The 57,671-nt window shown below is 49.3% G+C and carries 56 protein-coding genes and 1 tRNA gene; 37 read left to right on the top strand and 20 right to left on the bottom strand.

What is annotated here, in order from left to right:
- Window positions 1-39: 39 nt before the first annotated feature.
- Window positions 40-303 carry a hypothetical protein gene (locus K7P01_RS27790; protein WP_267297864.1) on the bottom strand — a complete coding sequence of 88 codons (264 nt, stop codon included), beginning with the start codon at window positions 301-303 and terminating at the stop codon, window positions 40-42.
- A 259-nt stretch (window positions 304-562) separates the two neighbouring features.
- Here K7P01_RS27790 and K7P01_RS27785 point away from each other — a divergent pair, with 259 nt between their 5' ends.
- The 9 genes from K7P01_RS27785 (at window position 563) to K7P01_RS27745 (ending at window position 9,553) form a co-directional block, all read left to right on the top strand.
- Window positions 563-904, top strand: coding sequence for a single-stranded DNA-binding protein (locus K7P01_RS27785; RefSeq protein ID WP_267297863.1), 342 nt, complete (start codon window positions 563-565; stop codon window positions 902-904).
- Between the two features lie 178 nt (window positions 905-1,082).
- Entirely contained in the window at window positions 1,083-3,083 is a 2,001-nt protein-coding gene (locus tag K7P01_RS27780) for a BatA domain-containing protein (protein WP_267297862.1), read from the top strand.
- A gap of 6 nt (window positions 3,084-3,089) precedes the next feature.
- Window positions 3,090-4,349: a dihydroorotase gene (locus tag K7P01_RS27775; protein WP_267297861.1), complete on the top strand. Its 1,260-nt coding sequence runs from the start codon at window positions 3,090-3,092 to the stop codon at window positions 4,347-4,349.
- Between the two features lie 4 nt (window positions 4,350-4,353).
- Window positions 4,354-4,878: a DUF4199 domain-containing protein gene (locus K7P01_RS27770; protein ID WP_254086475.1), complete on the top strand. Its 525-nt coding sequence runs from the start codon at window positions 4,354-4,356 to the stop codon at window positions 4,876-4,878.
- Window positions 4,879-4,886: 8 nt separating this feature from the next.
- Window positions 4,887-5,405 (top strand): DUF4199 domain-containing protein, encoded by a 519-nt coding sequence (locus K7P01_RS27765; RefSeq protein WP_267297860.1) that lies wholly within the window; start codon window positions 4,887-4,889, stop codon window positions 5,403-5,405.
- 3 nt (window positions 5,406-5,408) lie between these two features.
- Entirely contained in the window at window positions 5,409-6,416 is a 1,008-nt protein-coding gene (locus K7P01_RS27760) for a glycosyltransferase family 2 protein (protein WP_267297859.1), read from the top strand.
- A gap of 3 nt (window positions 6,417-6,419) precedes the next feature.
- Window positions 6,420-7,382, top strand: coding sequence for a glycosyltransferase (locus K7P01_RS27755; protein WP_267297858.1), 963 nt, complete (start codon window positions 6,420-6,422; stop codon window positions 7,380-7,382).
- 86 nt (window positions 7,383-7,468) lie between these two features.
- A complete protein-coding gene (locus K7P01_RS27750) occupies window positions 7,469-8,677 on the top strand; it encodes an OmpA family protein (protein WP_267297857.1) in 1,209 nt (402 codons plus the stop codon).
- A gap of 99 nt (window positions 8,678-8,776) precedes the next feature.
- The gene (locus K7P01_RS27745) at window positions 8,777-9,553 is read left to right on the top strand and encodes a hypothetical protein (protein WP_267297856.1); all 777 of its coding nucleotides are present in this window, start codon (window positions 8,777-8,779) and stop codon (window positions 9,551-9,553) included.
- A gap of 2 nt (window positions 9,554-9,555) precedes the next feature.
- Here the strand turns inward: K7P01_RS27745 and K7P01_RS27740 are convergent, their stop codons facing one another.
- The 9 genes from K7P01_RS27740 to rpsT all read right to left on the bottom strand — a co-directional run bounded on the left by K7P01_RS27740 (window position 9,556) and on the right by rpsT (window position 17,823).
- Window positions 9,556-9,840, bottom strand: a complete 285-nt coding sequence (locus K7P01_RS27740) for a GNAT family N-acetyltransferase (RefSeq protein ID WP_267297855.1) — start codon at window positions 9,838-9,840, stop codon at window positions 9,556-9,558.
- Window positions 9,841-9,927: 87 nt separating this feature from the next.
- Complete coding sequence (gene rny, locus K7P01_RS27735; protein WP_267297854.1) at window positions 9,928-11,496, bottom strand: ribonuclease Y; 1,569 nt, start codon at window positions 11,494-11,496, stop codon at window positions 9,928-9,930.
- 68 nt (window positions 11,497-11,564) lie between these two features.
- The gene (locus K7P01_RS27730; protein WP_254086483.1) at window positions 11,565-11,852 is read right to left on the bottom strand and encodes a cell division protein ZapA; all 288 of its coding nucleotides are present in this window, start codon (window positions 11,850-11,852) and stop codon (window positions 11,565-11,567) included.
- A gap of 25 nt (window positions 11,853-11,877) precedes the next feature.
- Window positions 11,878-12,174: a hypothetical protein gene (locus K7P01_RS27725; RefSeq protein WP_254086484.1), complete on the bottom strand. Its 297-nt coding sequence runs from the start codon at window positions 12,172-12,174 to the stop codon at window positions 11,878-11,880.
- Window positions 12,175-12,264: 90 nt separating this feature from the next.
- Entirely contained in the window at window positions 12,265-14,691 is a 2,427-nt protein-coding gene (gene pheT, locus K7P01_RS27720; RefSeq protein WP_267297853.1) for a phenylalanine--tRNA ligase subunit beta, read from the bottom strand.
- A gap of 107 nt (window positions 14,692-14,798) precedes the next feature.
- Window positions 14,799-15,419 (bottom strand): DUF1684 domain-containing protein, encoded by a 621-nt coding sequence (locus K7P01_RS27715; RefSeq protein WP_267297852.1) that lies wholly within the window; start codon window positions 15,417-15,419, stop codon window positions 14,799-14,801.
- On the bottom strand, window positions 15,416-16,684 hold the full coding sequence (locus K7P01_RS27710) for a serine hydrolase domain-containing protein (protein ID WP_267297851.1): 1,269 nt from the start codon (window positions 16,682-16,684) through the stop codon (window positions 15,416-15,418). The genes K7P01_RS27715 and K7P01_RS27710 overlap by 4 nt, the downstream gene beginning before the upstream one ends.
- Window positions 16,685-16,733: 49 nt before the next feature.
- A complete protein-coding gene (gene radC / locus K7P01_RS27705) occupies window positions 16,734-17,432 on the bottom strand; it encodes a RadC family protein (protein ID WP_267297850.1) in 699 nt (232 codons plus the stop codon).
- Between the two features lie 136 nt (window positions 17,433-17,568).
- The gene (gene rpsT / locus K7P01_RS27700) at window positions 17,569-17,823 is read right to left on the bottom strand and encodes a 30S ribosomal protein S20 (protein ID WP_254086489.1); all 255 of its coding nucleotides are present in this window, start codon (window positions 17,821-17,823) and stop codon (window positions 17,569-17,571) included.
- Between the two features lie 233 nt (window positions 17,824-18,056).
- Here rpsT and K7P01_RS27695 point away from each other — a divergent pair, with 233 nt between their 5' ends.
- A complete protein-coding gene (locus K7P01_RS27695) occupies window positions 18,057-19,034 on the top strand; it encodes a zinc dependent phospholipase C family protein (protein ID WP_267297849.1) in 978 nt (325 codons plus the stop codon).
- A gap of 16 nt (window positions 19,035-19,050) precedes the next feature.
- Here K7P01_RS27695 and K7P01_RS27690 read toward each other — a convergent pair whose 3' ends face one another.
- On the bottom strand, window positions 19,051-19,338 hold the full coding sequence (locus K7P01_RS27690; protein ID WP_254086491.1) for a hypothetical protein: 288 nt from the start codon (window positions 19,336-19,338) through the stop codon (window positions 19,051-19,053).
- Between the two features lie 120 nt (window positions 19,339-19,458).
- On the bottom strand, window positions 19,459-19,989 hold the full coding sequence (locus tag K7P01_RS27685) for an SRPBCC family protein (protein ID WP_267297848.1): 531 nt from the start codon (window positions 19,987-19,989) through the stop codon (window positions 19,459-19,461).
- Window positions 19,990-20,216: 227 nt separating this feature from the next.
- On the opposite strand from K7P01_RS27685, the gene K7P01_RS27680 reads away from it, so the two are divergent.
- Window positions 20,217-20,678: a DUF4199 domain-containing protein gene (locus tag K7P01_RS27680; RefSeq protein WP_267297847.1), complete on the top strand. Its 462-nt coding sequence runs from the start codon at window positions 20,217-20,219 to the stop codon at window positions 20,676-20,678.
- A gap of 55 nt (window positions 20,679-20,733) precedes the next feature.
- Here K7P01_RS27680 and K7P01_RS27675 read toward each other — a convergent pair whose 3' ends face one another.
- Window positions 20,734-22,047 (bottom strand): alpha-L-fucosidase, encoded by a 1,314-nt coding sequence (locus K7P01_RS27675; protein WP_267297846.1) that lies wholly within the window; start codon window positions 22,045-22,047, stop codon window positions 20,734-20,736.
- A gap of 67 nt (window positions 22,048-22,114) precedes the next feature.
- Between K7P01_RS27675 and K7P01_RS27670 the strand changes: the two genes are divergently transcribed.
- From K7P01_RS27670 to K7P01_RS27660, 3 genes are read left to right on the top strand one after another with little or no spacing between them, the layout of a single operon-like run.
- Window positions 22,115-23,410: an aminopeptidase P family protein gene (locus K7P01_RS27670; RefSeq protein ID WP_267297845.1), complete on the top strand. Its 1,296-nt coding sequence runs from the start codon at window positions 22,115-22,117 to the stop codon at window positions 23,408-23,410.
- Window positions 23,411-23,421: 11 nt separating this feature from the next.
- Window positions 23,422-24,222: a DUF4198 domain-containing protein gene (locus K7P01_RS27665; protein WP_267297844.1), complete on the top strand. Its 801-nt coding sequence runs from the start codon at window positions 23,422-23,424 to the stop codon at window positions 24,220-24,222.
- Window positions 24,223-24,244: 22 nt separating this feature from the next.
- Complete coding sequence (locus tag K7P01_RS27660; RefSeq protein ID WP_267297843.1) at window positions 24,245-24,661, top strand: RidA family protein; 417 nt, start codon at window positions 24,245-24,247, stop codon at window positions 24,659-24,661.
- Here K7P01_RS27660 and K7P01_RS27655 read toward each other — a convergent pair.
- Complete coding sequence (locus K7P01_RS27655) at window positions 24,650-25,048, bottom strand: hypothetical protein (protein WP_267297842.1); 399 nt, start codon at window positions 25,046-25,048, stop codon at window positions 24,650-24,652. The genes K7P01_RS27660 and K7P01_RS27655 overlap by 12 nt on opposite strands.
- 130 nt (window positions 25,049-25,178) lie before the next feature.
- On the opposite strand from K7P01_RS27655, the gene K7P01_RS27650 reads away from it, so the two are divergent.
- The 3 genes from K7P01_RS27650 (at window position 25,179) to K7P01_RS27640 (ending at window position 29,392) form a co-directional block, all read left to right on the top strand.
- The gene (locus K7P01_RS27650) at window positions 25,179-25,763 is read left to right on the top strand and encodes an acyl carrier protein phosphodiesterase (protein WP_267297841.1); all 585 of its coding nucleotides are present in this window, start codon (window positions 25,179-25,181) and stop codon (window positions 25,761-25,763) included.
- Window positions 25,764-25,828: 65 nt separating this feature from the next.
- Complete coding sequence (locus K7P01_RS27645; RefSeq protein ID WP_254086500.1) at window positions 25,829-26,188, top strand: hypothetical protein; 360 nt, start codon at window positions 25,829-25,831, stop codon at window positions 26,186-26,188.
- 3 nt (window positions 26,189-26,191) lie between these two features.
- On the top strand, window positions 26,192-29,392 hold the full coding sequence (locus K7P01_RS27640) for a ligand-binding sensor domain-containing protein (protein ID WP_267297840.1): 3,201 nt from the start codon (window positions 26,192-26,194) through the stop codon (window positions 29,390-29,392).
- Here the strand turns inward: K7P01_RS27640 and thiL are convergent.
- A complete protein-coding gene (gene thiL / locus K7P01_RS27635) occupies window positions 29,389-30,426 on the bottom strand; it encodes a thiamine-phosphate kinase (RefSeq protein ID WP_267297839.1) in 1,038 nt (345 codons plus the stop codon). The two genes, K7P01_RS27640 and thiL, sit on opposite strands and share 4 nt — an antisense overlap.
- Window positions 30,427-30,556: 130 nt before the next feature.
- Here thiL and K7P01_RS27630 point away from each other — a divergent pair, with 130 nt between their 5' ends.
- On the top strand, window positions 30,557-30,718 hold the full coding sequence (locus K7P01_RS27630) for a hypothetical protein (RefSeq protein WP_267297838.1): 162 nt from the start codon (window positions 30,557-30,559) through the stop codon (window positions 30,716-30,718).
- On the opposite strand, the gene mce is transcribed toward K7P01_RS27630, so the two are convergent.
- A complete protein-coding gene (gene mce, locus K7P01_RS27625) occupies window positions 30,696-31,112 on the bottom strand; it encodes a methylmalonyl-CoA epimerase (protein ID WP_267297837.1) in 417 nt (138 codons plus the stop codon). The genes K7P01_RS27630 and mce overlap by 23 nt on opposite strands.
- Window positions 31,113-31,251: 139 nt before the next feature.
- Here mce and K7P01_RS27620 point away from each other — a divergent pair, with 139 nt between their 5' ends.
- The 15 genes from K7P01_RS27620 to lpxB all read left to right on the top strand — a co-directional run bounded on the left by K7P01_RS27620 (window position 31,252) and on the right by lpxB (window position 48,739).
- A complete protein-coding gene (locus K7P01_RS27620; RefSeq protein ID WP_267297836.1) occupies window positions 31,252-31,578 on the top strand; it encodes a HesB/IscA family protein in 327 nt (108 codons plus the stop codon).
- A 241-nt stretch (window positions 31,579-31,819) separates the two neighbouring features.
- Window positions 31,820-32,149, top strand: a complete 330-nt coding sequence (locus K7P01_RS27615; RefSeq protein ID WP_267297835.1) for a thioredoxin domain-containing protein — start codon at window positions 31,820-31,822, stop codon at window positions 32,147-32,149.
- A gap of 141 nt (window positions 32,150-32,290) precedes the next feature.
- Window positions 32,291-34,075, top strand: coding sequence for a translation elongation factor 4 (lepA, locus tag K7P01_RS27610; RefSeq protein ID WP_267297834.1), 1,785 nt, complete (start codon window positions 32,291-32,293; stop codon window positions 34,073-34,075).
- A 15-nt stretch (window positions 34,076-34,090) separates the two neighbouring features.
- Entirely contained in the window at window positions 34,091-34,978 is an 888-nt protein-coding gene (locus K7P01_RS27605; protein WP_267297833.1) for a bifunctional 5,10-methylenetetrahydrofolate dehydrogenase/5,10-methenyltetrahydrofolate cyclohydrolase, read from the top strand.
- A gap of 85 nt (window positions 34,979-35,063) precedes the next feature.
- The gene (locus K7P01_RS27600) at window positions 35,064-35,645 is read left to right on the top strand and encodes a 7-carboxy-7-deazaguanine synthase QueE (protein WP_267298126.1); all 582 of its coding nucleotides are present in this window, start codon (window positions 35,064-35,066) and stop codon (window positions 35,643-35,645) included.
- Window positions 35,646-35,652: 7 nt separating this feature from the next.
- A complete protein-coding gene (locus K7P01_RS27595; protein WP_267297832.1) occupies window positions 35,653-36,627 on the top strand; it encodes an aminodeoxychorismate synthase component I in 975 nt (324 codons plus the stop codon).
- Window positions 36,611-37,207 carry an aminotransferase class IV gene (locus K7P01_RS27590; protein WP_267297831.1) on the top strand — a complete coding sequence of 199 codons (597 nt, stop codon included), beginning with the start codon at window positions 36,611-36,613 and terminating at the stop codon, window positions 37,205-37,207. The genes K7P01_RS27595 and K7P01_RS27590 overlap by 17 nt, the downstream gene beginning before the upstream one ends.
- Window positions 37,208-37,215: 8 nt before the next feature.
- Window positions 37,216-39,144, top strand: coding sequence for an OmpA family protein (locus K7P01_RS27585; protein WP_267297830.1), 1,929 nt, complete (start codon window positions 37,216-37,218; stop codon window positions 39,142-39,144).
- Window positions 39,145-39,362: 218 nt separating this feature from the next.
- Window positions 39,363-42,530 carry a SusC/RagA family TonB-linked outer membrane protein gene (locus tag K7P01_RS27580; protein WP_267297829.1) on the top strand — a complete coding sequence of 1,056 codons (3,168 nt, stop codon included), beginning with the start codon at window positions 39,363-39,365 and terminating at the stop codon, window positions 42,528-42,530.
- Between the two features lie 20 nt (window positions 42,531-42,550).
- A complete protein-coding gene (locus K7P01_RS27575; RefSeq protein WP_267297828.1) occupies window positions 42,551-44,023 on the top strand; it encodes a SusD/RagB family nutrient-binding outer membrane lipoprotein in 1,473 nt (490 codons plus the stop codon).
- Between the two features lie 33 nt (window positions 44,024-44,056).
- Window positions 44,057-45,031, top strand: coding sequence for a hypothetical protein (locus K7P01_RS27570; RefSeq protein WP_267297827.1), 975 nt, complete (start codon window positions 44,057-44,059; stop codon window positions 45,029-45,031).
- Window positions 45,032-45,050: 19 nt separating this feature from the next.
- Window positions 45,051-46,244 carry a Calx-beta domain-containing protein gene (locus tag K7P01_RS27565; RefSeq protein ID WP_267297826.1) on the top strand — a complete coding sequence of 398 codons (1,194 nt, stop codon included), beginning with the start codon at window positions 45,051-45,053 and terminating at the stop codon, window positions 46,242-46,244.
- Window positions 46,245-46,347: 103 nt separating this feature from the next.
- Entirely contained in the window at window positions 46,348-47,097 is a 750-nt protein-coding gene (locus tag K7P01_RS27560; RefSeq protein ID WP_267297825.1) for a hypothetical protein, read from the top strand.
- Window positions 47,098-47,160: 63 nt separating this feature from the next.
- Window positions 47,161-47,580 (top strand): 6-pyruvoyl trahydropterin synthase family protein, encoded by a 420-nt coding sequence (locus K7P01_RS27555; protein WP_267297824.1) that lies wholly within the window; start codon window positions 47,161-47,163, stop codon window positions 47,578-47,580.
- Window positions 47,581-47,617: 37 nt separating this feature from the next.
- Entirely contained in the window at window positions 47,618-48,739 is a 1,122-nt protein-coding gene (gene lpxB, locus K7P01_RS27550; RefSeq protein WP_267297823.1) for a lipid-A-disaccharide synthase, read from the top strand.
- A gap of 5 nt (window positions 48,740-48,744) precedes the next feature.
- Here the strand turns inward: lpxB and clpX are convergent, their stop codons facing one another.
- From clpX to K7P01_RS27530, 4 genes are all read right to left on the bottom strand, one after another.
- The gene (clpX, locus tag K7P01_RS27545) at window positions 48,745-49,980 is read right to left on the bottom strand and encodes an ATP-dependent Clp protease ATP-binding subunit ClpX (RefSeq protein WP_267297822.1); all 1,236 of its coding nucleotides are present in this window, start codon (window positions 49,978-49,980) and stop codon (window positions 48,745-48,747) included.
- A 97-nt stretch (window positions 49,981-50,077) separates the two neighbouring features.
- Window positions 50,078-50,752 (bottom strand): ClpP family protease, encoded by a 675-nt coding sequence (locus tag K7P01_RS27540; protein ID WP_317987637.1) that lies wholly within the window; start codon window positions 50,750-50,752, stop codon window positions 50,078-50,080.
- Between the two features lie 216 nt (window positions 50,753-50,968).
- Entirely contained in the window at window positions 50,969-52,315 is a 1,347-nt protein-coding gene (locus tag K7P01_RS27535; protein ID WP_267297821.1) for a trigger factor, read from the bottom strand.
- 88 nt (window positions 52,316-52,403) lie between these two features.
- Window positions 52,404-52,488, bottom strand: a tRNA-Leu gene (locus tag K7P01_RS27530).
- A gap of 123 nt (window positions 52,489-52,611) precedes the next feature.
- Between K7P01_RS27530 and K7P01_RS27525 the strand changes: the two genes are divergently transcribed.
- From K7P01_RS27525 to K7P01_RS27510, 4 genes are all read left to right on the top strand, one after another.
- Window positions 52,612-54,825, top strand: a complete 2,214-nt coding sequence (locus K7P01_RS27525) for a RelA/SpoT family protein (RefSeq protein WP_267297820.1) — start codon at window positions 52,612-52,614, stop codon at window positions 54,823-54,825.
- Window positions 54,826-55,225: 400 nt separating this feature from the next.
- Window positions 55,226-55,699 (top strand): Fur family transcriptional regulator, encoded by a 474-nt coding sequence (locus tag K7P01_RS27520; RefSeq protein WP_254086521.1) that lies wholly within the window; start codon window positions 55,226-55,228, stop codon window positions 55,697-55,699.
- A 12-nt stretch (window positions 55,700-55,711) separates the two neighbouring features.
- Window positions 55,712-56,041, top strand: a complete 330-nt coding sequence (locus K7P01_RS27515) for an STAS domain-containing protein (RefSeq protein ID WP_254086522.1) — start codon at window positions 55,712-55,714, stop codon at window positions 56,039-56,041.
- A 28-nt stretch (window positions 56,042-56,069) separates the two neighbouring features.
- Window positions 56,070-57,350, top strand: a complete 1,281-nt coding sequence (locus tag K7P01_RS27510) for an adenylosuccinate synthase (protein WP_267297819.1) — start codon at window positions 56,070-56,072, stop codon at window positions 57,348-57,350.
- Window positions 57,351-57,671: the final 321 nt, after the last annotated feature.

The raw sequence follows: 57,671 nt of genomic DNA, 5'->3' as shown, positions 1-57,671 counted from the left end.
TATCTGGCGCTTGCTAGCCAATAACCAGCCACTCCGGTATTACCCCAAAAATTCCTTCTTTACCACCAATAAGTAATAACCATTTTCAATCTGCAGGTAGCCCTGCTCGTAGCAATAGATGTACTGCGATCCCTCCTTCGTAGTATACAAACTCGTGAAATACTTGAAGTCAAATCCGCGACCGACGAGTTTCTCCCGGCCAACCCTATTCTTACCATCCGGATTCAAGTCCATGAGAATACGCCGGTTCTTGCGTAGGATATTGTTCACGTTGCGCATGTAGTTCGTGTCGTCACTGTTCAACCGGTTATTGTGCGCACTGCGACAATGATCAGAACAAAACTTCTTATCAATGCGGCCCCTTATGGCCGTCCCGCACTCCGCGCAGGACTTAGTTAAGCTTTCAGACATCATATAGAATCACAAACAATCCGTTTACAAACGGCTACAAACGAATGTAAACGAATATAAGCGTTTATCATACGATTATGGCACTTTTCTTCCACCAATTTTGATCCAACGCAAAAGCAATCAGTAATCAATAAAATAAATACATATAGCTATGAGAAACTTAAGAAACAGCGTACAACTGATCGGAAATGTAGGATCAGCTCCCGAAGTAAAAACCTTTGACAGCGGAAGAGTTAAGGCCTCCTGTTCAATGGCAACCAATAGCTCCTATAAAAATCAAAAAGGGGAAAAGATTGAAGAGACGCAATGGCACAACCTTGTGTTTTGGGGAAAGTTGGCAGAAGTAGTAGGCGAGCATGTGAAGAAAGGAAATGAGATTGCCATCGAGGGCAAGCTCATGCACCGCGCGTACGATAACGCTCAGGGAGAGAAACGCTATATCACCGAGATCACCGTAAACGACATGGTCATGCTCGGCAGCAAGAGAAAGTGAGCAAGCGGAAAAAGCAAGCAAGATGTTACTTCGTTAGCGGTTAACCCGAAGCCTGGCCCTAAAACGCCAGGCTTTTTTTGCGCCGTCCACCACCAGTTGCCCACCGTTCAGTCTCCCGATTTAGTTTTTGAGACCAATCGTCCTACAACGGGTTCATCGAAAATTGTACATTGCGGGGATGAATTTGCTGTATCCTTCGTTTTTGTGGGCATTGGGTGTACTTGCTGTACCCATCATCATCCATCTCTTTAACTTCCGCAGGGCAACCCGTATATATTTTTCCAATACACGGTTCCTGCGCCAGGTAAAGGAAGCCTCTACCGCGCGCCGTAGACTGAAGCACTATCTCATCCTGGTAGCACGATTGTTGTTCCTGCTCTTCCTGGTCGTCACATTCTGCCAGCCCATCATTCCGGCCAAAGACCAATTGGCCAATAGCCGGGCCATTGTGGTCTACCTCGATAACTCGCAAAGCATGTCCGCCCGCCTCGAAGACAAAACCCGCGGCCTGGACGCCGCAGCCCAGATGGCCCGGAGCATCGTCTCCATGTTTCCCCCCGACACGCGCTATAAGCTCATAACCAACGATTTTGCACCATTTTCAAATACCTTTAAGACCGGTGCCGAGATTCAGGACCTGCTGACGCAGCTTCGACTGTCACCCGTAACACGATCCATGCAAGAGGTGACCGATAGAATCACACAAGATGCAACGTCCGGACAAAGCCAGGAGGTGTTCTGGATCGCGGACTTTCAGAAATCAACAGCCGGGAAGCTTGACCACACGCTCGATTCCGCCGCCCGCTGGCATCTGGTGCCCATTCGTTTTCAACCCATGTCAAATATCTTTGTTGATTCGGCATACCTCGAGAATCCGTTTGCTGCCAGTGGCGAGAAAAATGTGCTGCAAGTAAACGTGCGCAACGACGGTGCGCGAGAGGCCGATCAGGTCAACGTCAAGCTGCTGGTAAACAACGTCCAGACAGGCGCCGCCACCGTGAGCATCCCGGCCGGAGGCATAACAGAGATCAATTTCGACCTGGCGACAGGATTGTCGGGACTTCACAACGCTGTCATTAGCTTCAACGACTTCCCGGTAACCTTTGATAATACCTTTAACCTGGCCTTAAACTTTGCCGACAAGATCCGGGTGGTGGAAGTTAAAAGCATGACAGCTTCCGAGGCGGTTCAGAAGGTATATGGCAATCAGCAAGTATTTGCGTATAAAGGATTTGCAGTAGGCAATTTCAATTACAACGAGTTGGAACAGGCAGACCTCGTAGTCATGAACGGGCTCAACAACATCGAGCCCTCGCTGGCCGGCGCCGTGCGCAGCCATCTACAAAACGGAGGAACGGTGCTGATTGCCCCCGGAGCGCAACCGCAAGTGGAAGGATGGAAAAACGCGCTGGCATTGCCCGCGCTGAAGACCGTTCCGCAGGAAGCAATGGTCGAGCTGGACCGTCCGGACTTTTCGAATCCCTTTTTTGAAAACGTGTTTGAAGAAAAATCCGTATCACTGGCCATGCCCAAAGCGAGCCGGGTCTGGGAGTGGGGGAGCGATCGGTCAGCCATTCTGCGATTCAAAAATGACCAGCCCTTTTTATCTATGTTTGATCAGGGTGGTAAACTGTACATGCTGGCGAGTAGCCTCGACCAGGATCATACAGACTTTCACCAACATGCGCTGTTCGTTCCCGTCATGTATCGCCTGGCCGCCAGCAGCAAAAAACAGGAAGGCAAATTATATTACTCGTTGAACGAGACCTTTATCCCCCTACGGCTTGATAGCCTTCCCCGCGACGTGCCCGTGCGCCTGGTGGGAAAAGAAGAGGTGATTCCCGGACAGCGGGTCGTCGGAGACAACGTCTTTCTCGACATCCCGGGTTTTTCGGTCGAACAAGGATTTTATAAGATTGTAGCTCAGGAGGATACCGTTGGCTTAATCGCCTTCAATGTTAACAAGGCAGAATCCCTGATGGAACAATATACAGGCGAGGAAGTCAAAGCGCTGGCAGCAGGGGGTGAAAACGTCAGTATTTTCGAGGCTTCCTCTATCGACGCTTTTAGCAACGAAATAAAGGAACGATATTTGGGCACGCCTTTGTGGAAGTATGCGTTGATGGCAGCGCTACTCTTTCTGCTGGCGGAGATCCTCTTGATTCGCTTTCTAAAATAGAGATTAATGAAAATCTTAATCCAGTCTCCTGAAATTATAGATTCCCGGTCATCCTTCCATAAAAAAGAAAAAAACGTACTGCTAAACAATGGCCGTATCGTCGAAATAGGCGATAGGAACTACTCGGCCGACCGTGTCATCAAAGCCGAAGGAATGAAGCTATCCATCGGATGGTTCGACCTCGGCACCTTCGTGGGAGACCCCGGATTAGAACACAAAGAAGATCTCGACTCGGCGTCCAAAGCCGCCGCCGCCGGAGGCTTTACCGAAATAGCCGTATTGCCAAATACAGTCCCCTCCGTCCAATCAAAGAACGAGGTCGCGTACATCACTCATGGTAACGACAATCGCCTGGTGCAAATACACGCCCTGGCGTCTGTGACGCGCAATAATAAGGGCGAGGAATTGACGGAAATGATTGACCTCCACGAGGCTGGAGCAGTAGCCTTTACAGATGGCCTCAAGCCGATCTGGCATACCGACATTCTGTTGAAGTCGCTGCAATACCTGCAAAAATTTGATGGCCTCCTCATCGACCATCCGGAAGATATTTGGTTAAATATGTTCGGCCAGATGCACGAAGGCCTCCAAAGCACCATGCTGGGATTGAAAGGTATGCCGCGCATTGCCGAAGACATTATGGTGAGCAAAAGCCTCGAGCTGTTAGGCTATGCGGGCGGCCGTCTACACCTCTCACGCCTGTCGACAGGAAAAGCGGTCGATCTGATACGCAACGCCAAAAAGAAATTACAGGTGAGCTGCGACATTGCAGCATACCAGCCGTTGCTCGACGACACGACATTGGTAGACTTCGATACCAACTACAAAGTCAACCCGCCACTACGCGAGAAAGCCGACAACGACGCCCTGATCAAAGGCCTTCGCGACGGTACTATCGATGTCCTGTGCTCGGGGCACACACCCCACGAAGAAGAAAGCAAAAGCCTGGAATTTGACATGGCTGACTTCGGCTTGATCAACCTCCAAACCTTTGGCGCCAACCTCGTGGCCCTCTCCAAAGCAGTCGACCTGGATGTATTACTGGAAAAAGTAACGATAAACCCCCGGAGACTGCTCAACCTGGAGATACCACGCATTGAGGTGGATGAGAAAGCCAACCTTACACTGTTTGACCCGAATAAAACCTGGACATTGGACGACCGGACCAACCTGTCGAAGGCTAAAAACTCGCCCTGGTTTGGAAAGGAAATCACGGGAAAGGTCGTAGCAGTATTTAACAACAACCGGCAGCGGACGGAGGACTGAGCGTATGAAACAGCCCTTATTAAAGCTATCAATCCGGTATGGCCTCGTAGCGGGAGTGATGGCCTCCGCCGTATTAGTGGCCATGTTTTACATGGGAAGACACCCCGCCATGGTTTCTCCCTTCCTGGATTTTCGGATCATGGTCTTTGGTATCTTTATCTTTTTCAATTTGAAGGAGCTCCGTGACTATTACCAGGGCGGCGTACTGTACTTCTGGCAGGGTATGATCGGCGGCGGATTGATTGTGCTTATTGCCACGGTAGTATCATCGTTGGGACTGCAGCTATTCGGTAGCTGGGAAGGCGAATTTGTCAGCCAGTACATCAAACAGATGACCGATTACTTAAAAACTTTCCCCAAAGAAGACATCGAACGGATCGGAAAAGATGTCTACGAACGTAATTTGAATGACCTCCCCGAGACTAATATCCGGAAGCTGGTGGAAACGTATTTTGCGCAGGGTATCGCCATTGGCTTTTTTGTGAATATCATTCTTTCGGTAATCCTGAGACGGCAACCCAAACCCTAAAAAACGATATGGAAAACACAGTAGCCAAGCCCAGCACCTTTTCAGTAGGACTGAAATGGGGTCTGATTTCGACCTTAATTCATATTGTTGTATTTCTTGCCCTGGCGCTGCTGGGTGAAAACCCTTTTAATGAAATTGTAGGGTACATAAGTATGCTGGTGGTCACACCGTTGATCTATGTACTGGCGCACAAGGCGTTTAAAGACGCGGGCGATGGGTTTATGACTTATGGTCAGGGGGTGCTTATTGCATTTTTCATAGCACTTGCGGGCACGATTCTCGGCTTTGTGTTCACATACATATATTTAAATTTTGTAGACACTAATCTGATGGACAGGCATTTGCAGGAATTGACAGAGAAACTGAGCGAAAAGAACACGCCTGAAAACCAGATAGAGATGACGATCCAGGTTACAAGGGATTATTTTTGGCTTTTTTATGTGGGCGGCGGGATTTTCGTTGGCGTATTAATAGGTCTAATTGTTACTATCTTTACGCAGAAAAAGAATCCAGAACCGACATTTTAATTCATGAACCAACCGGATATTTCGGTCATTGTGCCCGCCAAAGACGAAGAGGAATCAATTCCAGAACTCAGCCAGTGGATAAGTCGTGTCATGCAGGCGCACGGATTCCGGTACGAAGTCTTTTTTATTGACGACGGCAGTTCTGATGGGACCTGGCAACAGATTCTGAAAGTGAACGCCGACGACGAGCGGTTTAAAGGGATTCGTTTTAATCGCAATTTCGGGAAGTCAGCCGCCCTGCAAACCGGATTCCGGGTAGCGCGCGGAAAAGTGGTAATTACCATGGACGCCGACCTTCAGGACAGCCCCGACGAAATACCCGAGTTATATCGCATGGTTACCCAGGACGGGTTCCATCTTGTTTCCGGGTGGAAAAAGAAGCGGCATGACCCGATCTCGAAAACTGTACCGTCGAAGTTCTTCAATTACATAACCGGCCTGCTCTCCGGCATACGCTTGCACGACTTCAACTGTGGCTTGAAAGCCTACCAGTCGACCGTCGTGAAGAACATCAACGTCTACGGAGAAATGCACCGCTATATTCCGGTCATTGCCAAATGGGCTGGCTTCACGAAGATCACAGAGAAAGTAGTAGAGCACCGCGAGCGTAAGTTTGGGTATACCAAATTCGGATTGGAGCGCTTTATCAACGGCTTTCTGGATCTATTATCCATCACGTTTGTAAGTCGGTTCAGACAGAAACCCATGCACTTTTTTGGCACATGGGGCACCGTATCGTTTCTGATCGGTTTCGTATTCACCGCCAAGCTTTTCTGGGATAAAATGAACTCCCTCTTTATCTCCCGGGTACCCATGAAACGTGAGATCACCGAGCAACCCCTCTTTTACCTGGCACTTGTGGCAGTTGTCATTGGCGTACAGCTATTCGTAACAGGATTTTTGGCTGAGATGTTCGCGATGCAGTCCCTCTCCAAACGCGACTACCTCGTAATCGAAAAGGTGGGCCTGGAGGAAGAAACGGCACGCAAGCTTCAAGGGGTTGTTAACTAAGCTGTGAAATATTCCATCATCGTTCCGGTCTACAACCGCCCCGAAGAGGTGCGCGAGCTCCTGGACAGCCTGACGCAGCAAACGGTGAAGGCCTTTGAAGTATTGATCGTGGAGGACGGATCTTCCGTGCGGTGTGATGACATAGTAGATCGATACCGTCACCAGTTAACCATTCAATACTTTTTTAAACCGAATGCCGGTCCCGGCCCAGCCCGGAATTTTGGCTATTCCAACGCCACAGGCGAATATCTAATTGTATTCGATTCAGATTGTATCATACCTCCCGACTACCTGAAAGCCGTCGATAAAGCGTTGGCGATATACGGCTGGGATGCGTGGGGCGGTCCGGACCGGGCGCATACAACCTTCACGCTCGTACAACGCGCTATGGGATATACCATGGCGTCGGTATGGACGACGGGCGGTATACGTGGCGGAAAAAAACACGTAGGCTCTTTCCAGCCGCGTAGCTTTAACATGGGGATCTCCCGGAAAGTATACACGCAGACACAGGGATTTCATTTTGACCGGTATGCCGAGGATATAGAATTTAGCATCCGGATGAAAAATGCCGGCTATAAGGTAGGACTTATACCAGAGGCCTACGTCTACCACAAACGCCGCACATCATTCTCTCAATTTTATCACCAGGTCGCTAACTTCGGCAAAGGCAGAGCCCTCGTAGGCCGCGCGCATCCAGGCGAAGTTAAAATTACACACTGGCTACCGACTATATTTGTACTCGGGACACTCAGCATACCCTTGTGGGCGCTGGTCAGCCCGATACTCTCTTATGCCGCGTTGGGCGGGTGGCTGCTCTACCTGTCCGTCATTTTTCTACATGCACTATGGCAGAACAAGAATCTGGGGGTGGCCTTCCTGGCAGTTCCTGCGGCTTTAATCCAGCTGAGTGGTTATGGACTTGGATTTTTACGCGAATGGAGCAAATCATACATTCGTAAGTGACCGATTTGGTGACATTTAATCATACCTGATACAGTTTTATTCAATATTTTTAAATAATATTGATAAGAAACAGTCCTTATTCTTACATGAGAAAATCATTCGCGCTTGCGCTCATAGTTGGCTTTGCAAGCATCTCATCCACCGCATTCTCCCAAACGCCCGAACTCTCTCCCGGTTATTACCTTGTAGTAGGCGCATATGCTAAAACGCGCGAAAGTGCGGCCCAGGCCTACATGCAACAATTAAAACAACAGGGGAAGGAAGCGACCTACGGTTTTAATACAGGTCGTGGGTTGTATTTTGTCTACCTCCAATACTTTACAACGCTGCGTGCATCCTTGCTTGAGATGACGGCAGTGCGCAAACAAGAAGCCTTCAAGGACGCCTGGATCCGCGTTGTGCCAGGTGACATAGCTGCCCTGCAGCCTCCGGGTAAGAAAACAACAATAACACCGGTAGTAGAGGCGCCGCCCGCGCCGGCAACGACCCCTTCCGAAAACCAGCAAGAACCCACAACACCACCTGGCGATAGTATCGTCGTAACCGATAACCCCGAGATCGTGCAATACAAGGTCATGACCCTCGGAAACACCGAAGTATTCCTGAGCGTGTACAATGCCCGCAACGATCGTATTGTAGATGGTACTGTGCAGGTAATCGATACAGACCGTGCCCACCCGATTACGCGCGTGAAAGGAAATGAATACCTCAACCTCCCGGACCCGAAAAGCAAATCCGGCCAGCTGACACTGATCTGCGATATATTTGGATATCGTAAACTACAACAAGAGATAAACTATCCACTGCCGCTGGCCGACACGGTCAAGCCATATATTGATCTGGTGGGCACCACGGTCGTAATCAACTTTGACATGGTACGCTATCATCCCGGAGACATAGCTACCCTGTACAATGTATACTTCTACAACGACGCAGCCATCATGCAGCCCGAGTCGAAATACGAGATTAACAGCTTGCTACAGCTTATGCAGGAAAACTCGCGCTACCGCATTCGCTTGCACGGTCACACCAATGGAAACTACCACGGCAAGCTCCTCACAATAGGTCCCGATAAGAAATTCTTCTCCCTCGACGGCGCCAAACAAAGTACAGGATCGGCCAAAGACCTTTCACGCCATCGGGCCGACGTGATCAAAGAATACCTGGTGGCCAACGGCATCGATGCCAGCCGCATTGAAATCAAAGCCTGGGGAGGAAAACGCCCGCTATACGACAAGCGCAGTGCAAACGCCAAAAAGAACGTACGTGTAGAAGTTGAAATATTGGAGGAATAATACAGTTGATTCGATTGGAGCCCCGCTAAAAGCCCCACCTGGGGCTTTTAGCTTTTTAACGAGGGTGTTACCTTCGCGTGGTTTATAAAAGAAACTTACGTGAAAAAGGTACTGAAAAGCTTCTTCCTCATCATCAACTATAAGACTCTCGTCATAACCGCATTGTCGGTCATTTCAACTTATGTGTGCTACCACCTTGGCCTGACAGCCAAATTTCCCGACATGCTGGTCGGTGTGGCAATCGTATTTCCCGTAGTGTTTTCAATTGGCTCCGCCTACAACCGCCGCGAACTAGCCCTGCAACGTTTCTCAGACTTCAAAGGGCATGCACTGGCCGTCTACTTTGCTACACGCGATTGGACAACTGACAAACAAAATGATATACCCCAACGGACGCGGACCATCGTCGAGTACATGATCGTGCTGATGCGTTCAATGTTTACATCAAGACACGAAAAAGATATACTCGCAAACGAGAAGAAGATCTTTCAGTATTTCTCAGACCTCTCCTTGCTGATGATGGATCTCAAGAACCATGGCGTGCAGGCAGGGGAGCTCTCGCGCGTGAATCAGTACATCAGCAAAATGATCATAGCCTTTGATAACCTGCGGATCGTTCATGTGTACCGAACACCCATTACACTGCGGGCCTACAGCAAAGTGTTTATCTACATCTTTCCCATCGTCTACGGCCCCTATTTTGCCAGCACATTCCACGATTTCTCGGCACACCTCGAATACGTCATGCCCGTGTTATATAGCTTTATCCTGGTAAGCCTGGATAACATACAGGACCACCTGGAACATCCCTTCGATGAAGTCGGCGAAGATGACGTCCGGTTCGACGAGAAAGAAGTGATCATGCACATGGAATAAGCTTATCGGTCCAGTACATCTCCGTACTCGGCCACCTTGTCAAAAACACTTTTGGCAAAGGGACAAAGCGGAAGGATCTTTAAGCCATGATTGCGCGCATGTTGAACAGCGGCCGCGACGAGTTGCTTGCCGGCACTCTTACCGCGCAGCGCATCCGACACTTCTGTATGATCGATAATGATGAGGGCAGGACCGGCTTTGCTAAACGTCATCTCTGCCGCGCGGGTACCGTCTTGCTCGATGTAAAATGCCCCCTTGTTTGCCGTTTCCGTAAGTTTTATTTCCATAGTCGCCAGATAGTTTGTCAAGCTTGTCATTAAATAAAAAGGCCCTGCACGTAGCGGGGCCCTTTCTGTATAAACGTGGTTGTATATCTATTTTGCGTAGGAAACGCTGCGCATTTCGCGAATCACCGTCACCTTCACCTGACCAGGATACTGCATATCCCGCTCAATCTTTTGTGAGATATCAAAGCTAAGCTGACTGGCGCGTTCATCGCTGGCCTTTTCAGCGTCAACGATCACACGCAGCTCACGACCCGCCTGTATAGCATAGCACTTCTCTACACCATCGAAACTTAAGCCAAGCTCTTCCAGTTCTTTGAGGCGCTTGATGTATTGCTCCATCACCTCGCGACGAGCGCCTGGTCGCGCACCACTGATGGCGTCGCAAGCCTGTACGATCGGTGACAGGATGTTCGTCATTTCGATTTCGTCGTGGTGAGCACCAATGGCGTTACAAACCACCGGATGTTCCTTATACTTCACGGCAAGCTCCATCCCTACGATAGCGTGCGGCTTTTCGAGTTCTTCATGCCATACCTTGCCAATGTCGTGAAGCAGACCAGCACGCTTCGCTTGCTTAACGTTCAAACCTAGTTCGCTGGCCATGATAGCGCAGAGGTTGGCCACTTCACGCGAGTGTTGCAACAGGTTTTGGCCATACGAAGAACGGAAACGCATACGCCCTACCATCTTCACGAGCTCTGGGTGAAGTCCATGAATACCCAGGTCGATTACTGTACGCTCGCCGATCTCGACAATTTCGTCTTCAATGTTTTTCGTAGTCTTGGTAACGATCTCCTCAATACGGGCCGGGTGAATACGACCGTCTTGCACCAGGCGGTGCAACGACAACCGGGCAATCTCCCTTCTCACCGGGTCAAAACCCGAAATGATAATGGCTTCTGGTGTATCGTCTACGATAATCTCGACACCGGTCGCCGCTTCAAGTGCACGGATATTCCGGCCTTCACGACCGATAACCTTTCCTTTGATATCGTCGCTCTCGATGTTAAAGATTGATACACAGTTCTCAATAGCATGTTCTGTAGCAGTACGCTGAATGGTCTCCACAACGATCTTTCGGGCTTCCTTGGTGGCCGAAAGTTTCGCCTGCTCCATAATGTCCTTAATGAAGCTGGAGGCACGGGTCTGGGCTTCGTCTTTCAGGGCAGCGACAAGCTGCTCGCGAGCTTCCTCGGCGGTCAGCTTGGAAATATTCTCCAGTACCTGGATCTTCTGCTGGTTGAATTTATCAAGCTCTTCCTTGCGCTTCTTCGTATGCTCGAGCTGAGCGGCGAGATCTGTCCGGATATCGTCGAGCTCACCTTCTTTACGCTTCAAATTCTCGATTTCCTTGCTGAGGGTCTGTTCCCGTTGCTTGATCTTTTGCTCGTTGCTGATGATGAGGGCTTTCTTTTTGTTGGCCTCCTCTTCAAACTCCGAACGCATCTTCAGAATTTTTTCTTTGGCTTCCAGGATTCTGTCCTTCTTCAGGTTTTCGGCAGCAATTTCAGCCTCTTTCAGAATCAGATCGGACTTGTCTGTGGCTTCTTCCTGTTTCTTTTTCAGCTTCCGCTTGTACGACGCGGAACTAATGAGCAGGCTCAGCACAGCCGTAACGACTATGCTGACAACAATAGCTATAGCAATGGATGACATAAAAAAATAGGGTTTATACTGCCCGGAGTGCCACCTTGGCTCAGAAAATGATCATCAGGAATGAAGGATTACAGAATGGATTGGGAAACCAAATGGTTGAGATGACTAACTTTCTCAAACACGGTTTTATCGATGACATGATGTGTTTCCTCGGCTGCCATTTTATCGACAAGACAGTCAAATGCAGCCATAGCCAACAAATCTTGTTTGTCGTCGATCCCAAATTGCTCCCGGTAAGATTTTAGCTTTTCGTTGATGAGCTTGCCGGCCAGTCTTACCCGCTCTTCATCAGATCGCTTCACCTTCATGGGATATTCGCGGTCGGCTATTTTGATTTTTATAGAAAGTTCCTCCATCAAGAAATCTTACAGGTTTTTTACCTTATCTGCTTAAGTGAGCGATGCACTTGTCGATCTCGCGAATGTATTCGTCCACTTTTTTCTTCAACTCCAGAACACTTCCGTCTTCCGGGTTCAAATTATCCACAATTTTAGTGATTTTCAGTTGATTATGAAAGCTGCTGATCTGCTCGTCCCGAGCTTTAAGAGCCGACTTTAGTCCCTGGTTTTCGATTTTCAGGTTTTTAAGTTCCTCCTTCAGGTTTTTGTGCTCGTTCAGGAGCACTACAAGTTTGCGTTCCAGCCCCGAAAGGTTAGACTTTAAGAGTTCTTGATCCATGCGAATATCTTTTGCCCTGGCAACGCCATCGGCTCTTGTAACTGTTCGTTCTGGTAGCGCCCGGCTCCTTTTCCGGATATATACCTTTTTCTACTTCCGGATAACCGCCCCAAGCTTCGTTTCAAAAGCCTGCATCAGGCGAGTCATGGTCTTTTCAATCTCTTCATCTGTCAGCGTCTTCGTCTCATCCAAAAGAGTAAATCCTAATGCGTAGGCCTTCTTCCCGGCAGGGATATTCTCTCCCTCATACACATCAAACGCTATTATATCCTTGATCAACCGCTTCTCGGTAGCCATCACAAGACTGCTGATCTCACTGAAGTGCACCTGCCTGTCTAATACAAGCGAAAGATCACGTCGCACCTCAGGGAATTTAGCAACTTCTTGAATTACTAACTTAGGGGTTGCCGATTGGAAAAGCAAGGATGTGTTTAGGTCAGCAAAAAATATTTCCTGTTTGATGCCGAAATCCTTCAACAAGGCCGTTTTTACTTTTCCAAGTGTTCCTATTTCAATGTTTCCACGAAGAAGTTTCGAGCCATATTCCAGCAGTTGGTGCTCTATGTTCTCCTGCTGTACCGACGAAATACCACTTTTCGAAAGTATATGCTGCACATGCTGACCTAAGTCATAGTATGCTACTGCCTGTGTCTTATGCCGCCAGTTCTCTGTCTCCACGTTACCCGTCATAAACAGCGACAAACGGTCCTCTTCATGATACTTGCCACCGTCTTTATAGTAAATCTTTCCAAACTCATAAAGCTTCAGGTCGCGCTGACGGCGGTTGATATTATAGGCGCACACCTCCAGTCCGGAGAATAACAACGTCTGACGCAAAACACCCTGCTCTTCACTCAGCTTGTTCAAGATCTCTACCGGAGAGCCCGTAAAGCTAAGCTGGTGCTTTTGCTGGTAGGCCTTGTTCGTAAGCGAATTGGTCCAGATCTCGTAAAAGCCGTTGGCGACAAGCATTTCGCCCATACTCCGCTTATATTTATCTATACTCTTAACCGGGAACTCCGCCAGAAAATCCGTGCGGGCGGTATCTGAAAGCGGTATATTATTGAAACCATAAATGCGTAGAATCTCTTCTACCACATCAGCTTCTTGTAAGACGTCCACACGGTACGGCGGCACAGACACCGTATACTGGTCCACCTGCCTGTCGATAATCTGTATATCCAGCCCCTCCAGAATGGCAAACGCCTCTTCCCGTGGAATGTTCTTGCCAATCAACCGGTCAACATTCTTGTCCTTAACGACAATCGTACGACGGTCGATCTTGGAAGGATAGACATCGATAATGTCCGACGACACCTTTCCGCCCGCAATTTCCTGGATCAATAATGCAGCCCGCTTCAGCGCATACACCGTAATCTCAGGATCTGTGCCGCGCTCAAAACGGAACGAAGCATCGGTCTTCAGCTGGTGATGCTGTGAAGACTTGCGAACAGTGTCCGGCGAGAAATATGCACTCTCCAGAAAGATGTTTTGAGTTTGTCCCGTGATGCCGGAAGTAGCGCCACCAAAGACACCGGCTATACACATACCTTCCTCGGCGTTGCAAATCATCAGGTCGGTAGCCAGCAACGTACGCTCTTTGTTGTCTAGCGTAGTGAACTTAGTGCCGGCAGGCAATGTCTTAACAACGACCTTTTTTCCGGTGATCTTGTCGGCATCAAAAGCATGCATGGGTTGGCCCAATTCATGACAGACAAAGTTTGTGATATCGACAATGTTATTGATCGGAGAAATTCCGATGGCAAGCAGACGATTCTTTAACCAGGCAGGAGACTCTGCCACCTTTACACCCGCAAGCGTCACACCCGAGTAACGCGGGCAAGCCTGTGTGGCCTCCACCGATACCTTGATGGTGAGATTCTGGTTGTCGATCGTAAAGTGATCGACAGCAGGCCACCGGATGACACGCTTCTGCGAGGCACGGATGTCACGCGCCACGCCCATGTGAGATGCCGCGTCGGCCCGGTTAGGCGTCAGGCCAATCTCAAAAATATAATCCGACGCGATATTGTAGTATTGTGCGGCAGGTGTGCCGTTGGGTAATACCAACGCTTCAGGGCTGGTTAGCACGATGATCCCCGCATGGCTTTCTCCCAGACCAATCTCGTCTTCAGCGCAAATCATGCCCTCTGACTGCTCGCCCCTGATTTTCGCTAGTTTGATCGTAAAGGGTTCTCCTTGAGTAGGATAAATCGTGGTGCCGGGAACCGCTACAACAACTTTCTGGTCGGCCGCCACATTCGGCGCGCCGCAAACGATCGACAACGGCCGCTCGCCGCCCACATCCACAGTGGTCAGGGAAAGCTTGTCCGCGTTCGGATGTCGGGTGCAGGTAAGGACTGTACCTAGCACAAGCCCCTTCAGTCCGCCCCTAACCGTCTCGTGCTCTTCTACTTTTTCAACTTCCAGGCCGGTAGACGTCAATACCTTGCCGATGTTCTCCGCAGTCTCCGGAATATCAATGTATTCTTTTAGCCAATTATAAGAAATGGTCATAATTCCAGCGTAAAAAAGCCCTGAACATTTCTCAGGGGTGTGTAAACCTCAAAAATAAGGGTTTGGTGCTAATTATTATGCTAACGTAATGCTTTAAGATAATGAGCTTAATGATATTGTCGCTCACCCGCCCGGATGGGGACTTTCAGCAGGTTTTCCCTCGGTGGAAGCGGACACGAGAATTTGTCAGAATAGGCACAATAGGGGTTGTACGCCAGGTTAAAATCCAAAGTAACCGTATTAGCACCCTGTACCTTGTTCAGATCCAGGTATCGCCCGGCTCCGTAGGTCTCCACTGCACTGGTCTCATCGCCGAAAGCCAGAAACAATTTTCCTCGGAACGGCCCCATGTCAATCATTTCCAGGACCAGTAGCCGGTTATGATAGCCGCCCAGGTCAAAATCGGCGTAAGCATATTGAACATAACGCTGCTCCTTCCCATCGTTGGTTGCCAGCAAGACTACCTGCTTGTTCGTGATAGGAGCAAGGGTGGCCGTGACCTTATAGCGAATGTCCACCGGGTAATAGCGCAGCCCCGTAAACGTGGCCGTGGAATCATTCGCGAAAGGAGATTCCTGAGAGGTACGCATAAATTGATCCTTAGCATCTCGCTCCGCCTGAATCTTGTCCGCGTAGGCACTTTGGTCCTGGCTACCAGTAAAAGAATACAGCACCCCGACGACTGCGGCGACAACGACAATCAGGATAATAACGCTTTGCTTCTTCACGGAACTTGTAGGTTGGTGGATAGTGCCCGGCGCCGGCGATCATCATATACCAAAATGGAATCCCGGTGCGCACGGAATAAAGTAAAAAAAGTAGGAATGCCTTTGTCGGCCACTGCACCGGGTGCATTAGCGAGGATACAAATAGCGATATGATCTTTCGTATTAACGGCCACTTCACTGCGATACCCGTTCACAAACCCACCATGATAAATAACAGTATCGTTGGGATAATATAACACACGCCAGCCAAGGCCGTAGTACGAGCTGCTAAGCCGTTGAGATCGGCCATAATTCCGATTCTTGGAAGGAGCCAGCACCTGTGGAGAAAACAGTTGATGCACCGTGGCCTCATCGATCACATCCTCGCGATGGCCCAGCAATGCAATCATCCAATTCGCCATGTCTGAAATGCTCGCATTTACGCCGCCAGCAGGTGCTACGTTATAATACGTGTTTGTAATCGAGGCAGGAACCCACCGGCCACCACGCGACTTGTGAGGACGTGCAATGTTGGGATTGGTCATGAGCGTAGTGTAGTCCATCGATGCCTGCTCCATATGCAAAGGCTTGAACACCCGTTCCGCCATGTTCACCTCGTAGGGTTTGCCCGTTGCCTTATGAATAACTTCACCAATTAAACTATAGGCTACATTTTGATAACTATACTCCTTACCGACCTCTCGGAACAAATCGACATCCTTCAACTTACCAAGCAACACGGGAAGCTCCATGCCGGCTTCCACCAGGTTAGTATACGTATGATAGGGAAGGCCCGTGGTATGCGATAAAACATGCCGCAATCGAAGCGCCCGGGTTTGCTCAGGCGACTTCAATCGGAAGTCGGGCAAATACTCAATCACAGGATCATTCCATCCAAGAACACTATCGGAAACAAGAATGCCTGTAAGGAACGAAGCAAAACATTTCGACACCGAAGCAATGCGAAACACCGTATGTGCGTCCACGGCGGCGCTACTGCCCGCCGCCCGAACACCAAACCCCTTCAGATAAACAATGGAAGAATCTTTTACTATCGCAACGGCGAAGCCAGGGGTTTGAGAGGTTTGCGTCAACAGCTCGATCTCATGCTCAAACGCATGCATAAGTTGATCGAAGGCCGGATTTATATAGGGAGGAGGGGGTGTCGGTTGCACTGGCGGTACTACAGCAACAGACGCCGTATTACTTTTCCATACCTGTGCCAGGAGGATGGGTAAAAGGATGATTAGCGTTCCGACAAGTAAGAGTTGCTGCTTTTTTTTCATTCACCACAGATATCTCCAGGCATTCGGCTACAGGGATGTTCCCCGCCGTTTACAAAATGCCCTCGTCTGCAAAGCTAAAATATTTCTGGCCTGCGAGGATAAGATGATCCAGAACTTGTATTTCGAGCAACTTGCCGGCTTCTTTTATTTTTTGAGTGAGATTGATATCTGCCTGGCTGGCCGTAGTTTCTCCCGACGGGTGATTGTGAGCCAAAATAAGGCCGGACGCGAGGTTATCAACAGCAAGCTTGAAAACGATTTTGGGATCGGCCACTGTGCCGGCAGTCCCGCCCTGGCTGATCTGATGGGTTCGAATAACCCGATTAGCGCGATTTAATAGAATGATCCAGAATTCCTCATGATTAATATCTTGCAAACAAGGAGAAATGACCTCAAAAGCATCTCGAGAGCTAACAATCCTCGGTTTTTTCTCGGGATCTGCAGCTTTACGCCGCCGTCCCAATTCCAAGGCTGAAACAATGGCCAACGCCTTCGCCTCGCCAACGCCCTTAATCTTCATCAGATCGTTGGCCGTAAGCTGTGCCAGATTGTGCAGATTATTACTCGCCATCTGCAGGATTTTCTGCGCAAGATCGACAGCACTCAACGTGGGAGTTCCCGAGCGCAAAAGAATAGCAAGCAACTCAGTATTGGAAAGCGATAATTTTCCGTGGAGGATTAATTTTTCACGAGGTTGGTCTTCTCGTAACCAATCCTTAATGGCAGGCCTTTTCTCTACTATTTCCATATCTACAAACAACGTAACCCCACAAAGATATTCCTCCCCCTCAGATTTTCAAGCCAACCAACAAAAAAAAGAGAACCCCTCACCGCATGGGTAAGGGGCTCCCTAAAATATCAGTAATCCTAAAACGGATGCTTAATTAGGCGAGTTTATTCACCAGACGGGTGAGTCTGGACTTTTGATTGGCCGCTTTCTTCCAATGAATGATGTTCTTCTTGGCCAACTTGTCGATCATAGAAGAAACTTCTTTCAAAAGAGTAACAGCTTCAGATTTTACCGTAGCGCTCTGCAATCTCTTGATGAAAGTACGGGTAGTCTTGTTTTGGTAGCGGTTTCTCACGCGCTTAGCCTCATTAGCACGGATTCTCTTTTCTGCTGATTTATGGTTTGCCATAGCTCGTTTTCAAATAAGGACTGCAAAGGTAGAGGGATTCTCCAAATTTCCAACGCTCCTCCAAAATCTATTTTTCAAAATCCTGAAAATGAATGTTTTGAGTCGATCGTGATGTATCCAACAGGGTGTCCCTAAATCGTAGAGGCCAAGATCCCCGGCATGTTTAAAATCCTTGACCTATTCTTAATTGGATCGTTTGCCCCCATCCCGTATCTTTCTCTAAAGAAAACGTTGTGAAGCTTATCCGCCGCTGCCTTTCGGCAATTATCCTCCTTACCCTCGTCAGTCTAACCCTTCCCAACCTCACCTGGGGCTTCTTTGCCCATCGCCGCATTAACCGCCTGGCCGTATTCATTCTCCCACCCGAAATGATCGGTTTCTATAAAAAGAACATAGGCTACCTAACCGAAGCCGCCGTAAACCCCGACCGCCGTAGATTCATCCTCCCCGACGAAGCACCCCGCCACTACATAGATCTCGACCACTTTGGCGACAGTGCCCAATATAAAGTCCCGCCATATTGGGACAGCGCTGTCTCCAAATATTCTGAAGACACGCTCAAAGCTCACGGCATCCTTCCTTGGCATATCGTGAAGACCTACTATCGCCTGAAAGATGCTATGATGATTCGTGACCCCGTGGCCATTTTGCGTCTGTCGGCAGATCTCGGGCATTATATTGGCGATGCCCACGTACCGCTGCACACGACAGTAAACTACAATGGACAACGCACCGGCCAGGAAGGCATTCACGCCTTTTGGGAATCCAGACTCCCCGAACTATTCTCTGATGACTACGATTTTTTTGTAGGAAAAGCGAAGTACATCGAGCATCCGCAGACGGCAACGTGGAACGCAATCCTCGGAGCGCACCGCGTAGTGGACTCGGTACTACAAGAAGAAAAGAAACTGGCCGCTCAAATGGGCAACAAAAAATACTCATTTGAGTCGCGCGGTATGCAAACGCAAAAAGTTTACTCACAAGAGTATGCCGCGGCGTACCACCGGGTCGTGGGGCGAATGGTAGAACGTCAGATGCGCGCCGCGATACACCTCACGGGAAGCATTTGGTACACCGCATGGGTAAATGCCGGCCAGCCCGATCTGCAGGCGTTGATAGTAGAGGTGCCTTCGGAAGCAGAATTGCAAGAAAGACGGTCAGCCTTGCGGGATTGGAAAGAACAGCAAAAGAAAATCCGAGACCACGAGTGATCCGTGGGAACAGAGATCAGGATAACAACGCTTGCACAATATTTTCCCATTCTTCTTGTAAGCCGACCTTGGGTACCGGCTTGCCTGCATGATGATACCAAAAAGAGGCATTTCCAGGATCACCTTCTACACGGTGAAGATAAGCATGTACCCATGAGCCTTCCGCTGTAGGCACGTCTTGTGCGAGAGCATGAGCAGCATCCCAATCGTCGTTCCCCGCAAACCAGAGGGCTTGTAAAAGCGGCGAGAGAGTAGGCGAGGGCGCTGTGTCTTCCAGGGAGGCAGTAAATTCTTCGTAAGTCATGTTGCCAAAGTATTAAAGCCTCGGCAAAAACCAAAGCGCCGTCTATTAACAGTTATTGAATAGGATAATATACTTCCCTGATCCACTGTGCCGTATCCTGAACGGGCCGCCGGAACTGATCTACTTTACGGGCTTCGCTTCGGCCAGCGCCTTCAGGTGGGTAAGGTTATAATCAAAAGCCTTGTTCATTTCTGGCTTCATGATAATACCAAACCACCGCGAGATCGGGTTGGGGCCCAGGTCGCTGGAGAAACCAATCGTCAACTGCGTACTGTCATTCTTCGGTGTAAATGTATACCAGCCCTTGGCAACACCATGCTCCATAAAATCAAGATCCGTTTTAATCGACGAACCAGGAATGCTTTCAGTAATCGTTACCTTACCATCACCCGACTTCTTCCCCGTCCAGGAATACCATGCCCCCGAGCCCACGCGCTTGTCACCATAGGTCAGTTGCATGTCATCTTTGTATAGATCGTTCCAATAAGACCACCTGCCCCAGCGCTCGAGGTCATTGATCTCCTCAAAGATATTTTCCGCAGGCGCAGCAATAGTGATATGGCGGGTTATCTCCATCTTCCCGGGTAACATCAGGCCGACGATGGCCAATAGGACAAGAAGGGCTAGAAGCCCAAAAAAGAATTTTTTCATAGTTGTGGCGGGGTTAAAGTGACTAGCAGAAAGATAAGAAATAATCTTTTACGAAAACGTTTGCATTTATAGCGGAATGTCAGGATATTCAGCAGGATATCCGTTGGTAAGTGATTGATCGGGAGTAAGATAAACAGGTTCAAAGAGATTGTCAGAACGTAGTGGGTACCGGTCCTGTGGCACAGTATTTTAAGATTTCTATTGGAAGAACACGAAACCTAAAGAATATGAATATCTGGAACAGAAGCACCCGCATTCCTGAGATCTATGGTACAGCGATCGCACTGGGATTGATTGTCTATTTCTTCTTGATGTACGCTGTAGGGCTGATCCACGTCGTCGAGCTTCGACTACTGAATCTGCTCATCATGCTGGCCGGTGTTTATTACGCGCTGAAACAATTCACCCGTACCCATAATGGGCAACTAAACTACTTTCGCGCCATGGCCATCGGGGTAGGAGCTGCCGCAATAGGCTCGGCCACGTTTGCAGCATTTTTGTTTTTTTACCTCAAGATCGATACAAATCTGATGCAATCCCTCATAAAAAATGAACCAATGGGACCTTATCTGAACGCTTATATAGCTTCATTTATGGTTTTGCTGGAAGGCCTTTTCTCCGGTCTGTTTGTGACGTTCGTGCTCCTGAACTGGGTACGCACCGATCAGGTAAACCAGCCCATTGGCTAGTACAATGATATAAACAAAGAAGCCTCTGTTTTTCAGGGGCTTCTTTGTTTAGAGACTACTTCATTTGAAGTTCAATGATCGTATCAAACTCCTGCCGCCCGGCAGGAGGTATTTGTAACGTAATACCGTATTCACTCTCTGCGAACTTGACCGATGTCATCGTACCGTAAACTTTGGCCGCTTTCACCTTTTTGCCCCAGGAAGGGATCGTCAGCACATTATCCGTCCAGCGTAGAATATGAACAAAAACCTTATCCCCTTTTTGGGTCGTCACGCCCCAGTCCCTCGCGGTCAGCGGGCCACCGTGTGTACCATAGATAGTCTCTCCATTTCTGGTTAGCCAGGCCCCCACCTTTTGTAAGCGTTCAACGTGTTCCGGCTGTATTTGTCCGTTCGGCATAGGCCCAATGTTCAGTAGGAAGTTGGCATCATAGCCGGCCGCTTTGACCAGGTACTGAACAAGCTCTTGTACGCTTTTGTGGTGGTCGTCTTTCAAATTAAAGCCCCACGATTGGTTGATGGTCTCACAAGTCTCGGTCGGCAGATCGCCAATCTTTTGCTCAGGCGCAAATCCCGTAGTATTGTGGCCGGGCAGGTCTTTTTCGAACATCTGGAAATCTTCCCCCGCAAAAGGTGTCACGTGGTGGTTACTGCCAACGAGGGCACCAGGCTGAAGTTTGTGGATCAACGAGTACGTGCGCGTTAACCGCCAGTCGGCATCCTTTTTATCCCACATACCATCAAACCAGATACCACCGATCTCGCCATAGCCTGTCAGGAGCTCCGTAAGCTGGGCATCCATATAGTCGAGGTAAGCATTCCAATTGCCTTGTTCCGGCCGTCCCGTCCAACTGCCGCCGGTATTGCCACGAGGAAAATAATCGGGATGATGCCAGTCTAACTGAGAATGATAAAAAAACAGCTTGATGCCTTCACGGCGGCATTCGTCTGCCAGCATCTTTAAAACATCCTTGCCATAGGGTGACCGTTTTACAATAGTATAATCCGACACGCGGCTGTCCCACATCGCAAACCCATCGTGGTGTTTACTCGTGATGACAATATACTTCATGCCCGCAGCCTTGGCCAGTTGCACCCAGCTCTTCGCATCAAAAGCCGTGGGATTAAAGAATGCCGGGAGCTTCTCATAATCGCGGATGGGAATCTGCTGCTGATTCATAACCCACTCGCCGTCGCCCAACACACTATACACGCCCCAGTGAATGAACAGGCCGAACCGCGCCGATTGAAACCATTCCCGGTTTTGTTTGTTGGCATCAGAAGGTGTATAGGTTGATTGTGCCACGACGTTCCCCGAAACCCACAACAGGATCAGGAACGACTTTAGAAGGATAGAAATTGGCTTCATAGAGTTTTGGTTTAAATTGCAGCCTGACCACCGTTTTAAACGGTGTTTTGAAAATTAACCATTGAAAATGAGATACAAAAACATACCCAAAGAACTCTTTGAATCGAACCGGGAAAAGCTTCGCAAAGAGCTAAAGCCCCATTCCTTGCTGGTGGTCAACGCGAACGACGTGATGCCGACAAACTCCGACGGCACCGTGCGCTTTCGACAAAACAGTGACCTCTTCTACCTCTCAGGCGTCGACCAGGAAGAAACCATTTTGGTAATGTGTCCCGATTTCCCCGACGAACGATATAGAGAGGTTCTTTTTATACGCGAGACCAGCGAGATGATTGCCATTTGGGAAGGACATAAGCTCACCAAACAGGAAGCCCGGGAAAAGACAGGCATTCAAACCATCGTGTGGGTATCAGAATTTCAAAAGGTATTTAACCTTATGATGCTCATGGGGGATACCGAATATGTATACCTCAATACCAACGACCACTACCGCGCCGACAATCCTGTGGAGACACGCGAGGCGCGCTTTGTGAAATGGTGTATGGAAAAATTTCCGCTTCACAAATACGAACGTCTGGCACCCATCATGCACCGCTTACGGTCGGTAAAATCGCAACACGAGCTCGACCTGATGCAACGCGCATGCGATATCACGGAAGCCGGCTTTCGCCGTGTGTTGAAGTTTGTAAAGCCCGGTGTAAAAGAATACGAGATCGAAGCCGAATATGTACACGAGTTTCTGTGCAACGGTTCGCGCGGCTTTGCCTATGAGCCCATCATCGCTTCCGGCACGAACTCGTGCGTGCTGCACTACCTGGACAACAATCAGGTCTGCCAGGATGGCGATCTGGTACTGCTCGATGTAGGCGCAGAATACGCCAACTACAACGCCGACCTAACGCGTACCATACCAGTCAATGGACGGTTCTCCAAACGCCAGAAAGAAGTGTATAATGCTGTGCTACGTGTAAAACGTCATGCATACTCGTTGTTGCGTCCCGGTGTAAAATACTACGAGTACCACAAACAGATCCAGCAGTTTACCGAGCAGGAGCTGATCGGTTTAAAACTCATAGACAAGACCGACATTAAAAATCAGGACAAAGACAAACCCCTCTTCATGAAATACTTCATGCACGGCACCAGCCACCAGCTTGGCCTGGATGTGCACGATGTCGGCAGTATGTATCATGAAATGAGCGCTGGGCAGGTTTGGACAGTAGAGCCCGGTATATATATCCGGGAAGAAGGCCTTGGCGTACGCATAGAAAATAACGTTGTGATCGGCAAAGAAGGCGTGCACGACCTGATGAAGAACATTCCCGAAGAAGTAGAGGAAATAGAACACATCATGAATAGCTAAACGGATCGACCATGCGAAAGCGGATTCTCATGCTGGCAATACTTCTCGCGGGCACGTGGGGCGTAGAGGCTGCGACATGGTGGATGTTACCCAGTAGCTACTTCTTCAAAGTAGGGGAGTCTGTCAAGATCGGGTTTGTGCAAGGAGAAGAATTTAAGGCAGAGCCGTGGCCGATAACGCAAGACCAGGTAGTGCGTCTCGAACACCATCGCGTGGGACTGGGTGTCAAAGACCTTCGTGCTTCCATACAAAACGACGATCGCGAACGGCTCACTATAAAGTTTGACAGGGCCGGCACACATTTGCTGACTTTGCAAAGTGCAGTGCAATTTAAAGCGTGGGATGCAGCAGGATTCAATACGTTTCTCGAAGAAAACGGATTAGAAGACGTCCTGACAAAGCGTAAGGAAAACGGCACGAGCGATGAGCCCGCCGGTGAGCGCCAGGTGGTCTACACCAAACTATTAGTACAGGTCGGGAATACACCAGATGATGTATATAAAGAAGTAGTAGGTTTTCCGCTGGAGATAATACCCGAACGAAACCCTTATAGCCTTCGGTCTGGAGATGTTATGCGCTTTAGGATATTAAAGGATGGCAAGCCTCTCTTTGGAGCGCGGGTTAAAGTATGGAATCGAAAAGATAACCGCACCACCCTGCAAAACATCTATACCGAGAAAGACGGAACCATGGAAACCCGGCTGAGTAGCGACGGGCCGTGGATGGTAAGCGTCGTACAGGCAGAACCATCAAAAACAGCAGGCGCTGAATGGAACACATCTTCGGCCAGCCTTGTCTTTGGTATTCGATAGAATCAAAAAAACAATAGAAATTATGCTTTTTTCAGATAAGGCACCCAAGCCGGTCGGCGCATATCCACACGCAAGACAGGTTGGCAATTTACTTTTTTTATCCGGCGTGGGCCCGAGAAAGCGCGATGCAAAAGAAATTCCCGGTGTTACGGTGGATGCAGCAGGAAAAATTGTACAATACGACATCGAGACGCAGTGTCACGCTGTCTTTGAAAACGTACGCTATATTTTGGAAGCATCCGGAGCCCGCTGGGAGAACCTGGTCGATGTAACCGTCTTCCTCACCAACATGAAAGACGACTTCCAGACATTTAACCGGATCTACGCCGAGTACTTCAAAGAGAATCAACCGTGTCGCACCACGGTGGAGGTAAATGCCCTACCAACCCCCATCGCAGTTGAGCTCAAATGCATTGCCGTGGTGGGATCAGGACACTAAGTGCTTTTTCGTGAGCTCTTTCAGAGCGGCCGTTTCTTCAGCGGACATGGGAGTGGCCTTCACATGCAGCAACAGGTCGAACATCACCTGTTGATCGTATCCTAATGATGCCGCAATCTTGGAGCAAAACATCATCTCCTCCTTGTACATGCGTTCGTCAATTTTCATGAGCTGAACCAAACTGAAGATATAGTTGAACTTCTCGTCGTCCGTAAGATCTTGAGGAACAATCAGCTCATGGTAGGCATCAAAAAGAGGTTCGACCTCATCGGGATAAAAACCGTTGGCCCGGCCAATGTTGATGATGTAAAACTGTTCGCGTTCAGCCACGCGGCCATCGATCTGTGCAAGGCTGATCAATAGCTTCATTTGTGCAAGTGGTGCCATAGAGAGAAGTCCGTATTGTCGGGCTGGGGCAAAATTAACCACAATAAGCAATTATGTCCAAAAGTCGTCGTCGGAACAGCCAGTGAGCATAAAAACATCATATTTAAGCGGGGAATCGTAATTTACGGACATGAATTTTTTGGCGCACCTCTATTTATCGGGCAACAGTCCGAAAATCATGGCAGGCAACTTTATGGGAGACTTTGTCAAAGGACGCGCCTCGCTTGATAAGCTCGATCCCGAAATCGTACGAGGTGTAGAGCTGCATCGCGCCATAGACCACTTCACAGACCATCATCCCGTCGTCTCACAAAGCAAAAATCGCCTTCGACCCACCTACAGGCACTACGCCGGCGTAATTGTGGACGTATTTTATGATCATTACCTGGCGCGAAAATGGTCTAAGTATCACGACATATCGCTGGAAGACTTTGCCGCACACGTCTACGCCACCATGCAGGAGCTCCAACACCTGTTGCCGGAGAGCCTTCAGCAAATGCTGCCCTATATGATTCGCGGCAATTGGCTGGTAGGCTATTCTTACACAGAAGGCATACAGCGCGCCCTCACCGGTATGTCCCGGCGAACGACGCACGTTTCCCGCATGGATGAAGCCGTCAATGACCTGCGCAAGTACGATAAAGAATTTGAACAGGAGTTCGAAGCATTCTTTCCCGACCTGCAACATCACGCCCAGGCATTTTTGGCACGTTAGAATAGCGCAAGACATTGTTTTTGAGCGAATGAAATAGTTTTTTTACCGTGACTTTCACTATAGCTATGCAGAACGATCCCGAATTGAACGGAAAATACCTGGGCACCATCTCACAGGATTTTGTTAAAGTAGCCGATGCATTGAAAGAAGCATCTTACCAGATCCGTAAGGCGGGCTTCGACTACCCTGTTTTTGTATTGTGCAAAGATGTACAACCTATCGGACAGTTACTGTTCGATCAGCGCCAGCAGAGCACAGCGTGGAACTACTTTGCATCCTTCCTGGATGAATTTTTGCAACGAGGATTGGTCGCAGATCGCGAAGACTTTGAAAAGGCCTACAAAGACCCCGATGAATTTTGCTGCTTGTTCGTAGTGGACGAACAGTTTACGAACTTTTTATTTATTCCCTACCCCGAGGACTAATACATGCAGCATACCGGAAATTTAGTTATACGTCAAACGCTCCACAGTCGACTTCCGGTATGGGTATTGTTTCTGTTTTCCCTCCACGCCGTTGCCCAGGTTACGCCCGACGACATTCCCTTCGAACATGTATCTGTTCCGGGCAGCATTCGCTCTTCTTACGCTGTAGACATACTGCAAGATCCGGGTGGACTATTGTGGCTTGGGACGGCTAGCGGCTTGTTCCGCTTTGATGGCTACAACTTCACCGCTTTTGACTATGTCGAGCCCGACTCCGTACATATGGCCAGCCGCCAGATAACGTCCCTCCTGTGGGACGTGCAGGGCAAGCGCCTTTTGGTTGGAACGCGTCAGCATGGCTTGTTGATGTACTCAAACGTGCGTGACAGGCTGGTAACACTTGTCCGCTCAAAAGAAGTCGAGCTCAACGATCTGGCGCAAACACGTGATGGTATGATTTGGGCAGCCTCCGGAACCGCTGGCCTGTACCGTGTGGCAAAAGACACTCTGATATATTGTGATACCCACGATTCCGATCCCGGAGTATCGGCCTTATTAGCCCACGAAAACAAAATTTTTGCGGGAGGCAAACAGTGCGTCACAGTCATGGAAAACGGAGTATTCCAATACACCATTCCCTTGCAGAAGGATGGATACACGTTTGCATCCAAGACACGCGTCACGGCCCTCATGATAGATCACCGCAACCGACTGTGGGCCGGTACAGACCTGGAGGGAGTAGTGGTGATTGATCTGGCTACACGCAAAGTCGTAGAACATTTCTCCGCCAACGAAGAACCCTTCACCGGTCGCATCAATAGTTTCATGCAGGATGACCAAAAGTTGATCTGGATACTGACCAAAACATCCGGAACCATATTATACAATTCCGATACCCAAAAAATGGTAGAATTGATACGGGATCCAACAAACCAATACTCCATTAGTGGGAACAATTGTGCATCCATTTTTCAAGACCGGTCCGGAATCATTTGGATCGGCTCGAATGGCGACTTGAACAAATATGATCGGGATAAACGTAAATTCATGCACTATGAATTTAATCCCCATAATCCGCATTCGCTTAGCGACAATATCATCCGTGGCATATATGTAGATCCGACCGATCGTATCTGGGCGGCGAGCGAAGGCGGCTATATCAACATCGTAGATCAGGCAACACACAAAGCTCAACGCGTAAAAATCACAGTACCGGGTTTTGATGATATCGTGGTTCCCTATGCCTTTGCGCCCAAAAGCGAAACGGAAATGTTCGTGGGATCGTCCGCGGGAATGCTTTTGTTTAATACACGGTCTCAACAGATATCGGTGTATAGCGCCCTGGCGCAATACACCGACGGGAAACGCGTACGGCAGCTAATGCGCAGCGGGCAGAAGCTATACGCGCTTGTGGCAGGCAATGTGTTGGTCTACGATTTACAAAGTGGTGCGGTCGAAGAATGGAAAGACTTCAGGGGCCGCGCAACCTTTTTGTATGAAGACAACGAAGGTCGTATCTGGGTCAGTACACCGGATTACCTATGGCACCGTGACAAAGGTGCCGGCGTTCTGACGCGACAGCAGTTTTCTGCTGATACAGTAAAACAAATGCCCTTGCTCATCCAACAGGTAGGGCATACATTGATCGTAACGGTATACGAATCTGGTATATATATACTGGATGTGGGCGCTGATGGCCGGTTCACTGTAAGAAAACACCTTACGACGAGAAGCGGCTTGCCCGATAATACGGTGTACGCCGCCCTGGAAGATAAACGTGGTAACCTCTGGCTAAGCTCCAACCAGGGGATCATCCGCTATGCACACAGCGATAGCACGTTCACCAGCTTCGATACATCAGAAGGAGTACAGGATGAGGAGTTTAATCGTCTGGCATTTGCACGCACCAATAGCGGAAAATTAGTCTTCGGTGGAATCAATGGGCTAAACGTATTTGACCCCGAACGCTTCTCCATTAAAAGACATACTGTCACCCCTGTTCTTTTTGGCCTAACGACCTACACAGCCGAGTCTGCATCAAACACACGTGACTACTATACACTCTTCGATCAAAAAGAGTTAAAACTGAAACATATCCAGAATTTTTTCACCATCACCTTCGGTACAGCCGATTTTCATACCCCGGTTCGTCACACGTACCAGTACAAGCTGGAGCACATCGACAAAAACTGGATCGACGCGGGGCAGCACAATTTTGCTAATTACACGGAACTAGAACCCGGCGAATATATATTCCGTGTCAAAGTCACCGGTACGGGTGGGGCAGACACGGAAGCATCTGTTAAAATCTATATCATTCCGCCCTTCTATAAGACATGGTGGTTTAACGTGCTGGCGTTCGTGGCCGCCGGCGTAATTGTACTCGGCGTGATACAAGGTCGTGTACAGCAAGACAAACTGGATCGACACCGCCTGGAAGGCCTGTTAACGATGCGTACGGGAGAGATCGAACGCTCGCGTGAAGAGCTGAAAGCCCTGAACCAGAAAAAAGACCTCATCTTCTCTATCCTCTCGCATGATCTGCGCTCACCCTTGACAACGTTAAAAGGCTTCCTGGGGATTCTCATTGAAGATGCCGGTGTACTGTCTCGGGAGGATATAAAAAAGTATGCGTTGACAATTCGCAATTCGGTCACCAACTCACTCGACCTTATCGATAATACCCTTTTCTGGTCACTTTCTCAGATGGGTAATATCACCTACAGCCCTACCCGCGTGCCGGTAAACACGATTGTAGAAAAGATCATGGGGTTGTACCAGCTGACCGTACAAAAAAAGAAGATCGAGCTCACGTATAAAGCCGAGGAGGCGTTGGTCGTATATGTTGACGAAAATATGTTCTATGTCACTCTGCGGAACCTGGTGTCAAACGCTATCAAGTATACTCCTGAAGGGAAAGCCATTCGTGTAACCTGTGTACGCAAAGGAAACATGGCCGAAGTCGTGGTTCACGACGAAGGCGTTGGCATGAGCGCCGAATACCTCAGCAAAGTGTTATCGATGAAACAACCAATCCTGAAAAAGGGAACACTCAACGAAAAGGGCACCGGCCTCGGATTGTTGTTATGTAAGGAGTTCATCGCGTTAAATAACGGTACCTTTGATGTCTTCAGCGAAGAAGGCATAGGCACCACCATCCGGTCAGCGTTTCCCCTCGCGGAAGAAAGCGCCCTGCAACGTTAAGATGCAAAGTGATTCCATCCCTGCGCTTGCAACGGTACGATGGTGCCTTGTTTGCTGATCATCAAATGCTGGTCGGCCTTGTCGTGCACATAACCGATCATATGAATGTCCGGATGGTTTTTGATCTTCTCCTGATCCGCCTGCGAGATTGTAAACAACAGCTCGTAATCTTCACCGCCGTTCAATGCACATGTGATAGGATCTAGATTGAACTCGACCGCCGTATTAAAGGTGACCTGGTCTATTGGAATTTTGTCCTCGAAGATCCGAACGCCTACCCCGGAGTTTTTACCAATATGGAGAAGCTCAGAGGCCAATCCGTCCGAAACATCGATCATCGAAGTCGGCAGGACACCAGCTTCTGCCAAATCGGAAACAACATCGGTGCGTGCTTCGGGTTTAAGTTGACGGCCAACGATATATTCAAACGAATCCAATGCAGGCTGCATATTCGGATCCGATAGAAACACTTGCTTCTCGCGCTCAAGGACTTGAAGGCCTATAAACGCGCCGCCCAGGTCGCCCGTTACGCAGATGATATCATGGGGCTTTGCACCACTGCGATATACTACCTTGTCTTTCTTCACACGACCCGTCACCGAAATAGATATGACCAACCCTGACGGAGAAGCAGTCGTGTCGCCACCGATGAGATCAACGCCATAATTTTCACACGCCGCATGAATACCCTTATACAAGGCATCGACAGCTTCCACTGAAAAACGGTTTGTCAACGCAAGACTCACCGTGATCTGCTCAGCTTTACCGTTCATCGCGGCAATGTCCGATACGTTGACTGCCACAGCCTTATATCCCAGGTGGATCAACGGCATATACGCCAGGTCAAAGTGAATGCCCTCCACCAACATGTCGGTAGACAATAACAGGTAATCATCCTGCCCAGCCGACAGCACGGCAGCATCGTCGCCGATGCCCTTGATGGAAGAAGTGTTCTTTAGGGAAAAACCCCGACTGATATGGTCGATCAGCCCGAACTCTCCAAGCTGGCTGATTTCTGATCTCGTCTCGCTCATAAATAAAATAAGGCAGATGCTGCTTCACCGGGAGAACAGCCCTTTCATCCTGCAAAAGTAAGATTATGCTCGAATATGAGCGATTTACTTCCTAATATCGTAGTAACTATGCCCCTGAAAGGAGACCACGATGAAGAAGATGATTGCGATGTTGGTTGTAATAGTAATGGTGATTGGCGCCTGCGCCTCGTCCAAACCCTATTACAAGACCAAAAAAGGGAAGAAGAAACAGAAGTATTATAACGACATCCAGTTTGGCGGAAAAAGCGCTAGTCAGATGAAGCGTCCTTAATCTCCTGGCAAAGCTCCACCAGCACCCCCTGTGTCGTTTTAGGATGTAAAAAGCAGATACGCTTGTTGTCTGCTCCATTTTTAGGTTGCGGATTGATCGGCTCAAACCCCTTCGCCTGGTAATCTTTTACACTTTTTTCCAGGTCTGCTACCTCAAAGGCCAGGTGATGGATGCCTTCGCCACGCTTCTCTATGAACCTGGCAATAGGCGAATCTGGCCGTGTAGCCTCCAGCAGCTCAATTTTCACCCCACTCACGTCAAAAAAAGCCGTGCGAACGCCTTCGGATGCCACTTCTTCCACCTTGTAATGCGCCTTTCCCAAAAGAGCAGCAAAAAGTGTATTCGCCTGCTGCATGTCCTTAACCGCAATACCGATGTGCTCAAGTTTTTCCATAATGTGTTAGCTTTGTAGTCAAAGATGAGCCTTTTGCCAGAATTAAACAGCGCGAAAGCTTGTGTATTGGAGGCAAGAAGGGAACATTAATAGCCTGCGGGCAGTTATAATACAACAAACGACAACGTTCATTCCTACAATGATACAGGTAACGGATAAAGCAAAAGAAAGAATTGCCGCTTTGCGGGTCGAAGAGGGCAGAACAGAAGAACATAACATTCGCGTTTCCGTGAAGGGCGGCGGGTGCTCAGGACTGATGTACGACCTCGGATTCGATAACCAAATCAATCCTGCCGACCAGGTTTTCGAAGACAAGGGCGTGAAAATTCTCGTCGATAAAAAAAGCCTGCTGTACCTCTTAGGCACCGTACTGGATTTTACAGATGGCCTGAACGGAAAAGGCTTTCAATTCATCAATCCCAATGCCAGCCGTACGTGTGGTTGCGGTGAAAGCTTTTCGGTTTGACCCGCTATTGGCGCAACCGGCTCGCAGGGTATTTTCCGAATATGGCGCTCCTCTGTTGGCTGGCCATGGTCAGTTGGCAGACAGCCGCCGCACAGCAAAAAACTTTACAGGAGGCCCCTACGCAAGGCTCTACTGACAGCCTCACGGTATGGGTATTTCTCGCCGTTGACTGTCCCATCAGCCAAAAATACATAAGTGAGCTTCGCCGCATAGATGCGTCTACGCTACGCATAAGCCCCGCGTGCGAGGTATCATACCGGGAAAGGTTAATCCAAACGAAGTAAAAACGTTTGTGGACGAGTACGCCATTAAATTTCCGGTATCGATCGACCGCGATTTCACCGACGTACGACGGTTCCATGCCACCATTACGCCCGAAGCCATTCTCGTAGGTCGCCAGGGCCAGATCCTCTACCAGGGGGCTATCGACAACTGGTTTTTTGATCTAGGCAAATACCGCCAACGAGTAACAAAACATTATTTGCAGGACGCCATTGACGAGGCCCTGCAAGGCAAAACACCCGCCGTTCGAAAAACGGAGGCGGTTGGCTGCATTATTCAGACGCCATAGGCGAAAGCGGAATACCTCGAAGACAACGAAAATCGCGATGTAGAAGGCTCTAAAGATCGCTTTCAGCCTGCAAATTCCCTCGGGTTAATCCAGTAATAATTCCTACTTTTGCATTCCTAAATTTTTGAGGAACAGACGGGTATGGAAAACATCCGCAATTTTTGCATAATTGCCCACATCGACCACGGCAAAAGCACGCTGGCGGACAGGCTCCTGGAATTCACAGGAACCCTCAATGAACGGCAAATGGAAGCACAGGTCCTCGACAACATGGACCTGGAGAAGGAAAAAGGCATCACCATTAAAGCACACGCCATCCAGATGAAGTACAAACTGGATGGTCAGGAATACATTCTCAACCTCATTGACACCCCCGGACACGTCGACTTCTCCTACGAAGTATCGCGTTCAATTGCCGCTTGCGAGGGAGCACTCCTCATCGTAGACGCCAGCCAGGGCATCGAAGCGCAAACTATCTCCAACCTTTACCTGGCGTTGGAACACGACCTGGAGATCATCCCGGTCCTGAACAAGATCGATCTTCCACACGCCATGCCGGACGAAGTGACCGACGAAATCGTCGAGCTGATTGGCTGTAAACGGGAAGATGTTATTCGCGCCAGCGCCAAAGAAGGAAAAGGCATCGAAGAGATCCTGCAGGCAGTAGTAAAACGTGTCAAGGCCCCTAAGGGCGATCCTAAGGCCCCGCTGCAGGCCATGATCTTTGACTCCGTTTTTAACTCGTTTCGAGGTATCGAGATTTATTTCCGTGTGATCAATGGCACTGTTCGCAAAGGCGACAGAATTACGTTTGTAAACACCGGGCAGCAATATTTTGCGGAAGAGATCGGTGTATTGAAGCTTGACAAACAACCCCGCGCGGAGATCAGTGCAGGGAATGTAGGGTATATGATCTCTGGTATTAAAGTTGCCAGTGAAGTGCACGTAGGCGATACCATCACACACCCTGACAGGCCGGGCGAATCACTCAAAGGTTTCGAACAGGTAAAGCCCATGGTATTCGCCGGCATCTATCCGGTCGACACGACGGAATTTGAAGAGCTCCGTGCCTCGATGGAAAAGCTCCAGCTCAACGATGCCTCACTGGTGTGGGAATTGGAGACCTCCGCGGCCCTCGGCTTTGGATTCCGTTGCGGCTTCCTTGGCATGCTGCACATGGAAATCATCCAGGAGCGATTGGAGCGTGAGTTCAACATGACGGTGATCACTACCGTACCCTCGGTGCAGTTCAAAGCTTTCCTGACAGATGGCGAGGAGCTAAGCGTCAACGCGCCCTCGGAAATGCCCGATCCGACCAGAATAAACTATCTCGAAGAGCCATATATCAAAGCACAGATCATTTCCAAATCCGAATACATCGGGCCGATCATCAGCCTTTGTATGGATAAGCGTGGCGTCATCAAAAACCAAAACTACCTCACGACCGACCGCGTGGAGATGTCGTTTGAGATGCCACTATCCGAAATAGTATTTGACTTCTTCGATAAGCTAAAATCAATTTCCCGCGGATATGCTTCCCTGGACTATCAACTCATTGGCTTCCGCGAGTCCGACATGGTGAAGCTCGACGTGATGCTCAACGGCGAAAAAGTCGATGCGCTCAGTGCCATCGTTCACCGCGCCAAGTCCCAGGATTGGGGGCGCAAGCTTTGTGAAAAACTCCGCGAGCTCATCCCGCGTCAGATGTTCGACATTGCCATCCAGGCGGCCATCGGTCAGAAGATTGTTGCCCGCGAAAATCTGAGTGCTATCCGCAAAAACGTACTCGCGAAATGTTACGGTGGTGATATCTCCCGTAAACGTAAACTGTTGGACAAGCAGAAGAAAGGTAAAAAACGCATGCGCCAGATTGGCTCTGTAGAAGTGCCACAGGAAGCATTTATGGCGATCCTGAAAATTGAATAATATTTTAAGCAGGGAATGACAGAAGCAATGACGTATACATTGATCGACGGTAGAAAAATATCGACCGATATCAAAAATGAGATCTCACAAAAAGTAGCCGAGCGAAAAGCCCTGGGACGGAAGATTCCCCACCTGGCCATCATTCTCGTCGGCGACGACGGCGCCAGCCAGACCTACGTAGACAACAAAGTGAAGTCTTGCAAGTCGGTGGGGTTCCATTATACCATGATGCGATTTGCCGACACTATCTCGGAAGAGAAATTGCTCAAACATATCGATCACGTCAACAACGACGACGACGTCGACGGCTTCATTGTACAGCTGCCCCTGCCACCGCATATTTCCGTAGAAAAAATTACCGAGAAGATTCGCTCCGACAAAGACGTGGATGGATTTACCAACCACAACTTCGGTAGTATCATATCGAAAAATCCGCTACTGATGCCGGCCACACCGTTCGGTGTAATGGAATTGCTGCGTCGCTATAACATCGATACGGAAGGTAAACACGCCGTAGTAGTTGGCGCAAGCCGCATTGCGGGCGCACCGCTGAGCATGATGCTCGCCGAACAAGGCCGTGCGACGGTAACCATCTGCCACAAATTCACAAAAGACCTGGGTAGCTATACCCGTTCGGCTGATATCCTGCTCGTCGCTGTAGGCAAGCCAGGACTGATCACGGCCGACATGGTAAAAGAAGGCGCTGTTGTCATTGACATCGGCACCACCCGTGTAGAAGGTCCGCAATATCCGAAAGGATGGGCCATTCAAGGTGACGTAGACTTCAACGCGGTAGCCCCCAAGGCATCCTATATCACTCCGACACCGGGTGGGGTAGGACCGATGACCATCGCTTCGTTGCTGCTCAATACCCTGCGGGCTACTGAACTGCAACATCCCTAAAGTTGTTTAGACGCACAAGGGCTTGTACAGCCCATGAGACACCGTGAAAACTGCACAAGCTATAGCACCGCTGTCACTTCCCCTGATGGAAGATTTTTATACCATTCAGGGCGAAGGGCACTATCAGGGCCATGCGGCCTATTTCATCCGCCTGGGCGGATGCGATGTAGGATGTGTGTGGTGTGACGTAAAAGAATCGTGGGATGCCAGCCTGCACCCATCCGTTGCCATAACGGAGATGGTAGACCGCGCCACGGCAGCAGGAGGGAAGATCGTCGTGATAACCGGCGGCGAACCGGTCATGCACGACCTTGCACCCCTCACCGCAGCGTTGCAACAAGCGGGCTTGCGTACCCACATTGAAACGTCGGGTGTATATCCGCTTACCGGCACCTGGAACTGGGTATGTTTCTCGCCCAAAAAATTTAAGAACCCACACGAGTCGATCTTTGAAAAAGCAGATGAATTGAAGATCGTGGTATACAATAAAAGCGACTTTGCCTGGGCCGAAGAGCTTGCAAAAAAAGTAAGCTCGTCGTGTCAGCTCTTTCTGCAACCAGAATGGTCAAAAGAAAAAGAAATACTCCCGTTAATTATTGACTACGTCAAGGCCAACCCGCAATGGCAGGTATCGCTTCAGGTACACAAATACATGAATATACCGTAAGACACCGATGACCATTACCGACTTTGTCGATACAATGAATGCATGGGGGCAACAAAAGGTCCCTTTTTTATTTGTAATCGACTTTGAAATGGAAAAGCCTTTCATTGCCCGGCTGGCAGACCTGCCGGGGTCGGAAATATGGTTTGATGTTAATGGTTATACTAACACTTACAATACGGCACGCGCCAGCACACCCATTGAGCCTTTACGCGTAACACCGCACGACCGGCAGGAGTACATCCGGAAATTCGCGCACGTATTTGAAAGGTTGGGATACGGTGATTCGTTTTTGACCAACCTTACCGTTAAGACCCACGTAACATCCAGCAACTCCCTTCAAACATTGTTTCACGCCAGCCGGGCACGGTATAAATTGCTGTTCCGAAACGAGTTCCTGGTTTTCTCACCCGAGATCTTCGTACAGATCCGCGACGGCAAAATATACTCCTATCCCATGAAGGGCACCATCGACGCCGCGGTGCCGAACGCAGCCCAACGCATCCTGGACGATGAAAAGGAACGGGCCGAGCATACGACAATAGTCGATCTGATTCGCAACGACCTGAGCCAGGTGGCCACACGCGTAACAGTAAACCGGTTCCGCTACCTTGACGAGATTCGCACCAGCCACAAGAACCTGTTACAGGTAAGCTCTGAGATCATCGGCGAGCTACCGGATGACTACCGGTCGCGACTGGGCAGCATCTTGGTCACGCTGTTGCCGGCAGGGTCCGTGAGCGGCGCACCCAAAGTGAAGACGTTGGAAATCATTCGCCAGGCAGAAGGGGAGAAACGTGGTTATTATACAGGAATATTTGGTTATTTTAATGGACAGCAACTGGACAGTGGTGTGATGATCCGTTTTCTCGAAAACCAGGACGGAACATACTACTACCGGAGCGGTGGTGGCATCACCACCCAAAGCCAGGTCGACGCAGAATACCAGGAAACAATCGATAAAGTCTATGTCCCTCTTACTTGAAACGATTAAGCTACTCGACGGCAACTTCCTGAACCTCTCCCGCCACGAACAACGCATGAACCGTGCGCTGAAAACATTGTGTGGTGCCGAAGACCATGTGGAGCTGGAGCCTATGCTGAACACCATGGCACGTCCCGAGCAGGGGCTATATAAATGCAGAATTGTATACGACGACGTCAGCCGCGAAATTGAATTTGTACCCTATACCTATCGCCCGGTGCAAAGCCTGCGCGTAGTAGAGCACGATCGCATAAACTATGAATTTAAATACACCAACCGAAAGCTGTTAGATCAGTTGTTTGCCCTGCGCAAAGATTGTGACGATATCCTGATCGTGAAGCGTGGTTACGTAACCGATTCATCCTATGCGAACGTAGCGTTCCGTCGCAAAAATCGATGGGTGACGCCCTGGTCCGCATTGCTTAAAGGAACACAGCGGCAAAAGCTTATTGAGCAAAACATTCTACAAGAAGAAGATATACGCCTGGAGGACATTCGGTCGTTTGATGCCTGCAAGCTCATCAATGCCATGCTGGAATTTGATGCGCCTGAAATTGACGTATCCAACATAGTTTTTTAGCTTTAAGCATGCTTAGACTTCTGTTCCTGCTCTCACTTGTACTGTTGTCCACCGGTTATGTATCCGCGCAGGTTCAGCTGAGCACCAAATCCAAGAAAGCCATCGACTTGTATACACAAGCCGATAACTTTCGCGTGCGCCGTCAGTTCAATACCGCCATCGACATGTTGCGGCAAGCCATTGAAAAAGACGAGGAATTTGTAGAAGCCTACTATCGCCTGGGCCTGGTCTATGCCGACATGAAAAATACCACAGAGGCAATCCGATATTACGAACAGGGACTATCACGCACAACCGATGTCAACAAACAAAAGGTATTCTGGTTCGACCTGGGCGAAGCATACTTTGCCTCCGGCAACTATGAAAAATCCGTCGTGATGCTGGACCAGTATCTTAAAAAGGAGACTCAGAACAGATCTCGTTTGGGCCGGGCGGCCCATCTGCTGAAGAGTGCAGAGTTTGCACTGCAGAATCAAAAAGACGTAGCCCCATACAAACAGAAAGCTTTAAGCGACACCGTAAACTGTTTCGCCATGCAGTACTTCCCCGTACTGACAGCGGACCAACAGCAGCTGATCTTCACCCGGCGCATAACAAACGACCCGAATGCAGACGAAGATCTGGTGGTATCAAAAAAAGACGCGCAAGGCCGATGGACCACACCCCAGTCTATATCTAAAAATATTAATACCCAGTTAAACGAAGGCACCAGTACAATTTCCGCCGACGGCCGCAAGCTGATCTTTACCGCGTGTGTGGGCCGTCCCGACATCATCGGCAGCTGCGACCTGTACGAAAGTCGCAAGATCGGCAACGACTGGACAAAGCCCATCAACCTGGGGGCCAGCGTAAACAGTACAGCGTGGGAGTCACAACCGTCTCTCTCGGCCGATGGCCGTACATTATACTTTGTCTCCGATCGCCGCGCAGGCATGGGACGCCGCGACATTTGGATGTCGACGCTCGACGATCACGACCGGTGGACCAAGGCCGTGAACGTCGGCAAGCCCGTGAACTCAGCCTTTGACGAGATCTCACCCTTCATCCATGCAAACAACCAAACGCTATTTTATGCGTCCAACGGTCTGCCCGGCTTCGGCGGTTATGATGTTTTCTTTGTAGAAAAGGACTCCAAGGGTTGGACGAGCCCCTTGAATATTGGGGCTCCCATTAACACTCACGAAGACCAGTTCTCATTATTCGTTACTGCCGATGGTAAGAAAGGATACTACTCCCACGAGGAAACCACTGGTCCAGGCACCTCCCGTAGCCGGATCTTTGAACTGGAATTTCCCGAAGGCACGCGCCTGAACAAAAAGAGCAACTATGTACGAGGTATCGTACGCGACAAACAAAATCGGCAGCCCCTGGCGGCCCGGGTGGAGCTGGTAAACCTGTCGAGCAACCAGGTGGTAGCCCTGGTAACATCAGACTCCATTTCTGGCGAATATCTAATGGTGCTGCCGGAAGGAGCCGATTATGCACTTTATGTTAACAAAACGACGTATCTGTTTAAAAGCTTACACTTTAATTACGCGGGACCGGTGGAGCTGCGACCGGTAGAGATTGATGTAGACCTGGAAAGGGCAGCAATAGGCTCTGGCGTCGTCCTGAACAACATTTTCTTTGATGTAGACCGATACGAGCTCAAGCAACAGTCTATTCCCGAACTGGAAAAGATCTTGCGGTTCCTGAACGAAAACCCGACCCTGAAAATTGAAATAAGCGGCCATACCGATAACTCCGGCGCCGCCGCGCACAACCGCCAGCTTTCGGAAAAACGGGCCCTGTCCGTATATAGCTACCTTCTATCGAAAGGAATTGCCAAAACCCGGCTCATTCCAAAAGGGTATGGTCCCGACAAACCCATTGCCTCAAACGACTCCGAAAACGGCCGCCAGCTAAACCGCCGGATCGAATTTACTATTGTTCGGTAGCCAGGCATTCTACCCCATCCTTAAACAAACGATTTAAAGGTGTTTAAACGCGCTTTTTTAGGCTAACATGCACTAGCACAAACGTTTCCTATAACCTTTTTTGGGGGATTTTTTTAGGCATTACCTACTAAATTTTGAGGGAGTACCCTTTTATGGGTTATTATTTTGTTATAAGTTTGAAGTGCATATTTAATTTTCATTAACCTAAACTTAGCAGTATGAAGAGAATTCTACTCGTATGCTTAACAGCGGTGTTTGCACTCGCCAGCAGCGCAGTGTGGGCACAGGAGCGAACGGTCACGGGCCGTGTCACCTCCGCCGAAGATGGTTCCGGTCTTCCGGGGGTAAACGTTGTATTGAAGGGTACTACCAACGGTACAGTAACGGATGCAAACGGATCTTACACCCTGAAGGTACCCGCTGAAGGCGGTATCCTGATGATTACTTTCATTGGTTTGACGACTCAGGAAATTGAGATCGGAAGCCGTAGCACAGTAGACGTGCCGATGGCCGCGGATACCAAACAACTTACAGAAGTTGTTGTAACGGCTTTCGGTATTGAAAAGGACAAAAAGTCCCTGGGGTATGCCGTACAAGATGTATCGGGTAGCGCACTTACCACCGCACGTGAATCAAACATCGTAAACTCCCTCTCGGGACGTGTAGCCGGTGTTCAGGTTACTAACGGTTCAGGTAGCGTCGGCTCTTCCTCTCGTATCGTGTTGCGCGGTGCATCTTCCCTGACGGGCAACAACCAACCCCTGTTCGTGGTGGATGGTATTCCGATCAACAACAACAACTACGCAACCGGCATTGGTAATACCGTAGTAAATGGTAACGGTGGCGCTGACCGTCAGAACGGTGCAGCCGATATCAACCCCGATGACGTAGAGTCTGTAACGGTACTCCCTGGTCCGAATGCTGCCGCGCTTTACGGCTCACGGGCTTCGAACGGTGTAATCCTTATTACAACCAAAAGTGGCCGTGGTTCAAAAGGTCTCGGTATCTCAGTGAACTCCTCCGCTACATTTGAGAAGCCCCTTCGTCTACCTTCGTATCAAAACTCGTACGGTGGTGGCTATAACAACAAATACTACAACTGGCACGACGGTACTACCGATAGCGGTGGTGAGGATGAAAGCTGGGGTCCCGCACTGGACAAAGGTCTTGAATTCGTACAATGGGATTCGTTCGACGGCCAGCCTCGTCCCTGGGTTTCGCACCCAGACAACATCAAGGACTTTTTCGAAACAGGTAAGACATTCCAGAATAACATCGCCCTCTCCGGCGGTAACGAAAAGGCTGACTTCCGTCTCTCGTTGAGCAATTTCGATCAGAAGGGTATCATCCCAAACAACGATTTTAAGAAAAATACCATTGCTATTAGCAGCGGCTTGAACGTCACCGACAAGTTTCGCGCAGAAGTAAGTGTGAACTATATCAAGTCTAAAAGCGACAACACCACGGGTGGAGGTTATGACAACAACAACCCGATGCAGCAGTTCACCTGGTTTCAACGCAACGTAGACGTTCAGAAACTGAAAGATTATGCCAATCTGCCACTGGCTCCTGAAGGTACCAGCGCGGCAGGAACGCCGATCAACTGGAATACCAACTTCAACAACAACCCGTACTGGGTGCTGTATAACAACACACAGGGTTTCGACAAAGACCGTATCATCGGTAACGTGCGTCTGTCCTACGAGTTTACAGATTGGTTGTCATTGTCGGTGAGAACCGGTACTGACTTCTTCACTGATCTGGCCGTTAGCAAACGTGCACATGGTTCTAATGACTACCCGAATGGTAACTACCAGGAGGTTGACCGTACCTGGTACGAAGTTAACTCCGACTTCTTGCTGACATTCAATAAAGAAGTCATGACCGACCTCAAAGTTGTGGCCAGTGTGGGCGGTAACAATATGCGTCAGGTGCATGACCGTACTATCGCCGAAGCTCCTGAGCTGGAAATCCCCGGCGTATACAACCTCGACAACTCCCGCGTAGCGGTAGACGTCGAGACATTCGCTGAGCAAAAAGAGATCCACAGCTTGTATGGTAACGTTGAATTGAGCTTCCGTGATTACCTCTTCCTGACCGTAACAGGCCGGAACGACTGGTCAAGCACGCTGCCGAAAAATAACAACTCATACTTCTATCCTTCCTTCTCGTTGAGTGCCGACGTAACGTCGATCCTCGGCCTGCAATCAGAAGTGCTGAGCTACGCAAAAATACGTGGTGGCTGGGCGCAAGTAGGTGCCGATACGGATCCCTACAAGCTCGTGAACGTTTACTCGTTCTTCGATCCTTGGGGCGGTTCACTGATCACGCCTACAGTAGGCAATACCCTGCTGAACCCGAACCTGAAGCCTGAGATCAGCTCTTCTTACGAATTGGGTACGGAATTAGGGCTGTTCGGTAACGCTGTAAACTTGACGTTTACATACTATAACAAGACATCTACCGATCAGATCGTACCGGTGAGCATTTCCGGAGCTTCTGGTTATACTTCCTTCCAGGTTAACGCCGGGGAGATGACAAACAAAGGCATCGAACTGCAAGTGTCGGGTTCTCCGATAAAAACGTCGACGGGCTTCACATGGGATGTATCAGCAAACTTTACCCGAAACAGAAACGAAGTAGTGAAACTGGCTCCTGGCCTGGAAGCACTGCAGCTGAGCTCTTATTGGAACTCACAGATCATAGCACAACGCGGCCAGCCGTACGGTGTAATCTATGGTACCGATTACCTGCGTGATCCGCAAGGCAACATCGTTCACGTAAACGGTGTGCCGCAACGCGATCCTAGCGGTAACAAGACGCTGGGTGACGCAAACCCCGATTGGCTGGCAGGCTTGAACAACACGTTCTCCTACAAAGGCCTTTCTTTGAACGTACTGGTTGACGCGAAGATTGGCGGTGAAGTTTACTCCATGACCAACGCATGGGGCCGCTATTCAGGTATCCTCGAAGAAACCCTGATAGGTCGTGAAACCGGTATCATCGGTAAAGGTGTGAAACAAGCTGGCACCGACGAAAATGGTGACCCGATCTATGTCCCGAATGACGTTAGCGTACCTGCTATGACCTACAACCATGCTGCCTTCGGTAATACCGTAGTAGCAGGTTCTGTGTTCGATGCTTCGTACGTAAAACTGCGCCAGGTGTCACTGGGCTATACACTACCCGCTTCGCTGCTGACCAAGACTCCGTTCAAGAAAGTTACTTTCTCGATTATCGGACGTAACCTGGCGCTGCTGTACACGAAAGTGCCACACATTGATCCTGAAACCGGCTTCACCAACAGCAACGGTAACCTGGGTCTTGAGCACGCTCAGACTCCCAGCACCAGAAGCATGGGCTTTAACTTAAACTTTACGCTGTAAAATTTAAACTGGATTTAGAGATGAACTTTCTGAATATAAAGAAATATATGGCAGGCGCTGCGCTCACAACGATGTTGGTGACCGCATGTACCGGCGATTTTGAAGAAATCAACGAGAACCCCAACGGTCCCGTTGTCATCCCGTCTCATCTGCACTTGCCGGCGATGATCGAGCAAACCGGTGACATCCTGTACGACATGTTCAACAGTGGTGACATGGGTGAAACCTGGATTCAACACTGGGCAAAAGTTCAGTACAATGATGAGGAACGTTATAACCCTCGGGTTACTTCCATCAATAACTGGTGGGACCAACTGTATGCACGTCCGCTGATGGACTCTAAGAAGATGTACCTGGCCGCTGTCGACGAGCAAAACAACGTAACCAAAGGTGTTGCGCTGATTTGGCAGACCTATGTGTTCTCCCTGCTGACCGATACATTTGGTGATATTCCGTACTCGGGTGCATTGCAGGCGGAAGAAGGCAAAACACTGCCGGTATATGACAAGCAGGAAGATATCTATCCGGCTATGGTTGACTCGCTGGAGGCAGCCGTAGGATACCTCGCTGGCGCGGGCACACTGCCGGCCGCGCAGGACATCCTTTACGGTGGTGATGTGACCAAGTGGACAAAGTTCGCAAACTCCTTGCGTGTACGTCTGTTGATGAGAATGTCAAATAAAGTGGATGTGGATGCTGAGATGCAAGCCATTGTAAATAGCGGAGCAATCTTTACTTCGAATGCTGACAACAGCCAACTGAACTACCGCGCCACCAACCCGAACGCAAATCCGGTTTGGAACAACGTAATCTTTACCACCCGTCTGGAGTGGAGAATTAACGAGACCCTCGTTACACTCATGGATGGTCTGAACGATCCCCGCCTGCCAGTATATGCGCAGCCGAATGACGACGATGAAATTCGTGGTGCTGCTCCTGGCGTTAACAACCCGACAGTGAACGGTTATGACTATGCTAACACGTCAATGATTGGCGAATACTTCCTGCAACCCAATACACCAGGTGTATTCATGGATTATGCTGAGCTGAACTTTCTACTGGCCGAGGCTGCTAAACTTGGCATTATCGGTGGTGGTGATGCTGCCGCTGCTGCTTACTACAATGCGGGTATTACAGCATCGTTCGATACCTTCAAAGGGTTCAAGAATGAGGATGGTTCTATTGTTAACCTCGTTGCTGCAGATTATCTCGCGATCCCCGGAGTAGCCTATGACGCTGCTGGCGGTCTGAACAAGATCTATACGCAGAAATACATTGCTCTGTACTTCCAGGGTATCGAGGCCTTCAGCGAATGGAGAAGAACGAAGGTTCCTGCATTGACCCCGGCTAGAGACCCGATCGGCATTACGCAAATCCCTTCCCGGTTTATTTATCCGTCCAATGAGCAAACGCTCAATGCAACCAACTATCAGGTTGCCGTTGGCAACATGGGCGGAGATTTGCTGACGTCAAAAGTGTGGTGGATGCAATAACAGGTGGTAGTACCTTTAAACGGAAAGAAAATTATGACAATCAATTTTAATAAGATACTTTGTTTCGTCGCTTTTTCCCTGACTGTGCTCTCGGCTTGTAACGAGTCGGAAGATCTCATCACGGAACATGCGCAGGAAGGGGGCTTGCTGACAGCAACGAGCGCTTCCATAAACTATGTAGTAGGAAATCCGGATGGTCCGTATACGATCGAGCTTTGGGTAAACCAGGGCCGCCAAAAAACCCGCACGGTAAATCTGTATAAGTCGTTCACTAAAACTGTTACCTGGGAAGTAACAGTCGGCGGCGAAACGAAAGATACCACCCGGACCTTTACTTCGAACGAGGTTCTAGCGGAAAGCATCGAGATCACCAATGACGAAGGCCACTTCATCACGTCTTCGTACGATTTCGACGAGTTGACGAAAGGTCTGACCGTTGGCTATCCCGACGGCACTACCGGTGCATTGCCTGACAGCGATACCGAATATCAAATCGGCGACCGTTGGGTGTTTCGTATTGAAAGCGTATTGGATGACGAGCGCGTAGTGCAACAGTCTTATACAGTAGGTATTAGCGTATCGACTCGTTATGCTGGTAAATACAGAGCGATCGTAGGTGAATATTACCGCCTTGGTGTGCCTACATACACCACATCAGACTGGCCGGAAGAAACCGTAATCGAATCGGTAGATGCAACAACCTACCGTGTGGTAGAATATTTGGGTGCAAAAGCCTTTACAGGAAACACCTGGTATTTCCAAATCATCAACGGTGTGATCACCTATCCTGATAAGACGCCTACAGGCGATGATCAAGTAGGTAACGGTCAGCCATTCATCGATTGTGAGTCCAACCCGGTAGACATGGACGATGTACATTGTGGTTCGAGCAACTTCGTAACGAATTCGCCCGACGGAAAAGACCGTCTGACGATGTCGTTCGGTTACTTCACCGCCGGCTCAGGTCCCCGTACTTTCTATCATGTGCTCGAGAAGATTGTTGAATAAGGCTTAACCTATCAGAATTATGAAGAAATTATATAGTAAATATATATCCCTCCTTGCCCTGGCGGTGGCCTTCGCGGCTTGTAGCGACGACGATAAGACGGGTGAAAGCATACTTACGCCGACCTCTCCGACGGTAAATATCACAATTGATCACCCGGAAGTTACGCTGCTGGAAAAAGACAGCACATTTGAATTCACCGTAACCCTCAGCACAGCGCAGATTGTCGACGTAGCAGTATATGTTAACGTAACCGGTGGCGATGCTACTGAAGGTTCCGATTTCACCTATACGAGCCTGCTGAAGATCCCGGCAAACCGGACTACGGCCAAAGGTCAGGTGAAGATTCTGGCGGATGAAGTGCCCGAAGATACCGAGACCCTGACCATCACCGTGGGTGATGCCAGAACAGAGAATGCCAGCATTACGCCACGCACGATATCGTTCACAATCCAGAACGTATCCAATGGCGATCTGCCGCTGGCGCTGAGCTGGGCAGGTGTATTGTTCGATGGTTCAGGTACTGAAATTGCTCCGACCGATATCGCTAACCTAATCTTCTATATCACAGACCCGAATGGCGACAGAGCGACTGTAAATGGCGCTGCGTTTGAGGAGGCTCTGCTGACGGAAGATCTCGATGATGGTGAGTACTTGCTGCAAGTGGGTATCGCTAGTGCGATTGATCCGGGTCAACTTGGAGAACTTCCTAAGCTTGATCTTACTCTGGAATATTCTCAGTTGGGTGTTCAAAACCCCGGTACACTGGAATTCCCGGCCGCCTTTGATCCGAGTTTCGTATGTGCCAACAACATCTACACACTGGCAAAAGTGGTGAAGAGCGGTTCTTCGTATGAGGTTGTTCGCGTAGGCGTGTCGGCAGATAAAGATCTGTCTGCGTATGCCGGAGACTATGACGCATTGGAGCCCGGATATGGTACCTACGATGTGAATTTCTCAGCGGGTTCTGCTCCTTATATCCTGGTGAATGACAACTTCTGGGATTCAGGTGTTGAGATCGAATACCACTCGGATGTTTGCGCGGGTGTAGGAGAGATAACAATTCCTTCACAAAATTTCGTGATCGGTGGAACAACCTATACCGTAACGGGCTCGGGTACATATACCGAAGGTGAAATTATTGTTGATTACGTTGTTAAGGCCGGAGCGGCAACGATCGATGCGAATACACACACCTTTACATTAAAACCATAAATACAGGGCGGCGAATCGTCGCTATGTAATCAAAGTATAAAAGGCTGACCTTGACGGTCAGCCTTTTTACAGTTATTATAGCATAGAGTTTTAAAGCATAGTTATGAGAAAGAAAGAAAGCTTATTTAGCTTATTGATTGTCTTCGCAGGGTTGATGCTGTCGCATACCAATATGTTTGGACAAGGCGTGGTCGGTGGCGCGCAGGCCAGCGGCATGGATATGAACACCGGCCCGTACGGCACGATTAAATCTTTTGGCTTTCCGGAGAAAGTCACTACCGGCAGCAAGTACCTGTATAAAACCTGGAAGGTCGGAACACTCGAGGTCGACGCCGGCGTCGTGAAAGAATATGGCATGAACATCGACCTCCAAAACGGCTACCTGGAGATCAACACCGATGTAGGTGTTCGCACGGTACCGATGAAAGCAGTCAAAACACTGACGATGGGCTTGGCGAACACACGCGACCTGCAGACATTTGTCGCTACCCAGAAGTATGGCGGAACGCAAGTGGGCGCAGCTGGCCTTTTTGAGATTTTGGTGCAGAACGATACCGAGACTACGTTGCTGAAATACTATTTCCTCGAAGTGAAAACAGGCAGCTACAACGCCGCGCTGGATATGGGCAACAACGAGACGAAGTACGTGGTGAAGAACAGATATTTCCTCTCTAAGAACGGTAAGTTGGTGGAGGTGTCGCCCAACAAGAAGAAATTCCTGGAATCCTTTTCAGGCGAAAACCGCGCCCAGGTAGAAGCCTTCCTGAAGGAGTCTAACGTGAAGCTCAAAGACCAGGAAGATATCGTTGCCGTTTGCAAATTCCTGAATGACCGGGATATTAGCCTGAATTAATAGGCCATCGTCGGCCGGTTGTTCAGGATTATTTCCAAAATTTGCAGGGAATTTCTGGAAATAATGATCTACATCTCCCGCAAGGAACATTTTAACGCCGCCCACAAGCTGTACAATCCGCAGTGGACACCTGAGAAAAATGCGGAGGTCTTTGGCCCCTGTGCCAACGAAAACTGGCACGGGCATAATTTTGAGCTAATTGTGACCGTAAAAGGCCATCCAGATCCCGAAACAGGCTTTGTGGTAGACCTTAAGCGCCTGAGCACGCTCATCCGCCGGGAGGTGATAGACAAGCTCGATCACAAGAACCTCAACCTCGACGTCGATTTTATGCAGGGCAAACTGGCCAGCTGCGAAACATTGACCCTCGAGATTTGGAAAATCCTGAACGCCCAGATACCTATCATTACAAAGTACGGTACCCTGCATTCACTCCGCTTGTACGAGACACCCCGGAATTATGTAGAGTACTTTGGCGAATAAATCGTAACTCGTACCCCGTTCATCAGTTCTATCAGCCATGCGATATTATATCATAGCGGGGGAGCGATCAGGCGATCTGCATGCTGGCAACCTCGTCCGGGCCATTCAACAGCGTGATCCACAAGCCGATTTTCAAGGTTTTGGTGGCGACTACATGGAGTCGGGTGGGGTGAAGCTCACAGTGCACTATCGCGACCTGGCCTTTATGGGCCTGGTAGAGATTCTCACGAACCTGAATAGGATATCACGTTATATTGGAAAGTGCAAGGCGGATATCATCGCGTACAAGCCTGATGTGATCATTCTGGTAGATTACGGAGGCTTTAACCGCCGGATTGCCAAATTTGGCAAGAAGACGGGCATTCCGGTATTTTACTATATACCTCCCAAAGTATGGGCCTGGTATCAGCGCCGGGCGTTGGAGCTGAAAGCGAATGTAGACCAGCTATTTGTCATCCTGCCCTTTGAGAAGGAGTTCTTTAAACGGTTTGACTGGGAGGTAGACTATGTCGGCAATCCCGTCCTGGACGCCGTAAAAGCGCATACACACGATCCTACGTTTCTGGAGCGTAACCAGCTTGAAGGTAAGACGCCACTGGTTGCTTTGTTGCCTGGCAGTCGCCGACAGGAGTTACGCTCTATCATTCCACTCATGGCAGCGGTTATTGAGAAATTCCCGGGGCGCCAGTTTGCCGTGGCCGCTGTATCAAACCTGGATAAATCACTATATGCTCCGTTGCGGCAGTATCCAAACGTCACGTTTATCTTTGAGGATACCTATAATCTATTGCAGCATGCATCCGCCGCGATCGTAACGTCAGGCACGGCAACGCTTGAAACAGCTTTGTTCCGCGTGCCCCAGGTAGTGGTGTATAAGGCAAGCCCCATCTCGTACTGGCTGGTAAAACAGGTCATTCGTGTAGCCTACATATCCCTGGTAAACCTGATTGCCGACAAGGAAGTGGTAAAGGAGATGATCCAAGGGGCAGCCAATCCAGACGATGTCTCAGCGGAGCTCACGCGCATGTTAGACAATATGCCCTACCGGGAGAACATGCTCATAGAATACGATCGGATTATCAGGATCCTGGACACAGGGTCGGCGTCCGACAATGCGGCGCAGCTGATGATACAGTACTTAAAGAAAGCCGGAAAGTAGCCCGGTTAGGCTACTTTCAGCTTGCTGTAATGTGATTTGCTAAATTTCTCTTCCGCGTACGCGCGGTTGATCACCAGCCTGTCGGTATTCTTCTCAGACGGAAGCTCGAACATGGCGTCGTTGATGATGGCTTCGCAGATGCTGCGTAGACCACGAGCCCCCAGCTTAAACTCCATGGCTTTCTCGACGATAAAGTCGATGGCGCCATCTTTGAATTCGAGCTCGATGCTTTCCATGTCGAACAGCTTGCGGTATTGTTTGATGAGCGCGTTTTTGGGCTCCGTCAAAATCTTACGCAGGGCGTCGGTGTCCAGCGGGTTCAGGTAGGACACCACTGGCAGACGGCCAATGAGCTCGGGAATCAGGCCGAAGCTCTTGAGATCCTGTGCTGTTATAAACTGCAACAGGTTGTCTTTGTTGATATCGGCAGGATGCAGGCCATCGAGACCAGCCACAAAGCCCAATGGGCGTGTATTGAGGCGGTTACCGATAAAGCGGGAAATACCTTCAAATGCACCGCCGCAGATGAACAGAATGTTCTCCGTGTTGACAGTAATCATTTTCTGATCAGGGTGTTTCCGTCCGCCTTGCGGTGGCACGTTCACGGCAGTACCTTCCAGAAGCTTCAGCAGCGCCTGTTGCACGCCTTCGCCGCTTACATCGCGGGTGATGGAAGGGTTGTCCGATTTACGCGCGATCTTATCGATCTCGTCGATATAAACAATGCCTCGCTCTGCAGCTTCGACGTTGTAGTCGGCGGACTGGAGCAGGCGTGTTAAAATGCTTTCTACGTCTTCACCAACATAACCGGCTTCGGTCAGCACGGTGGCGTCGGCAATACAGAACGGAACTTGCAGCATCTTGGCCAGTGTGCGGGCCAGGTACGTTTTACCCGTACCGGTCTCACCGACCATGATGATGTTCGATTTCTCGATGGTTACATCGTTGTCAAGCTTACGCTGCATCAACCGCTTGTAATGGTTGTATACCGCTACCGACATGATCTTCTTAGCTTCATCCTGACCGATGACGTATTCGTCCAGGAACTTCTTGATCTCGATCGGTTTGATCAGCTTGAAATTGGGCGAAAAGCCCGCTTCCGTCTTGCTTTTCTTCTCTTCGCTGAGGATCTGGTTCGCCTGCGTCACACATTTGTCGCAAATGTGCGCGTGGATGCCAGAGATCATCAGGTCAACATCTTTTTTACTTCTTCCGCAAAATGAGCAGGTAACTTCAGCCATGTTTTGTAGAGATTAGCAATGTGCAAATGTGCGCATTGGGTCTTTCAAAAATACCCAATAGTTAGCACATCTGCACAGTGACAAATCTGCCTTTAAATTAGATTTTCTTACGTTCCAGAACTTCGTCGATCAGGCCATATTCCTTGGCCTCCGAGGCGCGCATCCAGTAGTCACGATCAGAATCTTTCTCGATTTTCTCGTATTTGGCGCCGCTATGCTTGGCCAGGATGTTATACAGGTCCTTTTTCACTTCCAGGGTCTGCCGCAATGAAATTTCCATATCCGAAGCCTGACCTTGCATGCCGCTCATGGGCTGGTGAATCATGACGCGCGCATGGGGCAGAGCAGAGCGTTTTTTAGCAGCACCCGCTGTCAGCAGCACGGCACCCATCGACGCTGCCAGGCCTGTACAGATGGTTGCAACATCAGGGTTTACATATTGCATGGTATCATAGATACCGAGGCCGGCATACACGGAACCACCGGGGCTGTTGATGTACATGATGATGTCTTTCTTCGGATCCGAAGATTCGAGGAAAAGCAGTTGGGCAGTGATCAGGTTGGCGATTTGGTCGTCAATACCCATTCCCAGGAAAATAATACGGTCAGAAATAAGACGCGTAAAGACATCGATCGCCCGGAAGTTGCCCGGCCGCTCTTCGATCACATACTGCGTCATGTTTTGGATTTGCTGCGCATAGCTGTCAACGGTATTACCGCTCATGCCCATGTGGTGCACTGCGTACTTTCTGAATTCATTGTTATACTGCATAGTCAATTATGAAAATAATTACATTTTGGAGGTCGGAAATTATAGTAATCTTAGGCATCCAAGGTCACAAATCCAACCCTTTCGATCCTTTAACCCATTTAAAGCAAAAATGGTTTTAATTCCCTCCCGGCGGCGGAATTAAAACCATAGTCGCATGACTGGCGCGCTTTATTGCAGTCGTCCGCAACGGCTGCTACCAGCCTGAATACGTATCGATTAGTGTTTGTGCTCTTCGACGATCTTCTTGAACTCGTCTGCTGACACTTTTTTCTCCTGTACTGTAATGCTCTCCCGGATCAGCTTCATGATCTTCTCGCCGCGAAGCTGGTTGTAAAGGCGCATGAAGTTCTGGCCGTTCTCGCTTTGTAAATAATTGTCAGCGATGGCATCCATACGGTCACCCAGCTGGGCCGCAAACTGCTGGCCGCCAAACTGTGCCAGGATCATTTCTTTCGCTTTCCCGCGAACTTCTTCCGACTCTACCGTGATCTGCTTGTCTTCGGCAATTTTGTTTTTCACCAGGTCCCACTTCAGGCCGCGCGCGTACGCATCAAACTCTTTTGCGAGTACATCATCCGTTACCTGACCGTTGCTGGTCGACTTCAACCAGTTCTTCAGGAACTCCGCCGGCATCTCAATCTTCGTGTTATCGAGATAATAGTCTTCAATGTGGTGGTCGAGGAAGTGTTCGGACTCACGCTTGTAATTCTCGGCGATCGTTTCCTTCACCTTCTGAATGAAATCAGCTTCTGTCGTCACTACGCCAGGGCCGAAAACACGATCAAAAAGCTCGGTGTTGACAGCCGCGGGCTCGTTATGACTGATGTTGGTAACCTTAAAAATATAGGTTCCTTTGGCGCTTTTAGCTTCTTCTGCCGGAATGCCGAGTAGTTGGCCGGTAAGACCTTCGTCCGCAAAAAGCTTACTTACTTCAAACTCTACTTCTTCATCTTTCTTCACGCCAACAAACCTGGCTTGCTCTTTCTTATTGACTTTGTCCAGTTGCAGGAAAGCGTATTCTTTTTTGAAGTCGCCGTCTTTCGCGCGAAGCTCACCTGTCAGGTTATCTTCTGCACCGGCAGCCTCGGGGTAGGTCATATTGCCAAAGCGGTTTTTCAGATCGGCGATCGTTTCGTCCATCACCTTATCATCTACTGTAATGGTGTAGCCTTGAACTTTTACGCTGGGAGAAAGATCGTAGGTGAAATCTTCCACCATCCCAATCTGATATTCGAACTCAAAATCACGCTGCGTATCCCAGTCAATGCCGCTGGCCTTTTCTTGATTGGGCAGGGGCTCGCCCAGAATGCGAAGCTTATTTTCTTTAATGTAGTCTGAAAGCTTGTTGGACAGGAGATGGTTGATCTCGTCTACCAGAATGGATTTACCGAACATCTTCTTGACCACTCCGGTAGGCACTTTGCCCTGACGAAAGCCTTTGATATTCGCTTTGCGCGAATAATCTTTCAGCTTTTCTTCCACACGGGGTTGATAATCACCTTCGGTTAATCTAATTTTAATTAGACCTTCAGTGCTGTTCTTTTTGTTCAGAGTTATTTCCAAAGCTTAAAACGTTTGATTGTTTACCTTTCCAGAGAAACCAAGAACCCTCTCTGCCCGCGCTTTTGTTAACGAACAGTGAGGGTTCAGCTGGTCCGGATGGAGGGACTCGAACCCCCACGCCTTTCGGCACCAGATCCTAAGTCTGGCACGGCTACCAATTACGCCACATCCGGAAAATGAGGCCGCAAATTTATGGAATATTCGCAAATAAAGAATAGTTTACGTTTTTTATTCACAAAGAGCTTACAAAAGAGGAAAAAACCTCGTTTATTAGTTCAAATCAGGGATTTCAGAAGATGGTAATCGACACGGAGCAGGAGAAAAAAGAGATCATCAGCCGATACAGAAGATTACTACGCAAGGCTAAGCCCATTCTAAAGGATGAGGACGCCAAATTGATCAAAAAGGCTTTTACACTGTCGCTGGATGCTCACAAAGACATGCGCCGCAAGTCTGGAGAGCCCTTTATTTTCCATCCCCTGGCGGTAGCCGAGATTTGCGTGGAAGAAATCGGTCTGGGTACAACCTCGATCATTGCCGCCCTCATGCACGACGTTGTCGAAGACACCGACATCGAGCTGATCGACATCGAGCGCATGTTTGGCAAAAAAATCGCCAAGATCATCGATGGTCTGACCAAAATCCGAGGTGTTTTTGAATACGGCACCTCGCAACAAGCGGAAAACTTCCGTAAAATGCTGTTCACCCTGTCGGAAGACGTGCGGGTGATCCTCATCAAGCTGGCCGATCGCTTGCACAACATGCGCACGCTCGACAGCATGCCCCGCCAGAAACAGCTAAAGGTTGCCAACGAGACCATTTATCTCTACGCTCCCCTGGCACACCGCCTGGGGCTAAATGCCATCAAAACCGAGCTGGAAGATCTCTACCTGCGCTTTACGGATCGGCCTATATACCAGTCCATTGCGCAGCAGATCGATGCCACCAGGTTCGCCCGGAACAAGTTTATCAAACAGTTCGTGGTGCCCATCAAAGAAGAGCTCGACAAGCTCTCCATCGAATACGACATCAAAGGGCGTCCCAAGTCCATTCATTCGATCTGGAATAAGATGCGCAAGCAAAACATCCCCTTTGAGGAGGTGTACGACCTGTTTGCCATCCGCATCATACTCGACACCACAATGGAGCATGAAAAAGCGCTCTGTTGGCAGGTGTATTCGATTGTGACAGACTACTACACCCCCAACCCCGATCGCCTGCGTGACTGGATCAGCACCCCAAAAGCGAACGGCTACGAGTCGCTACACACTACCGTTATGGCCAAAAACGGGCAATGGGTGGAAGTGCAGATCCGCAGCAAACGAATGGACGAAATCGCGGAAAAAGGCTACGCTGCTCACTGGAAATACAAAGACACCAATACGACCGCCGAATCGAACCTCGAAAAGTGGTTGGCTCGCGTACGCGACCTGCTGGAACAAAACAATCACAGTGCGCTCGACTTTGTCGACGATTTCCGCGGCAATTTGTTCAGCGACGAGGTCTTTGTGTTCACCCCCAAGGGCGAGCTGAAAACATTGCCCTACGGTGCGACAGCGCTGGATTTTGCGTTCGAAATCCATACCCAGGTGGGGTCCAAATGCATCGGCGCCAAAGTGAACAATAAGCTGGTGCCGATCAACTATGTGCTGAAGAACGGCGACCAGATTGAGATCCTGACCTCTGCCAAGCAACGCCCCCACGAGGACTGGCTGCGGTTTGTTGTGAGTTCCAAGGCCAAGTCGCGCATAAAAGACGAGCTCAAAGAAGACAAAAGGAAATCGGCCGAAGAGGGCAAGGAGATTTTACTCCGCAAGCTTCGCCAGCTAAAAGAAGAGCCCACGCAGCAATTTATGGAGCAGCTGCGTGAGCATTTTAAAGTGCCCGCCAACTTTGAATTGTATTACCGTGTCGGCCGTGGTTTTATCACCGCGGCCGACATCAAAAAATTTATTGAGAACAAACCGTCCTCGCCCATTAAAAGCAGGCCCAATCTGCAGGTGGCCGATGCGAAGACCGTCGAGCAGGAAATCACCAAGAAAGGCCGCTACGACGACATTCTGTTGGTAGGCGAGGACATGGACGTGGTGGACTACAAGCTGGCTAAATGCTGTACGCCCATCCCCGGCGACGACGTCTTTGGCTTTGTGACCGTGTCCGAAGGCATCAAAATACACCGCACCAACTGTCCGAATGCGCCCGAGCTTCTGTCGCACCACGGCAACCGGGTCGTAAAAGCCAAGTGGACGTCCCAGCACGAGGTGGCGTTCCTCACCGGCCTGAAAATCCGCGGCACTGACCGCGTGGGCCTCATCAATGACGTCTCCAAAATCATTTCCGAAGAGCTGAAAGTGAACATGAGCTCTATGTCCATTCACACCGATTCCGGCATTTTTGAGGGCGAAATCATGCTTTATGTAAACGATACCCGCCATTTGGAGCAGCTGATTGAGAAGTTGCGGAGTGTGGAGGGGGTTGTGAAGGTAAGCCGTTTCGATTCCAAGGAATAGTACGATTTCCCGCGTAGGGGATATGTCAGGGATAGGTGAAGGATAGCTATGGTATAGCTTTGATACGGGTAATGTACGGCTTTAGTACGGCCTTGATACGGGTAAACCCCGGGGTTATAGCATAGATATTGCATACATAAAGCATATGTAAAGCATAGATAAGCCAGCATTAAGGAGCGCTGCTTTATCTATGCTTTATCTCTGGAGAGGCAGTGCCTCCACGATGTCGTCAGGGTGCCTTTGCCACAGGAAAGCCCGCAATCATTCCATTGATGCTCCCCAGTCTTCCTCTCCAAGATCCACTAAAACCCTGTAATACAACCTTTTTGGCCAAAAGTCTACGTCTAAGAAAGCTAAATTGGCATATCGCTGAAACTTGATTATTTTTGCCCGTTAATTCATGGCACTAAATCCGAAATTATACGACGAGGTCAGGAAGATCTTTACGGCCTACCTGGAAAACAAGGAGCTTCGCAAGACGCCTGAACGGTACGCCATACTCGAGGAAATTTACACCCGCGATGGCCACTTTGATGTAGAGTCTCTTTACATCAGCATGAAGAATAAGAACTACCGTGTAAGCCGGGCGACTGTTTACAACACGCTCGACTTGCTGGTGGAATGCGACCTGGTTAGTAAACACCAGTTTGGAAAGAACCTGGCGCAATACGAAAAATCGTATGGCTTCAAACAGCACGATCACCTGATCTGCACAGAATGTCACAAAGTGGTGGAGTTTTGCGATCCCCGTATTCAAAACATTCAAAACACCGTGGAGGAGATCCTCCATTTCAACGTGATGCACCATTCGTTGATTCTGTACGCTGCCTGCACCAAAGTGGATTGTGAGCATCGCCAGGCGGCTTCAAACTAAGCACAATACACTATGAACTTTAATCACCAAATAAACGGTAGCAAACTGTCCATACGCCTGTCGGGTGACCTGATCGGCGAAGATAATGGCGCTGCTGTCATCGAGATCGTCAATAACGCCATACAGGAAAAAGCGCTGACGTGCATCATCGATATTTCCGAGCTGCGCTATATCAACAGCACTGGCATTGGCGTGCTCATCACCATTCTCACGAAGTTCCGCAACAAAGGCGGTGAGGTTTACCTCATGAAGCCGTCGGAAAACGTGCAGAAGCTGTTGGTCATTACCAAGCTCAACGCCATCTTCCAGATCATACAGTCGGAAGCAGAAATCGCAAAATAATTTATCAGATCAATAAGAAATTTCACGGATGTCTAAGGTAGATGTTTTATTGGGCCTTCAATGGGGAGACGAAGGCAAAGGGAAGATCGTTGACGTACTGGCCCCCAAGTACGATGTGGTCGCCCGGTTCCAGGGTGGCCCCAACGCAGGCCATACACTGGAGTTCGATGGCATCAAACATGTGCTGCATCAAATTCCCTCCGGCATTTTCCGTGAGACCACCCGCAACGTTATCGGTAATGGCGTGGTACTCGATGCGGTGATCTTTAAAGCCGAAATCGAAAAATTGGCCAAGTTCAACCTGAACGTCAAAAAGAATCTTTTCATTTCTAAGAAGGCTACGTTGATCTTGCCCACGCACCGGCTATTGGACGCGGCCTATGAAAAAGCGAAAGGCGAAAACAAGATCGGCTCGACCTTAAAGGGTATTGGGCCCACGTACCAGGACAAGATCGGTCGGCAAGGCTTGCGGGTAGGGGATATCCTCTCGGCTGATTTCAAAGACCGTCTGAAACGCCTCACGGACGTGCACTTCAAGATCTTGAAAGATCACGATGTGACCTACAACTGGGCGGAGCTGGAAGCACAATTCCTGGATGCCGTGCAATTCCTGAAAGAATTTAACCTCATTGAAAGCGAATATTTCCTGAACCGCGAGCTGAAGGCAGGATCGTCGATCCTGGCGGAAGGCGCGCAGGGAGCGTTGCTCGACATCGACTTTGGTAGTTACCCGTTTGTAACAAGCTCTAATACAGTGACCGCCGGCGCTTGTACCGGCCTGGGTATTGCACCGCGTCACATCGGCGAGGTGTATGGCATCTTTAAGGCCTATAGCACCCGCGTTGGCGGCGGTCCGTTCCCAACAGAATTGTTGGATACCGACGGCGAGGCTATGCGCAAAGAGGGCAATGAGTTTGGTTCTACGACAGGACGTGCACGTCGCTGTGGCTGGATCGACCTGCCATCGTTAAAATATTCCATCATGATTAATGGCGTGACGCAATTATTGATGATGAAAGCGGACGTACTAAGTATATTCCCGACTATCAAAGTTTGTACTCATTACGAGTTAAAAGACGGTTCTGTGACGGATATGATCCCCTATGAGATCGTGCACGAAAAAATCTCACCAGTTTATACAGAAATAAAAGGGTGGGGCACGGACCTGCGTCAATCAAAAGAAAATTTCCCGGCGGAGCTAAACGACTATATAAAGCTTCTGGAAACAGAGCTGAATGTTCCTATTACATTGGTGTCGACAGGGCCTGATCGTACACAGACCATACACCGTTCGCTCGTCACTGTGTAATTTTTTTCGCAGGGTATTTGCAAAACGAAAAACACCTGCTACATTTGCATCCCCAATCGCTAGAAGAGCGGCGGGGATGCAGAAGGCGAAGGCTGAGAAAGCAGAAAAATAGACTTGACGTATTGAGGAATTCTGGTTGGAATGGAAGTGAATTAGGCCTTGAAAGAGGTTTAAAAAAAGAAAAAAAGATTTAGCCAGAAAGTTGCAAAGAGAAAAAAGCTTCTTACCTTTGCACTCCCAAAACGAAAGAGGGCTTCGAAAATCGGAAGGGTTATCGAAGAGAGATTGAAAGGTTAAGAAACTGTGAAAGGTTTACGACCA

The organism is Parachryseolinea silvisoli (assembly GCF_021190955.1).
Classification (GTDB): Bacteria; Bacteroidota; Bacteroidia; order Cytophagales; family Cyclobacteriaceae; genus Ohtaekwangia; species Ohtaekwangia silvisoli.
Note: the sequence above shows the minus strand (reverse complement) of the source record. Positions and strands in the feature narration are given on the sequence as shown.

Bases quoted from the DNA above. Each gene is read 5' to 3' on its own strand.
- K7P01_RS27655 (WP_267297842.1), bottom strand. From the start codon at position 25,048: ATGGCACCACTTGCACAAATGAAGCTATTGATCAGCCTTGCACAGATC.
- K7P01_RS27750 (WP_267297857.1), top strand. From the start codon at position 7,469: ATGAGAAAATCATTCGCGCTTGCGCTCATAGTTGGCTTTGCAAGCATC.
- lepA (WP_267297834.1), top strand. From the start codon at position 32,291: ATGGAAAACATCCGCAATTTTTGCATAATTGCCCACATCGACCACGGC.
- K7P01_RS27570 (WP_267297827.1), top strand. From the start codon at position 44,057: ATGACAATCAATTTTAATAAGATACTTTGTTTCGTCGCTTTTTCCCTG.
- K7P01_RS27670 (WP_267297845.1), top strand. From the start codon at position 22,115: ATGAGATACAAAAACATACCCAAAGAACTCTTTGAATCGAACCGGGAA.
- K7P01_RS27590 (WP_267297831.1), top strand. From the start codon at position 36,611: ATGTCCCTCTTACTTGAAACGATTAAGCTACTCGACGGCAACTTCCTG.
- K7P01_RS27605 (WP_267297833.1), top strand. From the start codon at position 34,091: ATGACAGAAGCAATGACGTATACATTGATCGACGGTAGAAAAATATCG.
- K7P01_RS27685 (WP_267297848.1), bottom strand. From the start codon at position 19,989: ATGAAAAAATTCTTTTTTGGGCTTCTAGCCCTTCTTGTCCTATTGGCC.
- K7P01_RS27725 (WP_254086484.1), bottom strand. From the start codon at position 12,174: ATGGATCAAGAACTCTTAAAGTCTAACCTTTCGGGGCTGGAACGCAAA.
- K7P01_RS27595 (WP_267297832.1), top strand. From the start codon at position 35,653: ATGACCATTACCGACTTTGTCGATACAATGAATGCATGGGGGCAACAA.
- K7P01_RS27630 (WP_267297838.1), top strand. From the start codon at position 30,557: ATGAAGAAGATGATTGCGATGTTGGTTGTAATAGTAATGGTGATTGGC.
- K7P01_RS27585 (WP_267297830.1), top strand. From the start codon at position 37,216: ATGCTTAGACTTCTGTTCCTGCTCTCACTTGTACTGTTGTCCACCGGT.
- K7P01_RS27650 (WP_267297841.1), top strand. From the start codon at position 25,179: ATGAATTTTTTGGCGCACCTCTATTTATCGGGCAACAGTCCGAAAATC.
- K7P01_RS27510 (WP_267297819.1), top strand. From the start codon at position 56,070: ATGTCTAAGGTAGATGTTTTATTGGGCCTTCAATGGGGAGACGAAGGC.
- K7P01_RS27515 (WP_254086522.1), top strand. From the start codon at position 55,712: ATGAACTTTAATCACCAAATAAACGGTAGCAAACTGTCCATACGCCTG.
- K7P01_RS27740 (WP_267297855.1), bottom strand. From the start codon at position 9,840: ATGGAAATAAAACTTACGGAAACGGCAAACAAGGGGGCATTTTACATC.
- K7P01_RS27690 (WP_254086491.1), bottom strand. From the start codon at position 19,338: ATGACTTACGAAGAATTTACTGCCTCCCTGGAAGACACAGCGCCCTCG.
- K7P01_RS27640 (WP_267297840.1), top strand. From the start codon at position 26,192: ATGCAGCATACCGGAAATTTAGTTATACGTCAAACGCTCCACAGTCGA.
- K7P01_RS27765 (WP_267297860.1), top strand. From the start codon at position 4,887: ATGGAAAACACAGTAGCCAAGCCCAGCACCTTTTCAGTAGGACTGAAA.
- thiL (WP_267297839.1), bottom strand. From the start codon at position 30,426: ATGAGCGAGACGAGATCAGAAATCAGCCAGCTTGGAGAGTTCGGGCTG.
- K7P01_RS27785 (WP_267297863.1), top strand. From the start codon at position 563: ATGAGAAACTTAAGAAACAGCGTACAACTGATCGGAAATGTAGGATCA.
- K7P01_RS27710 (WP_267297851.1), bottom strand. From the start codon at position 16,684: ATGAAAAAAAAGCAGCAACTCTTACTTGTCGGAACGCTAATCATCCTT.
- K7P01_RS27760 (WP_267297859.1), top strand. From the start codon at position 5,409: ATGAACCAACCGGATATTTCGGTCATTGTGCCCGCCAAAGACGAAGAG.
- K7P01_RS27775 (WP_267297861.1), top strand. From the start codon at position 3,090: ATGAAAATCTTAATCCAGTCTCCTGAAATTATAGATTCCCGGTCATCC.
- pheT (WP_267297853.1), bottom strand. From the start codon at position 14,691: ATGACCATTTCTTATAATTGGCTAAAAGAATACATTGATATTCCGGAG.
- K7P01_RS27540 (WP_317987637.1), bottom strand. From the start codon at position 50,752: ATGCAGTATAACAATGAATTCAGAAAGTACGCAGTGCACCACATGGGC.
- K7P01_RS27665 (WP_267297844.1), top strand. From the start codon at position 23,422: ATGCGAAAGCGGATTCTCATGCTGGCAATACTTCTCGCGGGCACGTGG.
- clpX (WP_267297822.1), bottom strand. From the start codon at position 49,980: ATGGCTGAAGTTACCTGCTCATTTTGCGGAAGAAGTAAAAAAGATGTT.
- K7P01_RS27770 (WP_254086475.1), top strand. From the start codon at position 4,354: ATGAAACAGCCCTTATTAAAGCTATCAATCCGGTATGGCCTCGTAGCG.
- K7P01_RS27525 (WP_267297820.1), top strand. From the start codon at position 52,612: ATGGTAATCGACACGGAGCAGGAGAAAAAAGAGATCATCAGCCGATAC.
- K7P01_RS27580 (WP_267297829.1), top strand. From the start codon at position 39,363: ATGAAGAGAATTCTACTCGTATGCTTAACAGCGGTGTTTGCACTCGCC.
- K7P01_RS27620 (WP_267297836.1), top strand. From the start codon at position 31,252: ATGATACAGGTAACGGATAAAGCAAAAGAAAGAATTGCCGCTTTGCGG.
- mce (WP_267297837.1), bottom strand. From the start codon at position 31,112: ATGGAAAAACTTGAGCACATCGGTATTGCGGTTAAGGACATGCAGCAG.
- K7P01_RS27660 (WP_267297843.1), top strand. From the start codon at position 24,245: ATGCTTTTTTCAGATAAGGCACCCAAGCCGGTCGGCGCATATCCACAC.
- K7P01_RS27645 (WP_254086500.1), top strand. From the start codon at position 25,829: ATGCAGAACGATCCCGAATTGAACGGAAAATACCTGGGCACCATCTCA.
- rpsT (WP_254086489.1), bottom strand. From the start codon at position 17,823: ATGGCAAACCATAAATCAGCAGAAAAGAGAATCCGTGCTAATGAGGCT.
- K7P01_RS27675 (WP_267297846.1), bottom strand. From the start codon at position 22,047: ATGAAGCCAATTTCTATCCTTCTAAAGTCGTTCCTGATCCTGTTGTGG.
- K7P01_RS27780 (WP_267297862.1), top strand. From the start codon at position 1,083: ATGAATTTGCTGTATCCTTCGTTTTTGTGGGCATTGGGTGTACTTGCT.
- K7P01_RS27575 (WP_267297828.1), top strand. From the start codon at position 42,551: ATGAACTTTCTGAATATAAAGAAATATATGGCAGGCGCTGCGCTCACA.
- rny (WP_267297854.1), bottom strand. From the start codon at position 11,496: ATGTCATCCATTGCTATAGCTATTGTTGTCAGCATAGTCGTTACGGCT.
- radC (WP_267297850.1), bottom strand. From the start codon at position 17,432: ATGGAAATAGTAGAGAAAAGGCCTGCCATTAAGGATTGGTTACGAGAA.
- K7P01_RS27555 (WP_267297824.1), top strand. From the start codon at position 47,161: ATGATCTACATCTCCCGCAAGGAACATTTTAACGCCGCCCACAAGCTG.
- K7P01_RS27730 (WP_254086483.1), bottom strand. From the start codon at position 11,852: ATGGAGGAACTTTCTATAAAAATCAAAATAGCCGACCGCGAATATCCC.
- K7P01_RS27600 (WP_267298126.1), top strand. From the start codon at position 35,064: ATGGAAGATTTTTATACCATTCAGGGCGAAGGGCACTATCAGGGCCAT.
- lpxB (WP_267297823.1), top strand. From the start codon at position 47,618: ATGCGATATTATATCATAGCGGGGGAGCGATCAGGCGATCTGCATGCT.
- K7P01_RS27520 (WP_254086521.1), top strand. From the start codon at position 55,226: ATGGCACTAAATCCGAAATTATACGACGAGGTCAGGAAGATCTTTACG.
- K7P01_RS27560 (WP_267297825.1), top strand. From the start codon at position 46,348: ATGAGAAAGAAAGAAAGCTTATTTAGCTTATTGATTGTCTTCGCAGGG.
- K7P01_RS27680 (WP_267297847.1), top strand. From the start codon at position 20,217: ATGAATATCTGGAACAGAAGCACCCGCATTCCTGAGATCTATGGTACA.
- K7P01_RS27565 (WP_267297826.1), top strand. From the start codon at position 45,051: ATGAAGAAATTATATAGTAAATATATATCCCTCCTTGCCCTGGCGGTG.